The organism is Caballeronia sp. ATUFL_F1_KS4A (assembly GCF_023630905.1).
GTDB classification, from domain to species: domain Bacteria; phylum Pseudomonadota; class Gammaproteobacteria; order Burkholderiales; family Burkholderiaceae; genus Caballeronia; species Caballeronia zhejiangensis.
In genome coordinates, this window is sequence record NZ_JALQEB010000005.1 from 1 (window position 1) to 57,671 (window position 57,671).

Sequence of the window (57,671 nt, forward strand, 5' to 3'; positions counted from 1 at the left end):
CTTTCGGGCTGTGAGCCCATGTAACACAAACGGGCTACCGCTTCGAGCGAACGGGAGAGATCAGCTTCCGGACGCCAAATTCAATATACAAGTAACCAAAGAAAGCAGCTTCCGATACGCCCGCGGTCACACGCAATTTGGGTAGTCCTCTCGTCCATCGTGGGCTGCCTAAAGAGTGCCCTCATAGGCCCCATCGGGCTTGGCTCGCGCACGGTCTGTCACATCGCACCACACACCAAACTGGTTCAGCACCAAATAGCTCCAGCCCGCTTCGCGGCCGACCGGTCAAGCGGGTCTGCGTGTGCTTTGCTACTAAATTCTCTCTCGCACCGCACATGCAAACCTATGGTTTCCCTTGCAGACCCGGCGGCAGCGCGTAGCGCTGTGCCGAAGCTATTTCGTGCTGAACCAGCGCGGTAAAGGGAATGGCTCGTCAGACCGTGCGCGAGCCAAGCCCGGTTGGGCCTATGAGGGCACTCGTTAGGCGAGTGCCATCGAGAACGAGAGAACTACCCAAATTGCGTGTGACCGCGGGCCTGAAAAGCTGCTTTCTTTGCTTACTTTCTTTGCAGCAGCAAAGAAAGTGAGTGCCGCCCCGCACAGGGGCAACGCTAATAGACCGCCACGAAACCGGGATCCGGCGACTACAGTAAGCAAAGTGAGCCCCACCCCGCACAGGAGGCAACGCTGACAGACCGAAAGCAAATCGGGATCCGGCGAAAACAAAAAAATCACCGAACAACAGCGGCCGGTTTCCGAACCGGCCCCCCCAACGCCCGCAACGTCTCCTTGACAGTAGAGATCCGCACCGAGAGATCGGGACTCCGCGACTCGATGCGCAACTTGTCCTGACCCGCGAGCTTGATGTGCTTATGCTTCTGCACCATCTCGATGATCTTCATGCCATCGACGGGCGGGTTCGGAACGAACTGCAGCGAGATCGACTGCTCGCCCGCGTCGATCTTCGAGATGCCGAGCGGTTTCGCAGCAAGACGCAGCCGATGCGTCTCCACGAGCGCATGCGCCTGCGGCGGCAGCTTCCCAAATCGATCGACGAGCTCTTCGAGAATGCCATCGATCGCATCGCTCGATTCGCAGTTCGCGAGCCGCTTGTACAACGACAAACGCTCCTGCACATCGGCGCAGTAATCGGCGGGCAGAATCGCGGGCGCGTGCAGATTGATCTCGGTCGTTGCCGCAAGCGGGGCGTTCAGATCCGGCTCGCGGCCTTCGCGCAGCGCACGCACGGCGTCGTTCAGCATGTCGGTGTAAAGCTGGAAGCCGATCTCGTGAATCTCGCCCGATTGCTTGTCGCCAAGCACTTCGCCCGTACCGCGAATCTCCAGGTCGTGCATCGCGAGATAAAAACCCGAGCCGAGTTCCTCCATCTGCTGAATGGCTTCGAGCCGCCGCTGCGCCTGCTTCGTCAGCGATTGCGGATCGTGCACCAGCAAATACGCATACGCCTGGTGATGCGAACGCCCGACACGTCCGCGCAACTGATGCAACTGCGCAAGACCGAACTTGTCCGCACGATGCATGAGGATCGTGTTCGCGCTCGGCACGTCGATGCCGGTCTCGATGATCGTCGTGCACAACAGCACGTTCGCGCGCTGGCCGACGAAATCGCGCATCACGCGTTCGAGCTCGCGCTCGTGCATCTGTCCGTGCGCAACCGCGATGCGCGCCTCGGGCACCAGCGCTTCGAGCATCGCGCGCCGATTCTCGATCGTCTCGACTTCGTTGTGCAGGAAGTAAACCTGGCCGCCGCGCTTCAGTTCGCGCAGCATCGCCTCGCGGATCACGCCGTCTTCCTCGCGCCGCACGAAGGTCTTGATCGCGAGCCGCTTCTGCGGCGCGGTCGCGATCACGGAAAAATCACGCAGGCCTTCGAGTGCCATGCCGAGCGTGCGCGGAATCGGCGTCGCGGTGAGCGTGAGCACGTCGACCTCGGCGCGCAATGCCTTGAGCGCCTCCTTCTGCCGCACGCCGAAGCGATGCTCCTCGTCGATGATCACGAGCCCGAGCCGCTTGAACTTCACATCGCTCGACAAGAGCTTGTGTGTGCCGATGACGATATCGACCGAGCCTTCGTTGATCTGCTGCACGGCCGTCGAAACTTCCTTGCCGGTCTTGAAGCGCGACAGTTCCGCGATGCGCACCGGCCAGTCGGCGAAACGGTCGGTGAAGGTCTGCGTGTGCTGTTCCGCAAGCAGCGTCGTCGGCGAAAGAATCGCGACCTGCTTGCCCGCCATCACCGCGATGAACGCGGCGCGCAGCGCGACTTCCGTTTTGCCGAAGCCGACATCGCCGCACACGAGACGGTCCATCGGTTTGCCGCTCGTCATGTCGCCGATGACGGCTGCGATCGCCGCCGCCTGGTCGGGCGTTTCCTCGAAGCCGAAGCTCTCCGCGAACTTGGTGTAGTCGCGCGGCTCGAGCTTGAACGCATAACCTTCGCGCGCCGCGCGGCGCGCGTAAAGGTTGAGCAGCTCGGCGGCCGTATCGCGAATCTGCTGCGCGGCCTTGCGTTTGGCTTTTTCCCACTGGCCGGAGCCGAGCGTATGCAGCGGCGCGCTTTCCGGGTCCGCGCCGCTGTAGCGCGAGATCACATGCAATTGCGCGACCGGCACATACAGCTTCGCCTCGTTCTGATACTCGAGATGCAGGAATTCGGTTTCACCTTCGCCGAGGTCCATCGACACGAGGCCCATGTATCGGCCGATGCCATGCTGCGCATGCACGACGGGATCGCCGACCTTCAGCTCGGCGAGATCGCGCACCATCGAATCGACGTTGCTCGCCTGCTCCTGACGACGCCGTCCGGCGCGGCGCGCGAGCGGTCCGTAAAGCTCCGTCTCGGTGACGATCGACAGCTTCTCCAACGGCAGCGCGAAACCGTTGGCGAGCGGCGCTATGCCGAGCGTGAACTTGCCGTCGGCGGTCAGCCATTCGTGGAACGTGTCGCGCAATTCGCCGCGCAGGCCGTTGTCGGCGAGCAATTGCTGGATCGTCTCGCGACGTCCCGCCGATTCCGCGACGAGCATCACGCGATTGTCCGTCTGCTCCAGATAGTGACGCAGCGCGAGCAAAGGCTCGTCGGCGTGACGGTCGATCGCGAGGCCCGGCAGCGGCACGGCCCAGCCGCCTTCGGGCGTCGCGGGAAACTTCAACTGCGCGAAGGGCTTCGCGAACGTGAAGAAATCGTCGTCTGTCAGAAAGAGCCGGCGCGGTTCGAGCAAGGGCCGCTCGCGATCGTGCGAAAGGAAGTCGTAGCGCTGCTTCGTGTCGTGCGTGAAGCGCTTGATCGCGGCGTCCATATCGCCGACAAACGCGAGCTGCGAGCCTTGCGGCAAGTAATGAAAGAGCGTCGCGGTTTCATCGAAGAAGAGCGGCAGATAGTATTCGATGCCCGCCGAGGGCACGCCATTGCCCATGTCCTTGTAAATCTGCGAGCGGCTCGGATCGCCCTCGAAGACCTCTCGCCAGCGGCTGCGAAAGGCGGTGCGCGCGGCTTCGTCGAACGGGAACTCGCGGCCCGGCAGCAGGCGCACGTCGCGCACCGGATAAAGGCTGCGCTGCGTGTCCGGATCGAACGCGCGGATGGAGTCCACCTGGTCGTCGAACAGATCGATGCGATACGGCAGCGCCGAGCCCATCGGATAGAGATCGATGAGCGAGCCGCGCACGCAATACTCGCCCGGCCGCACGACCTGGCTCACGTGCTCGTAACCCGCGAGCGTCAATTGCGCCTTGAGCTTCGCTTCGTCGAGCCGCTCGCCCTGCGTGAACGAGAACGTGTAAGCCGCGAGAAACGACGCGGGCGGCATGCGATAGAGCGCGGTCGTCGCCGGGACGATGAGGATGTCGCAGCGGCCTTCGCCGAGATCGTGCAGCGTCGCGAGACGTTCCGAGACGAGATCCTGGTGCGGCGAAAACGTGTCGTACGGCAGCGTCTCCCAGTCGGGCAGAAGGCGCACGCGCGCATCGGGCGCGAAGTAGGGGATTTCGGCGGCGAGACGCTGCGCATCGACTGCGCTCGCGGTGACGACCGTCAGGAGCGGCACGCTCTCGCGATACGCGGCGTAGTAGCGCGCGATGGCGAGCGCATCGGACGAGCCGGAAGCGCCATCGAAGACGAAGCGCTGACCCGGTTTCACGAGCGCGATGGGAGAACTGGACTGCGCGTTGACGGCTTTGGAAGGCATAAGGTGTGCATGGAGCCGTCCGGCAAACGCGGGTTCGGAGAGTCGAACCGGCGTGCGCGGGACGTGGTCGCGAAAGACCTATTATAAAATCCGGGCTTCAACTTTGACTTGTTCACCTCATCTGCTCGACTATTCGCCCGTGACTTCGCGCCTGTTCTCACTGATTCCCTGCGCCGGCACCGGCAGCCGCTCCGGCGCGCCGATGCCGAAGCAATACCAGACGATCGCGGGCCGCCCAATGCTCGCGTACACGCTCGCGGCGTTCGACGCGTGCTCCGAATTCTCGCAGACGCTCGTCGTGCTCGCACCGGACGACAACCACTTCGACGCGCGCCGCTTCGCCGGATTGCGCTTCGCGGTCGAGCGTTGCGGCGGCGCCTCGCGGCAAGCGTCGGTGTACAACGGGCTCGTCGCGCTCGCGAAATTCGGCGCGCGCGAAGACGACTGGGTCCTCGTGCACGACGCCGCGCGCCCCGGCATCACGCCGGAGCTGATTCGCAAGCTTGTCGCGGAACTGCGCGACGATGCGGTCGGCGGCATTCTCGCGCTGCCGGTCGCGGACACGCTGAAACGCGTCGCACCGAACATGCCCGATGTCCCCACGGACGACGTGCGCGTCGCGCGCACCGAATCGCGCGACGGGCTCTGGCAGGCGCAGACGCCGCAAATGTTCCGGCTCGGCATGCTGCGCGAAGCGATCGAGCGTGCGCGTCACGACGGCCACGACCTGACGGACGAAGCGAGCGCGATCGAATGGCTCGGTCATTCGCCGAAACTGGTTCAGGGCAGTCTGCGCAACTTCAAGGTGACGTATCCGGAGGATTTCGCGCTCGCGGGCGCGATGCTTTCGGCCGGCGCCTGACTCACACTCAACAAAGGTTTGGATCGATGGATTTCAGAATCGGACAAGGGTACGACGTCCACCAGCTCGTCGAAGGCCGCCCGCTCATCATCGGCGGCGTGACGATTCCCTACGAGCGCGGTCTGCTCGGCCACTCGGACGCCGACGTGCTGCTGCACGCGATCACCGATGCGCTGTTCGGCGCGGCGTCGCTCGGCGACATCGGCAGGCATTTCCCGGACACGGCGACCGAATTCGCCGGCGCGGACAGCCGCGTGCTGCTGCGCGAGGCGTTCCGGCGCGTGTCGGAGGCGGGTTTCGCGATCGCGAACGTCGACAGCACGATCATCGCGCAGGCGCCGAAACTCAGCTCCCATATCGATGCCATGCGCGAAAACATCGCCGCCGATCTCGATCTTTCAATGGATCGCGTGAACGTCAAGGCCAAGACGAACGAGAAGCTCGGCTATCTCGGGCGCAAGGAAGGCATCGAAGCGCAGGCCGCGGTGCTTTTGCGCCGGACGTCAATCGACGGCTAAAGCGCGGCGGGAAGCGCTATTTCCCTTCGGCTTCGATCGTCAGCGCGACGGCGTTGATCACCGCGGCGATGCGGCCGACGTCGCGCAGTTGCGTCGTCGACATGCCTTCGGCCACGAGATTCTCGTAGTGCGATTTCACGCAGAAATGGCACTTGCCGACGATCGACGCCGCGAGCGCGTACATCTCGAAGCGCCGCTTGTCGACGCCGCCGTGCGACGCATACGCGTTCATGCGCAAATTCGCGGGCTGCGTCTTGAGATCGGCGTTGTCGGCCATTTCCAGGTACGGATACCAGACGTTGTTCATGCCCATCAGCGCGGCCGCGGTGAGCACGGCGTTCGTCTCTTCGGGCGACAGCGCGCCCGAGTTGCGAATGATGGCGACGAGCTTCGTCGCTTTCGCGGCAAACGCGGCGGCGAGCGCGACGCCAGCCGCATCGCTGCCTTCGAGCGATGAACGCGCGATCGTGCCGTCGACGTTAAGGCGAATGTCCTTCGCGTAGTCGGGCACCAGTTCCTTGATCGCAGACAGAAATTCCATTGTTTTCTCCTGTTCGATGGCATTAAAAAGCCCGCCGATCGGCCGAATACACTCGGCTCGATGGCGGGCTTTGCGGCATCCGGAAACGCTTACAGCGTCGCGCCGCCGACGGCACGGTTGCACGGGCAGAGTTCGTCCGTTTGCAAGCCGTCGAGGATGCGCAAGATTTCTTCCGGGCTGCGGCCGACGTTCAGGTTATTGACCGAGACGTGCTGAATGACGTTGTCCGGATCGACGATGAACGTCGCGCGCAACGCCACGCCTGCTTCCTTGTCGCGCACGCCGAGTTGATCGATCAGTTCGCCTTTCACGTCGCCGAACGAGTAATGGTTCAGCTTGTTCAGGTCTTTGTGCTCGCGGCGCCATGCCAGCTTGACGAACTCGTTGTCTACGCTGCCGCCGAGCAGAACCGCGTCGCGGTCCTCGAAATCGGCCGCCAGCTTCGCGAATTCGACGATCTCCGTCGGGCAGACAAACGTGAAATCTTTCGGATAGAAATAGATGATCTTCCACTTGCCGGGGAAAGACTGCTCGGTGATTTCCTCGAACGCCGACTGGCCGTTCTCTTCGTGATGGTTGAAACCCGGCTTCGCAGCGGTGACAGTGAATGCTTCGACTTTATCGCCAACGGTCTTCATGCGGAAAACTCCTGTGAAATCGTTGAAAGGACAAACTCCAGCCAAACTACCGTATCGCCGTAACGCTCGCGTGACACGTTCATGCCAGGCCGCGCCGAGCGTTGAACCGCTTCATCTTAACCAGAATTAAAAGAGTGCTTCGGCCGTTTCCGGCTTCCGAAACGGGCGCGCTCTAGCCTTCGAAGCGCACGCCGCCTTTCATCGGCGGGAAGTCGATGGTGACTTCGAAGCCGGGCAAAGGCGTGCGGTTGCGCAGACGCAGCGTGCCGCGCTGTCGCGTGACGAGGCGCTGCACGATCGCCATGCCGAGACCGGTGCCGTTCGCCTGCGTGCGCGCCGTATCGACGCGATAGAACGGACGCGTGATGAGCGCGACCTGATCGTCGGGGATGCCGCGGCCCTCGTCCATCACGGAGAGCTCGACCCTGCCGTGCGCGACGCGCGTCTGCAGCGTGATGCGGGCGATGTCGTCGTGTTCGCTGCGGCCGTACTTGCGCGCGTTTTCCAGCAGGTTGCCGACCACGCGGCGCGCATCCGTCGGATCGCCTTCGATGACCGCGCCCTGCGCGAGATCCGTCCGCATGACGACGCCGTCGTCGGCCTGGAAGCGGGCGGCGAGTTCGCTCGCGATCATCGACAGGTCGACGGCCTCGGGCATGCGCTGCATCGGCCGCGCATAGTCGAGAAAGCGCCCGATGATCATGTCCATCTGCTCGATGTCGTCGATCATCGCGAGCTTGGTCGCTTCGTCCGACGGGCTCATCTCCGTCTCCAGCCGCAGGCGCGCAAGCGGCGTGCGCAGATCGTGCGAGATGCCCGCGAGCATCAGCGCACGGTCGGCCTCGAGCTGCTCGAGATCCTGCACCATCTGGTTGAAGCTTCGATTGGTTTCGGCAGCAACGCCCATGCCGCGTTCGGGCAAGGGTTCGGGCGATTGCCCCGAACCGACCTTGCGCGCGGCGAGCGCGAGACGCGCGAATGGCCGATTCACGAGACTTGTGATGAACGCCGCGCCGAACAGCGACAGCGCGAGCGCGAACACGCCCCAACCGGCCCATTGCAGGCCGGTCACGGTGTCGAGCTGATCGCGATCGAGGGCGACCCAATAATCGTCGTCGTCGATCTTGAAGCTGATCCATACGCCCGGAATGTCGTTCACCGACTGCGCGATGATCGTCTCGTTGCCGAGCCGCCCGCGCACGTCGCGTTCGATCAGCCGGTTGAGCGATTCATCGGGCTGGAGTTTGTATTTGTCGGTGGTCTCGCGCGGATACACGCGCACGCCTTCGTTGCTCTCCAGATCCTGAAGCAGCGCGCGGCGCAGATCGGGGTCGGAATAGAGCAGGGCGGTGCGCGTGAGCTTGACCACGGCGACGAGCTGAAGCGCCACGCGCTGCGCACGCGGCTCGCGCTCGATGACGCGAAAGCTCTGGAACCACGCCGTGAGACTGACTGCGATGAGCAGCGCGATCAGCGCGAAGGTTCGCCAGAACAGGCCGCCGAACGCGAGCGCCAGTAGCCGCCTGTCGATTCGCATGAGTCTGTCGGGTTCGGCTCGGTGAAGGGGAGAGAGCGTGACGAAACTCGCTTAGGATCGATCAGGCTGCGCCGTCGGGAATGAACACGTAGCCGAGGCCCCACACGGTCTGGATGAAACGCGGACTGCTGGGATCGGGCTCGATCAGCTTGCGCAGACGCGATATCTGCACGTCGAGGCTGCGGTCGAACACTTCGTACTCACGGCCGCGTGCGAGCTCCATCAGCTTTTCGCGCGAAAGCGGCTGGCGCGGATGGCGCGCGAACACTTTGAGTACCGAAAATTCGCCGGTGGTCAGCGGGATTTCCTGGCCGTTCTTCGTGAGCGTGCGCGTCGCGAGATTCAGTGCGAATTCGCCGAACTCGAACACTTCGGTGGTTTCGGACGGCGCGCCCGGCAATTCGGACGGCGTCTGACGCCGCAGCACCGCATGAATGCGCGCGACGAGTTCGCGCGGATTGAAAGGCTTCGGCAGATAGTCGTCCGCGCCCATTTCGAGGCCGACGATGCGATCGACATCTTCGCCCTTCGCGGTGAGCATGATGATCGGCGTGCGATCGTTGCTGCCGCGCAGACGCCGGCAGATGGAAAGACCGTCTTCGCCGGGAAGCATCAGATCGAGGACGAGCAGATCGAAACGCTCGCGCACCCACAACTTGTTCATCGACGGGGCGTTTTCCGCAACGTACACGTTGAAGCCCTGTTCACCGAGGTATCGGCGCAACAGATCGCGCAGGCGCGGATCGTCGTCGACGACGAGAATTTTTGAAGGGTTCTTGGTTTCCATGGCGGCATCTTAGCGCGTTTGTTCAAACGCCGAGTTTGTAACAAAAGCGAGTGTAACAGTTCGTTACAAAATTTACGGGGCCTGTGGCACGGCCTAGGGGTTTGCTGCGTACACTGCTTTACCTAAGCCCGCCATTCGGTAGATACTCCATTAGACCAGTGCGTCGCGCGGCACGACCAAGCCGCTTCGAGACGTGCGCGAAAAGACTGAGGCTGTCCGGTTGTCGAGCAACGAAGGGAACAACATGAAGGGAGCGCGGCAGCGCGGACCCGTGCGCAACGAGCGCATTCTCAGAAAGACACTTCTTGCCAGTGCGCTCTACGCAGTACTGAGCACGCCTCACGCCTATGCACAACCGACAGGCTTCGATCGCGGCATCGCGAGTTCCCCGAATCGTTTCGATGGCAGAATGATTCGCGCGCAGCAGCGCGTGGGCAAAGGTTCGGGGTCGTCGAGCCACGATCCGAAGACCGCGGCCATGCAACCCATTCAGCAAGTGGATCAAGCGCCGCCCGCGCGCCCGCCGCGCCACACCGTGATGACCGCCGACGAGCGCCGTCTCTTGCGGCAGCATATCGAAGAAGCGGTGCGCGATCTCTACAAGCGGTAAGCGGCGCGTGCCCGCGATGGACCGACGTGAATTTCTCTCGATTGCCGGTGCGTTCGCGGGAGGTCTCGGCAGCATCGGCGATGCGTGCGCCATCGCACATTCCGACACTTCCTCTGCTTCGATTCGCTCCCTCGTGATCGTCGACCTCGACGGCGGCAACGATGCGCTCAACACAGTCATCCCGATCGCCGATGCGCGCTATCGCGTGTTGCGGCCGAAACTCGCGATATCGAAAGACCGCGCATTGATGCTCGATGAACGCACCGCCTTGCATCCGTCGCTGTTGCCGTTGATGAGCGCGTGGCGCGCCAACGAAATGGCGATCGTGCAGGGCGTCGGCTATGACGCTCCCAATCGCTCGCATTTCCGCTCGCGACAGATCTGGGACACGGCATCGCATGCCGATGAATATCGCGCCGGCGGCTGGCTCGATCGCGTGAACCTGAAGGTGACGCACATCACCTTGCACGGCTTCGACACGCACGAGCGTCAGTCGCACCGGCATGCGGCGCTGCTGGCCACGCTGGCAGAGCGGCTCGCGTCGCTGCGGGCGTCGCTGATCGCGTCCGGCGCATGGAGCCGCACGCTCGTGATGACGCGCTCGGAGTTCGGACGCGCCGCGCGCGAGAACGCCGCGGGCGGCACCGACCACGGCGCGGCCGCGGCGCATTTCATGATGGGCGGAGGCGTGCGCGGCGGACTCTTCGGCATGCCACCGCGACTCGATCGACTCGATGCGGACGGCGGCTTGTCCGTCGGCGTCGACTTCAGAACGCTCTATGCCACGGTGCTCGACGCATGCGGGCAGATCGATTCGTCATCGATTCTCGGCGCGCGCTTCGCGCCATTGCCGATCCTTCGCGTCTAACGCGTCTTCCATGTGATCCACAGCTTGCGGATCGGCGTGAGTGCGATGCGTTGATGCAGCACCCGAAAGTTCTCCCGTTCGATCTCGTCGAAAAGCGCGAAGGACAGCGCTGCCTGCGCGCGCAGCACGCGTTGCGTCGCGCGCTCCGAAGCGGGAATCGCGGCCAGCGCGTCGTCTAGCGCCTGGCGGGCGCGGCTGGTCTGAAAGCGCATGAGGTCCGTGAACGTATCGCCGTACTTGCGATTGATGATGTCCGCGGCCGTCACGTTGAATCGCTGCAACTCGTCGATGGGAATATAGATGCGGCCATTGCGCGCATCGCCGCCGATGTCCTGAACGCGCTCGGCCAGCAGCAACGCGGATCCGAGCGGCGCGGCCCACGACGCGGCCTGCTGCGGATTGCGCGCGCTCGCGCGTGCAACGGCCGTCGCGAATGCGCCGCCCGTCTGATCGAGGTAACGCCGCAAGCCGGGCCAGTCGAGGTAGCGCGCCTGATCGAGATCCATGCCGAAGCCGTCGACGATCGCGGCAAGCGATGCGCGTCCGGCATCGTCGAGAACCGGATGCGCGGCATCGCCCGCGTGCGCCTGCAACGCTTTCGTGACCGGATGCGTGGGCTCGCCGCCATCGAGCCGCCCGAGTTCGCTTCGCCACCATGCGTGCTTGGTGCGGCCGATGGTCGGATCGCTCGTCTCCTTCACGGTCTCTTCGAGCTCGCGATAAAGCGCATAGAGCGCGGTCAGAAGCGGCTGGCTCGCAGCCGGCGCGCGGCGCAGCGCGTAGTACGTGCCCGAACCTTCAGGCGCGGCTTTTTGCTGGCAGTAATCGTCGAAATTCACGAACGGAGCTTGTGGGAGTTCGAGGGGAGGCGGGGTCGGTTCTGGTCGTGCGGTTGGCCGCGCGGCGTTCATTTTATCCGGCGAGGCGCGGCTTCGCTGCGCAGCGGCGGCAGCATCAGCCGGCCGCAAAAACAAAAAACCCCTTTGCCGATGAAAGGGGTTTTCGTGTGGTGCGAGGAGCGGGACTCGAACCCGCACACCCTTGCGGGCGTCAGGACCTAAACCTGGTGCGTCTACCAATTTCGCCATCCTCGCAGCACGGCAGGCGCTCTGGGCACTTGCGGATGATGACCCGCGCCCGGCGATGCCGCCGTGTCCGGCACCGGTCCACTGTGCCAAGCCCGAGATTCTAACGCATTCATCTGGCGATGTCTGCGAAAATGCGTCGACGGTCCTGAGCTTAAGCGAGGCGCGAGAATCGTCGGCATGGCCGTCGATTCCGGCCATACGCGCCCGAAGATTGCGGCTCGCAGATCGGCTGCCTACAATCTCGTCACACTTCCGCTTCGGCATCGACATTCCCGCTCATGAACCGCAACGCGCGCAATCGCTTCGTCGCATGGCTCGGCATCGCCGCCATGTGGCTTGCCATCGTCGCGCCGGTCATCAGTCAGACGCTGGCCGCGCGCCAGGCCGCCAATCCGCAAGCGGTGCTTTGCACGGTCGATGCGACTGCAACGGACTCGCACGCCGGCCATCACGACGCCGCGAGTCATGTCGACGCCTGCTCCTACTGCGGACTGCTCGCGCAGAATCTGCCGATCGTCACGGGCGTCGTGCATGACGTCGCGCTGATCGAACGCGTCACGCGCGTGCCTGCCGTCGCGAACGTCGAAGACGTCACCTCGAAATCCTTCAACGCCGCGAGCCCGCGCGCGCCGCCCGTCCTTTCCTGAAGCCTTCCTTCGTCTGACCGCATCGATGTTCGTCGCGCACATGAGCGCGATGAACGTACGACCGCTCGTCGGGAATATCGTCACGGCACTGACGGTACCTCCGATGCGCGCTCATCGCAAAAATACTCAACGAGATTCGCCATGCTTGCACCCGACCTGAACGCGGCGCCAGCGACGCCGAGCGCGGAAGTCATCGCGCATCGCCGCACGCTGTGGCGCTGGCATTTCTATGCGGCACTCTTCGTGATGCCGCTCCTCATCGTGCTCGCGATCACCGGCACGATCTACTGTTTTCAGCCGCAGATCGAGCCGCTGCTGTATCGCGACCGGATGATCGTCGCGGACACGCACGCCCCGCAACTGTCCCGCGATATCCTGCTCGCCAAGGCTGCCGCGAGCGAACCGCGCGGCGCCGTACCGACGCTCGCGCAAATCGAAACCGATCGCACGCGCAGCGCCGAATTCGTCTTTCGCCTGCCATCGGGCGAAAGCGAAAGCGTCTACGTGAACCCGTACGACGGCACCGTGCTCGGCACGCTTTCCGTCGAACATCGATTGATGAAGCAAGTGCGCAACCTGCATCGCGGCCTGATGCTCGGCAAGACCGGCGAGCTGCTGATGGAACTCGCCGGATGCTGGACGCTCGTGATGATCGGCACGGGTATCGCGCTGTGGTGGCCCAGCCGGTCGAACGCGAGACAGGGCGGCGTGTGGCTGCCCCGGCTATCGCTCAAAGGGCGCGCGTGGTGGCGCGATCTGCATGCGGTCGGCGGCGTGTGGCTCGCGGTCGGCGCGCTCTTTTTCGTTCTCTCGGGATTGCCGTGGTCGGGATCGTGGGGCAAGCAATTCAAGGCGCTTGCGACGACCGCATCGCTCGGATATCCGAAGGGCGCGTGGGGCGAGGCGCATGTGCATTCGACGGCCCCAGCGACCTCGAACAACGAACACGCGATGCACGGCATGCAGATGAAGATGGACGATCTGCCGCTGCATCAGACGCCGTGGGCCGTCGGCGCGACAACGGTGCCGGAAGGCGCGAATGCGTCGGCTTCGGCTGCGCGCGTGTCGATCGACGACGTGGTCGCGCTCGCCGCGAAAAACGGTGTCGCGGATGACTACGGCATCGCGCTTCCGTCCAAGCCGACGGGCGTCTACACGGTCTCGTATTTCCCCGCCGATCCGCGCGCCGAACGCACGCTGCACATCGATCAATACAGCGGCCGCGTGCTGTCCGACATCGATTACGCAAGCTACGGCGGCGTGGCGAAAGTGATCTCGTACGGCACGTCGCTGCATATGGGGCGCTACTTCGGGCTTCTGAACCAGATCGTCTGCTCGGCGATATCGCTCGGGCTCGCGGCGTTGTCCGTGACGGGCTTCATCATGTGGATGAAACGCCGGCCCGCGCGCGAACTCGGCGCGCCGGCGCGGCCCACGAAGCGCCCGCCGATGCGCGCCTGGCGCGGCAGCCTGACGTTGCTCGGCGTGATTTTCCCTTTGATGGGCGCGACCATGCTCGCCGTCTGGTGCTTCGACCGGCTTGCGTTCGGGGCCAAGCGCGCGGCTGCCTGACGAACCCGCGCGCCTCGTTCGGACTTATTTGGAACCGAATCTGAGGCGCGTGAGCTGCTCGGCTTCGTTGGCGAGCAGCCGCGCCGCATCGCGGATCGCCGTTTCGAGCGTGATCGGGCCGGGCGCCGGCGAGAAGCAGCCGCTGAAAAATTCGGAGAGCCGCGGCAGCGCGGCCGAATCGACGGCGCCCGACAGCAACGACGCCGGCACGCCGTGATCGCGCGCATGCTTGCAGGCGATGAACGGCGCCTTGCCATGCAGCGTCTGCACGTCTGAACGGCCTTCGCCCGTGATGAGCCAGTTCGCGCCTTCGAGCGCGGCGTCGAGCCCGATTTCGCGCGCCACCACCTCCGCGCCGGTCTCGAAACGCGCGCCGAGCATATGCAGCGCGAACCCGAGCCCGCCCGCCGCGCCCGCGCCGGGTTCGCTGCGTTTCGCGACGCCCATCGCGGGTTCGAGCAGATCGGCGAAATGGGCGAGGGCGGCGTCGATGGTGGGCACTTGCTCCGGCGTCACGCCTTTCTGCGGCCCGAAGACCGCCGTCGCGCCGTGATCGCCGGTGAGCGGATTGTCGACATCGGACATGCCGACGAACTCCGCGTCCTTCACGCGCGGATCGAGCCCGGAAGCGTCGATGCGCGCGACTCGCCCGAGCGCCGATGGCACCGGATGGAGCTCCTTGCCGTCTGCGTCGAAGAGTTTCAGCCCGAGGCCGACGAGCAGGCCCGCGCCGCCGTCGTTGGTGCTGCTGCCGCCGAGCGCCACATAGAATCTGCGCGCGCCGGAATCCAGCAGCGCGCGGATCGCCTCGCCCATGCCGAGCGTGCTGCGCTCGGTGACGGGCACGGCCATGCCGTCCGCATCCGTGATGCCCACGACTTCCGCCGTCTCGATAATCGCGCTGCCGTCGTCGAGCAGGCCCGTGGCGGCGTCGCGGCGTGCGGCGGCCGCGCCCCGCACGTTGAGCATGCGCCGCTCGCCGCCTGCCGAGAGCATCGCGTCGAGCGTACCTTCGCCGCCGTCGGCCATCGGACGGATACGGATATCGGCGTCCGGCCGCGCGCGCCTGATGCCTTCCGCGATGGCGTTCGCGACGCCTTCCGCGGAGAGCGAGCCCTTGAACGAATCGGGAGCGATGACAACTACGGGAGCAGCGGACGTGGCGTTAGGCATGGTGTCTCGAATGTTCTGATGTGGAAGCAAGGATTGAAAAGCCGCGGCGAGGCTCCATCTATGCGAATGTCGCATGCGCTTCATGCCTTGCGGCAATGGATTGCGCGCCGGAGCGCTTCGCCGCTCGAATCATGCGCCGGCAAGCTTATCAGCGCGGCGCGCGACGCAAAATAGCGGCGTGCCGATAGCGGGAATTCTGCGCGGGAGAGCCGGTCAGCAAAACGCGGATTTACGCCGAAATGAGCGTCGAAAACTGGCACTTTTCGAGTCAAATCGGACCGAAACGCAGTGTTTGCAGGATCGTCGGGCGGACCGCGCGGAATAGTTTGCTAAAATGCTTGGCTCTGTTGACTGACACCGTGTCGGGCGACGTTCCGGCACTCCCGCGAGACGCTTATTCTGGGCGTCTTCCGGCGCCAGGCGTCGATTTCGGCCGGCTCAGGCAGAGGCCGCATCCGGACCCGCGCCTTTAGAACCGCGGAAGAACCGAACACCGAATTTACGATTTACTCTAGGACGATTTCAGCCATGGCTAACGTAGTTGAGAACCTCGGCAAGCTCGAACGCCGCGTGACGATTTCCCTGCCGAAGGACACGGTGCAGAAGGAAGTGGATTCGCGCATCCGCCAGTTGGCCAAGAATGTGCGCATGCCGGGTTTCCGCCCGGGCAAGGTGCCGCTCAAGATGGTGACGCAACAGTATGGCGGCCAGGTCGAAGCCGAAGTGCTGAGCGACAAGGTCGGCAAGGAATTCTTCGATGTCACGCGCGCCGAGAACCTGCGTGTCGCGGGCCAGCCGAGCTTCGCGCCGAAGTCGGAAGCCGCAACGGACGCCTACGCCTTCGACGCGACCTTCGAGGTCTATCCCGAAGTGCGCCTCGGCGACGTGGCGACCGCTGAAATCGAACGCACGGTCACGACCATCTCCGAAGCCGAAGTCGATCGCACGCTGGACATCCTGCGCAAGCAGCGCGTGCATTTCCACGCCCGCGGCGAAGCCGGCGAGCACGGCGACGGCGGCGCGAACACGGCAGCCAAGGAAGGCGACCGCGTAACGCTCGATTTCGTCGGCAAGATCGACGATGTCGCGTTCGAAGGCGGTAGCGCACAGGACTTCGCATTCGTGCTGGGCGAAGGCCGCATGCTGCCCGAGTTCGAGCAAGCCGCGACGGGCCTGAAGGTCGGCGAAGAGCGCACGTTCGACCTCAAGTTCCCGGATGACTACCACGGCAAGGACGTGGCGGGCAAGACGGCGCAATTCACGATCACCGTGAAGAAGATCGAATGGCCGCATCTGCCGGAAATCAACGCCGATTTCGCGAAGTCGCTCGGCATCGAAGACGGCGACCTCACGAAGATGCGCGCCGAGATCAAGGACAATCTGGAGCGTGAAGCGAAGCGCCGCACGCAGCAGATCGTGAAGAATCAGGTCATGGACGCGCTCCTGAAGATCTCCGAACTCGACGTGCCGAAGGCGCTGATCGAACAGGATCAGCAGCGCCTCGTCGAAATGGCTCGCCAGGACCTGCAACAACGCGGCGTGCCGAATGCAGCCGACGCGCCGATCCCGGCCGAAATGTTCGCCGAGCAGGCCGAGCGTCGCGTGAAGCTGGGCCTCGTGCTGGCCGAACTCGTGAAGGCCAACGAACTGCAGGCGAAGCCCGAGCAGATCCGCGCTGAAGTGGACGAATTCGCCAAGAGCTACGAAGACCCGAAGGAAGTCGTCCGCTGGTATTATTCGAACCAGCAGCGCCTCGCCGAGATGGAAGCGTACGTCGTCGAAAGCAACGTCGTCGATTTCGTCCTGGGCAAGGCCAAGGTGACCGACAAGGAAGTCAGCTTCGAGGAACTGGCCAGCGCAACGGCGCAAGCCTGACGCGTTAGGCAAGGGGCGTGCGGAGTCGTCGGACTGACGGCTCGCACGCCTTTTTTGCATTAAAGTTGGGCGTTTGCATGCCGTTCTAGTGGATGTTCCTTTGTCGTTCAGTACCCTTATTCCGAACAAGGAAATTGCATGACCTTTCGCGCTGAATTGCTCGACACGTTGGCGTCCCACGCACCGCGGGATTTCGAAGCCCAGGCGCTCGGCCTCGTTCCGATGGTCGTGGAAACGAGCGGCCGCGGCGAGCGTGCCTATGACATTTACTCGCGTCTCCTCAAGGAGCGTGTGGTGTTTCTCGTCGGTGAAGTGAACGACCAGTCGGCGAATCTCGTCGTCGCACAGTTGTTGTTCCTCGAAAGCGAGAACCCGGACAAGGACATCAGCCTGTACATCAACAGTCCTGGCGGCTCGGTCTCGGCCGGCATGGCGATTTACGACACCATGCAGTTCGTGAAGCCGGACGTTTCGACGCTGTGCATGGGCCTCGCCGCAAGCATGGGCGCATTCCTGCTGGCGGCCGGCGCGAAAGGCAAGCGCGTCGCGCTTCCGAACGCGCGCGTGATGATCCACCAGCCGCTCGGCGGCGCACGCGGCCAGGCGTCGGACATCGAGATCCAGGCACGGGAAATCCTGTATCTGAAGGAACGTTTGAATCAGTTGCTGTCGCATCACACGGGTCAGCCGGTCGAGCGCATCGCGCGCGACACGGATCGCGACAACTTCATGTCGGGCGACGATGCGCAGGCTTACGGCCTCGTCGACCAGGTGCTTCACAAGCGTCCCTGAGGCGTCCGGAGCGGCGCCGCGCCGGCGCTCGGAGACGAAGCCGGCGAAGCGTGCGAAGTCGCGCATTGGGCGCCACGCCAAAACGCGCTCCGGCGGTCCTCGCGGGTGCGAATCTGCGTCGCGGAATCGAAGCGCGTATCATGTAACAAGAGTGTCCGGAGGCTTACACATTTATGGCGGACAAAAAAGGTTCCAGTAGCGAAAAGCTGCTGTATTGCTCGTTCTGCGGCAAGAGCCAGCATGAGGTGAAGAAGCTCATCGCTGGGCCGTCGGTGTTCATCTGCGATGAATGCATCGACCTGTGCAACGAGATCATTCGCGACGAGGCAGCCGGTGCGGCGGAGGAGGCCGGGCTGACCAAGTCCGACCTGCCGAGCCCGCAGGAAATCAGCGATATCCTCAATCAGTACGTGATCGGCCAGGAACGCGCGAAGAAAATTCTCGCGGTGGCCGTGTACAACCATTACAAGCGGCTCAAGCATCTCGACAAGAAGGACGACATCGAGCTGTCGAAGAGCAACATTCTCTTGATCGGGCCGACCGGCTCGGGCAAGACGCTGCTCGCGCAGACATTGGCGCGCATGCTGAATGTGCCGTTCGTGATCGCCGATGCAACGACGCTGACCGAAGCCGGCTATGTCGGCGAGGACGTCGAGAACATCATTCAGAAGCTGCTGCAGAATTGCAATTACGAAGTCGACAAGGCGCAGCGCGGAATCGTGTACATCGACGAGATCGACAAGATCAGCCGCAAGTCGGACAACCCGTCCATTACGCGCGACGTGTCGGGCGAGGGCGTGCAGCAGGCGTTGCTGAAGCTGATCGAAGGCACGATGGCGTCGGTGCCGCCGCAAGGGGGACGCAAGCACCCGAATCAGGATTTCATCCAGGTCGATACGACCAACATCCTGTTCGTCTGCGGCGGCGCGTTCGACGGATTGGAAAAGGTCATCACGGATCGCACCGAGAAGACCGGCATCGGTTTCGGCGCGAGCGTGAAGAGCAAGCAGGATCGCGACGCGGGCGAAGTGCTGCGCGAGGTCGAGCCGGAAGACCTGATCAAGTTCGGCCTGATTCCGGAGCTGATCGGCCGTCTGCCCGTCGTGGCGACGCTCGGCAAGCTCGATGAAGCCGCGCTGGTGAAGATCCTGATCGAGCCGAAGAACGCGCTCGTGAAGCAGTATCACAAGCTCTTCGCAATGGAGCGCGTCGAACTGGAAATCCGTCCGGCGGCGCTTCAGGCCATCGCGCAGAAGGCCATTCGCCGCAAGACCGGCGCGCGCGGGCTGCGTTCGATTCTGGAACAGGCGTTGCTCGACGTAATGTACGAACTGCCGACCATGAAGGGCGTTTCGAAGGTGATCGTCGACGACAACACGATCGACGGAGACGGCAAGCCGCTGCTCATCTACGAAGACGCACCGAAAGTAGCAGGATCGAACTGAAGCAGGCTGTGTGTCGGCGAAAGGCCGTTCATGGCGACGTGAACGGCCTTTTATTTTTGTCGGTTTATCTTGTGGACGTTACTGACGCGATCTTTGACTAACGACTTTTCCCTTCCGATAAAGGCTTGCAATAGCTCTGACCGGCCTTATTTACGACTGAACTGATTCCACTAATGGGGAAATGAAATGTCAGGAACCCAACTCCTCCCGCAGGAACGCATTACGCTGCCGCTGCTCCCGCTGCGCGACGTAGTCGTTTTCCCGCATATGGTGATTCCGCTCTTCGTCGGGCGGCCCAAGTCGATCAAGGCACTCGAAGCCGCGATGGAAGGCGGCAAGCACATCATGCTCGTCGCCCAGAAAACGGCGGCGAAGGACGAGCCGACCGAAAAGGACATGTACGAAGTAGGGTGTGTCGCCAACATCCTGCAAATGCTGAAACTGCCCGACGGCACGGTGAAAGTGCTCGTCGAAGGCCTGCAGCGCGCGAAAACGCTGTCGATCGAAGAGCAGGAAACGCAATTTTCCTGCGATGTGATGCCGCTCGAGCCGGATCACGCCGACAGCGCCGAAACCGAAGCGCTGCGCCGCGCGATCGTGTCGCAGTTCGATCAGTACGTGAAGCTCAACAAGAAGATTCCGCCGGAGATCCTGACGTCGCTGTCGGGCATCGACGAGGCGGGTCGTCTTGCCGACACTATCGCCGCGCATCTGCCGCTCAAGCTGGATCAAAAGCAGCACATCCTCGAGATGTTCCCTGTGATCGAGCGTCTGGAGCATCTGCTCGCCCAGCTCGAAGCCGAAATCGACATTCTTCAGGTCGAGAAGCGCATCCGTGGCCGCGTGAAGCGCCAGATGGAAAAGAGCCAGCGCGAGTACTACCTGAACGAGCAGGTCAAGGCGATCCAGAAGGAATTGGGCGAAGGTGAAGAGGGCGCGGATCTCGAAGAGCTCGAGAAGCGCATCGCCGCCGCGCGCATGCCGAAGGAAGCCAAGAAGAAGGCCGACGCCGAGCTGAAAAAGCTCAAGCTGATGTCGCCGATGTCCGCGGAAGCGACTGTCGTGCGCAACTACATCGACACGCTGATCGGCTTGCCATGGCGCAAGAAGAGCAAGGTCAACAACGACCTTTCGAATGCCGAGCGCGTGCTCGACGAAGACCATTTCGGTCTCGAAAAGGTCAAGGAACGCATTCTCGAGTACCTCGCGGTGCAACAACGCGTCGAGAAGGTGAAGGCACCGATTCTGTGCCTGGTCGGGCCTCCGGGCGTCGGCAAGACCTCGCTCGGGCAGTCCATCGCTCGCGCGACGAACCGCAAGTTCGTGCGTATGGCGCTCGGCGGCGTGCATGACGAATCCGAAATTCGCGGCCACCGTCGCACGTATATCGGTTCGATGCCCGGCAAGATTTTGCAGAGCCTCACGAAGGTCGGCGTGCGCAATCCGCTTTTCCTGCTCGACGAAGTCGACAAGATGGGCATGGATTTCCGCGGCGATCCGGCATCCGCGCTGCTCGAAGTGCTCGATCCGGAACAGAACCATACGTTCGCGGACCACTACATCGAAGTGGACTTCGACCTGTCCGACGTGATGTTCGTGGCGACGTCGAACTCGCTGAACATTCCGCCGCCGCTGCTCGACCGGATGGAAGTCATCCGCCTGTCGGGTTACACGGAAGACGAGAAGGTCAGCATCGCGACGCGTTACCTGTTGCCGAAGCAGAAGCGCAACAACGGCCTGAAGGACGGCGAGATCGACGTCACGGAACAAGCGATCCGCGACATCATTCGCTACTACACGCGTGAAGCGGGCGTGCGTTCGCTCGAGCGTGAAGTGTCGAAGATCTGCCGCAAGGTCGTGAAGATGCTGCTGCTCAAGAAGGCGGAAGGCGCCGTGAAGGTCGACGGCTCCAACCTCGACACCTTCCTCGGCGTGCGCAAGTACGACTTCGGTCTGGCCGCGAAGGAAAACCAGATCGGTCAGGTGACGGGTCTTGCGTGGACGGAAGTGGGCGGCGATCTGCTGACGATCGAAGCAGCGGTGATGCCCGGCAAGGGCGGCGTGATCCGTACGGGTTCGCTCGGCGACGTGATGAAGGAATCCGTCGAAGCGGCGCGCTCGGTCGTGCGTTCACGTTCGCGCCGGCTTGGCATCACGGATGAGTCGTTCGAGAAGAAGGACATCCACATCCACGTGCCGGAAGGCGCGACGCCGAAGGACGGTCCGTCCGCCGGTATCGCGATGACCACGGCGCTGGTCTCGGTGCTGACCGGCATTCCGGTTCGCGCGGATGTCGCGATGACGGGCGAAATCACGCTGCGCGGCGAAGTGCTGCCGATCGGCGGATTGAAGGAGAAGCTGCTGGCAGCGCATCGCGGCGGCATCAAGCTCGTGCTGATTCCTGAAGAAAACACGAAGGATCTGGCCGACATCCCCGACAACGTGAAGAACGCCATCGAGATCGTGCCGGTTCGCTGGATCGATCGGGTGCTGGAACTGGCGCTCGAACGTGCGCCGGAGTCGTTGCCCGAAGACGAAGCGAAGGCAACGCCCGTCGCAGCCGAACAGCAGAAGGACACGCCAGCAACGGGCGAAGTCGTAAAGCACTGAACGCTTGTCGCGGCACGGTTTTAACGCCGTGTCGCGTGAACGAGGCTAAAAACCCGCGGGCAACCCACCCGCGGGTTTTCTTTTTGCGCGCGGCTTTTCGAAGAGAACTTCTAAAACGCCCGAAGGCCGCGCCGAATAAGGCTCAACCCCGGTTGACACGTGTCTTTCGGCTAAGTTAAATGAGCGCCGCATCCAATCTTATCGAGATGCCATCCGCTTCGATGCCGGACCACATCGATTAAAACGTGCCAATACTGATTCGGGGATCACAATGAACAAGACGGAATTGATCGACCATATCGCGCAGCAAGCCGATATCTCCAAGGCCGCCGCCGGCCGCGCGCTCGATGCGGTCATCGGCGGCGTAAGCGCGACGCTGAAGAAGGGCGGCACCGTGACGCTCGTCGGCTTCGGCACGTTTGCCGTCGGCAAGCGCACCGCACGCACGGGGCGCAATCCGCGCACGGGCGATGAGATCAAGATCAAGGCCGCGAAAGTGCCGAAATTTCGCCCTGGCAAAGCGCTGAAGGATGCGCTAAACTAGCGGACTCGCTGGATACGGACCTTCGCAAAACGAAGTCTGAATCCAGCAGCAGCGCAAACCGAGTGAATTGCGGACCGGGTGCTTAGCTCAGTTGGTAGAGCGGCGCCCTTACAAGGCGTAGGTCGGGAGTTCGAGCCTCTCAGCACCCACCAGGTCACAGTTCATTGCGCGCTAACCGGAGCGGTAGTTCAGTCGGTTAGAATACCGGCCTGTCACGCCGGGGGTCGCGGGTTCGAGTCCCGTCCGCTCCGCCAGATTCGACAAGAAATCCCGTAAGCTTCGCGGCTTGCGGGATTTTTGTTTTGGCGCGTGCTCGTTAAGAATGCTAATCATTGCTTCGCATCATTGAATGCTTGCTGGACGCAAACTTTCAACTGAAACATCGCCCGTTACGAAAAGGGGACACGAGAATTTCACATCGGGCGGTGCAAATCCCGCCCGCCTTTCGCCTTTTCCTCGTCCACTGTTGTAATATCGAGCGTTTTGTTATAACCACGCAGCGCTACGCATGCTCGACTTCTTCCGTAATCACCAGCGCCTGATGATGGCTCTGCTGATCCTGATCATCGTGCCCGGTCTGGGCATGGTCGGGATTCAGGGCTTCAGCAACTATTTCGACGAAAGTTCCTACGTCGCCAGCGTGAATGGCCACAAGATCACGCGCGCCGAATTCGACAGCGCTTTCCGCCAGCAGGTGGACCGCGCCCGCTCGATGCTCGGTTCCCAATTCGACGCCAAGATGTTCGACACGCCCGAAGCGCGCGCCGCGATGGTCGATAGTCTCGTGCAGCAACGCGCGATGGCCGACGAAACGCAGCGTCTGCATCTGACCGCCTCCGACGACGCCGTGCGCCGGGCGCTGCTGAACGATCCGGTGATCTCGTCGCTTAAGAAGCCCGACGGCAGCATCGACCTCGATCGCTACAAGCAACTGCTCGCGATGCAGGGCATGACGCCCGCGCAGTACGACGAGCGCATGCGCTACACGATCGCGACCGGACAGATTCCGGGCAGCATTCAAGGCACGGCGTTCACGTCGAAGTCGCTCGCGCAAAGCCTGACCGAACTCGCGGAACAGAAGCGCTCGGTGCAGGGTCTGTCGCTGCGCGCGGCCGACTACACCGCGAAGGTCCAGCCGACCGACGCGCAACTCACCGCCTACTACGAAGCGCATCGCAACGATTTCGCGACGCCCGAAACCGCCACGATCCAGTATCTGCTGCTGTCGCCGTCGACGATCGCGGCCGCATCGAAGCCGAGCGACGCCGATCTCAAGAAGTACTACGACGACAACATCCAGCGCTATCGCACCGAAGCGCAAGTGCGCGCGAGCCACATTCTCGTGAACGCACCGAAGGACGCGAGCGCGGCCGACAAGGCGAAGGCCAAGCAGAAGGCCGAAGACCTGCTCGCGCAAGCCAAGGCGCATCCGGATCAGTTCGCGCAAATCGCGCAGAAGAACTCCGACGATCCCGGCTCTGCAGGCAAGGGCGGCGATCTCGGCTACTTCGCGCGCGGTCAGATCGCGGGCGGCAAGGCTTTCGACGACGCCGCATTCGGCCTGAAGAGGGGCGAAGTCAGCAATATCGTCGAGTCGGATTTTGGCTATCACATCATTCAGGCGACCGACGTGAAGCCTTCCGTCACGAAGCCGTTCGACGAAGTGAAGGACTCGATCGCGAAGGATTACGCGGCTCAACAGGGCACGAAGGGTTTCGCCGACGACGCGCAAGGCTTCACCGATCTCGTCTACGAGAAGGCCAAGTCGCTGCAGCCGGCCGCGGACAAGTACAAGCTGACTGTGCAGAGCGCAACGGTCGGTCCGAAGCCGAATCCGCAATTGCCGCAAGACAATCCGCTCAACAATCCGAAGTTCCTCGCGGCCGTGTTCGCGCCGGATGCCGTGAAGGACCGCAACAACACGCAGGCAATCGACGTCGGCAACAACACGCTGATCGCCGCGCGCGTCACCGACTACAAGGCCTCGACCGTTCCCGCGTTCGACGTCGTGAAGGACGACGTGCGCAAGAAGGTCGTCGCGGAAATGGCTGCGGCGATGGCGAAGAAGGAAGGCGAGGCGAAGCTCGCGGATCTGCAGAAGTCGAAGTCGACCGACGGCTTCACGTCGCCTATCACCGTCTCGCGCAATGACGCGCAAGGCTTGCCGCCCGTCGCGTTGAGCGCGATCTTCAAGGCGGATGGATCGAAGCTGCCGTCGTATGTCGGCGTCGATCTCGGTGCGGAAGGCTACGCGATTTATCGTGTGAACGGCATCGAGAAGGCCGCGCCGGTCGCCGCCGATCGTCTCGCCGGCGCACAGCAGCAAGTCGCGCAGGTCTACGCGCAGGCCGACATGGAGGCGTACCTCAACTCGCTGAAGGCTCGCTCGAAGGTCAAGCTGAGCCAGGCGCCGGCACCGTCGTCGAACTGATCGGCGCTGACATCATCGAAAAGCCCCGCTTCCGAAATGAACTGCACCCCAAAAGTTGGACACCCGTTCAACGATTTGGGGTGTTTTTTCATGAGCAAGTACAGCGCACGACTCAAGAGCAGAGTCGTTCAAGACTATTTATCAGGCGAGCGCGGTGGTTACGGAGAGGTGGGGCGTCAACATGGCGTGGGCCAGGGCACGGTGCGTAAATGGGTGGCGGCGTGGCGGGCGCATGGCGAGGCGGCGTTTAAGAAGAAGTACAGTTTCTACGACGGCCCATTCAAACTGAAGGTGCTGCAGTTCATGCACACCAAGGCCCTGTCGTGCCGAGAGACGGCCGCGATCTTCGATATCCGCAATCCGAGCGCGATTAATGTCTGGAAGCGCCGGTATGATTCGGGAGGTATGCAGGCCCTTGAGCCGCGCCCCCGAGGACGCTCCGTGAAGCAACCCAAGTCATCTGCGCCAGCGGTTTCGTCCAAATCCGACGAGGCCCGCACGAAGGAAGAGCTCCTGAAGGAGCTGAACTATCTGCGCATGGAGAATGCGTACCTAAAAAAACTCGATGCCTTGATCCGCTCGGAAAGCCCTACAGCGCAGCGCAAAAAGCGCAAGTAGTGGCCGGGTTGAGGCATGAGTTTGCGCTCGACGGCCTGCTGAAAGTGGCCGGCCTGGCGCGCAGCACGTTCTACTACCAATGCAAGGCTTCACGCAAGGCGGACAAACACGCGCAGCTCAAGGCGCGTATTCGTTCTGTGTTCGAGCAGCACAAAGGGCGTTATGGCTATCGACGCATTACTCACGCAGTCCGGCATTTGGGCACTGTTGTGAATCACAAGACCGTCCAGCGGTTGATGCACCTCATGAAACTGAAGTCGCTGGTGCGCCCGAAGAAGTTTCAAGCCTTCCGCGGGACGGTGGGACGGGTTGCGCCGAACGTGCTGCAAAGACAGTTCGATGCCGCGGGGCCGAACCAGAAGTGGGTCACCGATATCACTGAATTCCGGGTGGGCGAGCGAAAGCTTTATCTATCGCCGGTGCTGGATCTGTATAACGGCGAGATCATCGCCTACGAGACGGCCACTCGTCCGGCATTCGCGATGGTCGCCAACATGATCAAAAAGGCGTTCAGAAGGCTGGAAGTCGATGATCGCCCCTTGGTCCACTCGGATCAAGGCTGGCACTATCAGATGGGCGCTTACCAGGCGTTGCTCTCGCAACGAGCCCTGACGCAAAGCATGTCGCGCAAGGGCAACTGCCACGACAACGCCACCATGGAAAGCTTCTTCGGCACTTTGAAGTCGGAGTTCTTCTACCCCAACCGCTTCGAGAGCATCGAAGCCCTTCAGGCCGGAATCAGACGCTACATTCACTACTACAATCACCACCGCATCAAGCTGAAGCTGAAAGGGCTGAGTCCTGTGATGTACAGAACTCAGCCCTTAGCGGCCTAGCCCAAAACTGTCCAACTTTGCGGGGTCAGTTCAAAAGAAAGCGGGGCTTTTTTGCTTTGCTACGCCGCTACGAGACGGCAAGCACGATGCTTACAGGCAAGCCTGAATATCGCCGGTTGCCTGACTGCCGGCAGCGCCCGAGGCGCGGAAACCGACCCACGTACCGGAGCCCGAGCGCGCTGGCTGCACCACCGCGGCGGCGCCATTCGGCGGCTGCTGGCCGGGCACATAGACGTCGACGCCCTGATTGTTGGCGAGCGTGTTCTGCGACACGACCTGCTGCTGTGACTTTTCGGCCCACTTTTGCGCGATGCACTGCGCGACGACATTGGGCGCCTGCTTGCTCATGCCGACTTGTTGCACGTTGGCGGGCGGCTGTGCGGCACAAGCCGAGAGCGCGACGGCCAGGCCGAGGAGAGGGATAAGTTTCACGTGACCTCCTTGTAGAGTCGCTCACGAGACGAGCGGGTTATAAGAGTTACGCGAGAGTCTCAGATATCTGAATCGTGGCCGTGTTCCGCGTTGGTTCTGCAAGAGCTGTCGCGGCCGGCGTCGTCCTAATGCGACGCACTGGCGCCCAGCAAGGGTTTCAAGGTTGGCCAGACGTTTTCCAACAGCAAAGGCTGGGCCTGCACCGTCGGATGAATCTGGTCCGCCTGGAACATGGCGGGCTTGTCAGCGATGCCGGCAAGCAGGAACGGCACGAGGGGCACGTTCTTCTCCTTCGCGATGCGCTCATAGACGGCGTGGAACTTTTGCGTATAGTCCGGGCCGTAATTGGGCGGGACGTACATGCCGATGAGTAAAACCTTCGCATGCGCCGCCTGCGAGGCATCGACGATGCTGCGCAGATTCGTCTCCGTCGTCGCGAGCGGCACGCCGCGCAGCGCATCGTTCGCGCCGAGTTCGACGATCACGACCGCGGGCTTCAGGCGAGAAAGCACCGCGGTCAATCGTGCGCGCCCGCCGCTCGTGGTGTCCCCGCTGATGCTCGAATTGGCGACGCTATAATCGAAACGCTCCTTCGCAAGCTTGTCGCGCAAGAGGTTGACCCAGCCGGTGTCGCGCGGCAGGCCGTATTCGGCCGACAGGCTGTCGCCCAGCACGACGATCGCGGGCTTCGGTTGCGCTGCGGCTTGCGCATCGGCGGCATGCGCTGTCGCCGAACATGCCGCCATCAACAGGATCGCCGGCACGAGGCCGCGCAAGTTAATTTTCAGAGTGTCCATGCAAAACAATATCGAGCCGGTCATCGAAGTTCGGGGGTTAAGCAAGCGAGTGAAGGACGCAACGGGCGAGCTCACGATTCTCGATCAGATCGATCTGTCGATCGCGAAGGGCAGCAGCGTCGCGATCGTCGGTGCATCGGGCTCGGGCAAGTCGACATTGCTCGGCCTGCTCGCCGGATTGGACAGCGCGAGCGAGGGCTCGGTTCGTCTGCTCGGCAAGGAGCTGTCGAACCTGAACGAAGACGAACGGGCCGCGCTCAGAAGCGGCGCGGTCGGCTTCGTGTTTCAGTCGTTCCAGTTGATGCCGCATCTGACCGCGCTCGAAAACGTGATGCTGCCGCTCGAACTGCGCGCCGAGATGCCTCACGGCGAGATCGCGGCGCGCGCCCGCTCGCTTCTCGATCAGGTCGGTCTCGCGCAGCGCACGGGCCACTATCCGAAGCTGCTTTCCGGCGGCGAACAGCAGCGCGTCGCGCTCGCGCGTGCCTTCGTCACGCATCCGGCCGTGCTCTTCGCCGACGAACCCACGGGTAGCCTCGATGCCGCCACGGGCTACGCGATCATCGACCTGATGTTCGAGATGAACCGCCGCAACGGCGCGACGCTCGTGCTCGTCACGCACGACGCCGAACTCGCCGAGCGCTGCGACGCGACAGTGACGATCGAAGCGGGGCGGCTCGTCAACGGCATCGGCGTATAAAAAAACCCGCGACGCCGAAGCGCCGCGGGCCACCTTCTTCAACGCGCGCTTCAGCGCTTCAAAGCCTCGCGCGCACGCGCGATCAACGCAGATGTCGACGAATCGTGCTTGGCCGGATCGGCGCTCGCGGCGGTGATGTCGGCCTCGACGACCTTGCCGAGAATCTTGCCGAGCTCCACGCCCCACTGATCGAACGAGTTGATGTCCCACACCGTGCCCTGCACCAGCACCTTGTGCTCGTAGAGCGCGATGAGCGCGCCGAGCGACTGGGGCGTGAGCGCGTCGAGCATGATGGTCGTCGTCGGACGGTTGCCGGGGAAGCTCAGATGCGTCGCCAGTTCCTCCTTGCCCGGACCCGCGACCTTCTTCGCTTCTTCGAGCGTGCGGCCGAGCATGAGCGCCTCGCTCTGCGCGAAGCAGTTGGCGAGCAGCTTCGCGTGATGATCGACGAGCGGATGCTCCGGCGTCAGCACGGCGATGAAGTCGATCGGAATGATCGTCGGCCCTTGATGCAGCATCTGGAAGAACGCGTGCTGGCCGTTCGTGCCAGGCTCGCCCCAGATCACGGCGGCGGTCGGGTAATCGACCATCTTGCCGTCGAGACGCGCCGACTTGCCGTTGCTCTCCATTTCGAGCTGCTGGAGATACGAAGGCAGATAGTGCAGCGCCTGCGAATACGGCGCGACGAGATCGCTCTGCGAACCGAAGAAATTGCGATACCAGATGCCGATCATGCCCATCAGCACCGGCAGGTTCTTGTCGAGCGGCGCGGTGCGGAAGTGCTCGTCCATCGCGGCCGCGCCTTGCAGCAGCGCGTCGAAATTCTGCGGACCCACCGACAGCATGATCGACAGCCCCACCGCCGACCACAGCGAGTAGCGTCCGCCGACCCAGTCCCACATCTCGAAGACGTTTTCCTTCGCGATGCCGAACTTGACCACTTCAGCCGGATTCGCCGACACGCCGACGAAATGCTTCGCGAGCTGATCTTCGGGGCAGCCGGACTTCAGGAACCAGTCGCGCATCGAATGCGCGTTCGTCATCGTTTCGAGCGTCGTGAAGGTCTTTGAGACGACGATCGCGAGCGTTTCTTCGGCGTCGACTTGCTGAAGGACGTTCCAGAGATCCGCGCCGTCGACATTCGATACGAAATGCGTGTCCAGATCCTTCGACGCCAGATGATGCAGCGCGTGCACGACCATCTTCGGCCCGAGATCCGATCCGCCGATGCCGATATTCACAACATGGCGAATGCGCTTGCCGGTATAGCCCGTCCACGAGCCGTCGCGAACCTTGTCGGCGAAGGCGGCCATCTTGGCCTTTTCCTTCTGCACCTGTTCGTGGAAGGGCGCATCCGGCGACTGCGCGCGCAGCGCGGTATGCAGCACGGCGCGATGTTCGGTGATGTTGACGATATCGCCACGGAACATCGCGTCGCGGCGTTCGGTGACTTTCGCCTGCTGCGCGACTTCGACGAGCAGCTTGAGCGTTTCGTCCTTCACGCGGTTCTTCGAAAAGTCGATGGCGAGGCCGCCGCCCGCGAAAGTGAGGCGCTCGGCGCGCGTCGGCGCGGTGTCGTTCTGCGGCGCGAACCAGTCGCGCAGGCGCTCGCCGGAGATGGCATCGTAATGCGTCTGGAGCGCCGACCAGGCAGGAAGCGAGTTGAGCATCGAGTTTTGGGTCATGAGCGGTCCGTTAGTCTGAAGGTGACAGAGGAATACGTTCGTGCGATTGCGGCTCGCCTGCCTGTGCGTCGTGTCTGGTGAACGCGACTGAAGCAGATGTGAGCGGCCGCGGTTGCCCGAATCAAAAAAGAGTATAGCGACGATGCATGAACGGATGCTTGCAAAGCGTCACGGCGGCCTTGCAATGGGACGCGCGAAAACCGTCAGTTGCGCGCGTGCTCCGCGTAAAAGCGGCGGTTGATGAGACTTCGCACGACGGGCGCGAGTTCTCCGGCAGTCAATCCGGCCGGGCCGATGCCGCCGTCGCTGAGCGTCTGCGCGGCGAGGCCGTGCAGCCAGACGCCCGCGAGCGCCGCTTCGTATGCAGGGAGCTTCTGCGCGAGCAATGCTCCGATCAATCCGCCGAGCACGTCGCCGGTGCCGCCCGTGGCGAGTCCCGCGTTGCCGGTCGGATTGACGGCGACGCGGCCATCGGGCGACGCGATCACGGTGCCGGAGCCCTTGAGCACCGCAATGGCCGCATAGCGCGCGGCGAGCTGGCGCGCGGCCGCGATGCGATCGGCCTGAACGGCTTTCGCGTCGGTTTGCAACAGACGCGCGGCTTCCAGCGGATGCGGCGTGAGGATGCACGGATCGCCCTGCGCGCCGCGCGCCGCGACGGCGGAGGCGAGCGCGTCGTCTTTCGCGACGAGATTGAGCGCGTCGGCATCGAGCAATTTCGGGACATCGAGCTTCAGCGCGTCGGTCAGCACCGTTTTGGCGCGCTCGCTCGGGCCCATGCCGCAGCCGATGGCGAGCGCGTCCATCCTGTCGAGCGCGAGGTCATCGACGTGATGCAGCATCAGCTCGGGATGCGGCGGATCGTAAGGCGGAAAGCCTTCGCCAAGAAACGCGACGTGCACCTTGCCCGCGCCGCCGTAGAGCGCCATGCGCGCGGCGAGAACCGGCGCGCCGCACATGCCGGTATCGCCGCCGACCACCGCGAGCGAGCCGAACGTGCCTTTGTTGGTCGCGTTGTCGCGTGGCGGCATGCATGCGCCGAATAGCGCGGGCGCGTTGAGCACGATCGACGGCGCCGCGCTCGCATCGACTTCCAGCGTCGAAACGAAAAGGCGTCCCGTCAGATCGCGGCCCAGCGACGTGAAATGCCCCGGCTTCGCGCCGATGAAGGTGATCGTGTCCGTTGCGCGCACGGCTTCGCCGCCGTTCACGGGCGAGCCGGTGTCGCTGTTCAGGCCGCTCGGGACGTCGAGCGCGAGCACGCGCCCCGACGCGCGCGCGCGGCGCGTCATGCGCGCGGCGATTTCCGCGAACACACCTTCGAGCGGCCGCGTGAGACCGATGCCGAACATGCCGTCGACGAGCCAGCCGAAGCCGTCGAACGAGGCGGGCGGCTTGTCGTCGATCGAGACGCCGGCCGCGCGCGCCGCGTCGAGCGCCCAGCGCGCGTCGTCGGGCTTCACTTCGACGGGCATGCACACGCGCACCGGAATGCCCGCGCGATGCAGGCGCTCGGCCATCACGAGCGCGTCGCCGCCGTTGTTGCCGGGGCCGGCCGCGAGCCACACCGGCAACGCACGCGAATCCGGATCGTGCTCCAGCGCATCGATGACGCATTGCGCGGCGGCCGCGCCCGCGCGCGCCATCAGCGTATGCGGCGGCAGCGCGGCGGCTGCGCGCGCTTCGAGCGTGCGCAGCTCGGCGAGCGTCAGAAGCGTGAGCGGATCGTCTTTGGGAGTGAAATAGGGCGAGCGGGCAGCGGTCATGGCGGCGGGCGGGAAAGCGCTTTGGAAACCCGGCGTCCGCAGCATTCGTGCCCGTCGCAGCGCGCTGCTAGAAGCGTTCGGGGCTCAGCGCGGCAAGGGTATCGGCGGGAACATCGGGCGTAACGCCGGAAACGAGATCCGCGATCACTTTAGCAGACCCGCACGCGAGGCCCCAGCCCGCCGGGCCGTGCGCGGCGTTCACGAAAAGCCGCGGATGGCGCGTCGCGCCGACGAGCGGCAGGCCGTCGGCGGTCACGAGGCGCAGCCCTTCCCACGCGCGCGCAGCGGAGACGCGCGCCGCGCCCGGAATCCAGTCGTGCGTGCCTTGGCCGAGCAGATCGAGCGCGCGGCGCGAGAGCGAGGCGTCGAGCGGCTTGTCGGCCTTGGACGCGCTCTGGAACACGCCCGCGCCGCCCACGCGCAGCCGCTGGTTGATGCGCGTCATCGTGATGCGCTTGATCGAATCGACGACCGTCAGATGCGGCGCGCGCTCCTCGTACGCGACGGGCGCGGTGAGCGTATGCACGCGCAGCGGAAAGAGCGACGACGCCGACTTGGAGCCGCCGATGAGCCCCGGCGTGCCCGTGCCCGCCGCGACGACGATGGCGTCCGCCGTGATGAGCTCGACATCGGCGCTGCGCTTTTTGCCTTCGTGGGGACCGGCGAGCTGGACGGCCGCGCGGCCATCGTCCAGACGCAGCGACGCCACCGCGCGATGCATGCGGAACTGCACGCCGCCGTCTTCGAGCACCTGCTTCAGTTGCTTGGTGAAGAGCGGACAGTTCGCGGTGCGCTCGTCGGGCAGCAGCACGCCGCCCGCGAATTCCGGGAAATCCGGCACGGAAGGCTCGATGGCGACGCATTCTTCGGGCGTCAGCAGTTGATGCGCAACGCCGCAACTTCTGAGCAGATCGATGGCCGGCTGCGCGTCTTCGAGCTCGCGCGGCTGCCTGAAGACGTGCAGCACGCCGCGGCGCTGCTCGAAATCGAGTTCCAGCCGGCTTTCGATGTCCGCGAGCACGCGCCGCGACACATCGACGAGCGGCTGCAGATGTGCGTACTGCGCCGCGAACGCGTCGGGATCGCGCAGCGTCGCGAGCTGCTTCAGAAAATCGCGCGCGGCCGAGTCGAAGCCGGTCTTGACCACCATGCCGCTTTGCTTCGAGCGGCTCGACGCCATGAACGTCGGCCCGAACCAGACATCGAGCGGCGAGGGCAGCAGCGCGCCGCCCTGGCCGTAGGTGGCGCCTTGCGCGACGGTCGCGTGGCGCTCGACCACGCACACGCGATGACCGGCCGCATGTAATTGACAGGCGGTGGCGATGCCGGCGATTCCTCCGCCGATGACGATGACATCCATGACTTTTTGTGCCCGAAGGCGCGAGATTGCAGTGCGGCGTGACGCTCGGGCAGGACGCCCGGCTGCTGCGTTGACGGTGAAACGACAGGCTGGCGGCGTGATTCGGCACGCGCCGTACCCGGAGAAAGCGCGCCATGATAGCGCCAAAATCGTTTGCGGGGGACGGCGAGCCGGGCGCTCATGTGGCCCGCGGCACGCTCGATCCCCGATGGCCGGCCCGGCGCGGACAATTTCGGGATGCGCGACGATCCGTTTCGCGTCGCCGCTGCACCGTGGCGCGCCACGCGGACGGACCGCCCCGGCCGATTTCGAGACGCTTCCGGGTTATAATCGCGGTCTTCCTTTCGCCTCACGCCGTTTAGCGTGCTCGAGTCCGAATTTGCGAATATCCGGTTTGCAAAAAGCGATCGAGCGTCGCGCGAGCGGCACACAGACGTCATCGACGCACCGTCACAATGGCCCACTTCTCGTGTTTCCCCGGCGCTTCGGCCCTCTCCGATTTCCGTCAGACCCGCCTTCTCGAAACGCTCGCCCGCATCGACGCGAACATCGTCGGCGTGCGCGGCCAGTTCCTGCATTTCGTCAACGCGTCCGAGCCGCTCACCGACGATGACAACAGCCGCATCGCCGCGCTGATGCACTACGGCGCGCCGTTCGCGGACTCGAAAGAGCGCGGTCATGTCGAGACGTTCATGGTCGTGCCGCGCTTCGGCACGGTCTCGCCGTGGGCGAGCAAGGCGACCGACATCGCGCATCACTGCGGCCTCGAGAAAGTGCGTCGCATCGAGCGCGGCGTCGAATTCTCGGTCGTCATGAAAAGCGGCTTCCTCGGCGGCAAGAAGGCGCTGTCGGACGAAGCGCGCGCGGCCGTCGCGGATGCGCTGCACGACCGCATGACGGAAAGCGTCGCGGCATCGCGCGACCAGGCGCTGCATCTCTTCGACGAGCTGCCCGCGAAGCCTTTGCAGACCGTCGACATCATCGGCACGGGCCGCCGTGCGCTCGAGGCCGCGAACGCCGAGCTCGGCCTCGCGCTCGCGGAAGACGAGATCGACTATCTCGTGAACGCGTTCGAGAGCCTGAAGCGCAATCCGACCGACGTCGAACTGATGATGTTCGCGCAGGCCAACAGCGAGCATTGCCGCCACAAGATCTTCAATGGCGAATGGACCATCGACGGCGAAAAGCAGGACATGTCGCTGTTCCAGATGATCCGCAACACGGAAAAGCTGAATCACGCGGGCACGATCGTCGCGTATTCGGACAATTCGGCGATCATGGAGGGCGGCGTCGCGGAACGCTGGTTCCCGCGCGGCGCCGACGAGCAGTATCGGCGCAACGTGGAATTGACCCACACGCTGATGAAGGTCGAAACGCACAATCACCCGACCGCGATTTCCCCGTTCGCGGGCGCGGCGACGGGCTCGGGCGGCGAAATCCGCGATGAAGGCGCGACGGGCCGCGGCGCGCGTCCGAAGGCCGGTCTCGCGGGCTTCACCGTGTCGAACCTCGATCTGCCCGACGCGCGCGAAAAGTGGGAAAACGACCGCGACGCCGCCGTGCCGCTCACGCAACGCAATCCGTCCGACGAGCACGCGCCGTATGGCCGCCCGGACCGCATCGCGTCGCCGCTGCAGATCATGATCGACGGCCCGATCGGCGCTGCCGCGTTCAACAACGAATTCGGCCGCCCGAACCTCGGCGGCTATTTCCGCACCTACGAGCAGAACGTCGCGGGCCGCGTGCGCGGCTATCACAAGCCGATCATGATCGCGGGCGGCATCGGCAATATTTCGGATCAGCACACGCACAAGCTCGACCTGCCGGCCGGCACGCTCTTGATCCAGATCGGCGGGCCGGGCATGCGTATCGGCATGGGCGGTGGCGCGGCATCGTCGATGGCGACGGGCGCGAACACCGCCGAACTCGATTTCGACTCGGTCCAGCGCGGCAATCCGGAAATCCAGCGGCGCGCGCAGGAAGTCATCAATACGTGCTGGCAGTTGGGCGAGGGCAATCCGATCCTGTCTATCCACGACGTCGGCGCGGGCGGCATCTCGAACGCGTTCCCGGAGCTCGTCGATGGCGCGGGCAAGGGCGCGCGCTTCGAGTTGCGCAAGGTTCAGCTCGAGGAAAGCGGTCTGTCGCCGCGCGAAATCTGGTCGAACGAGGCGCAAGAGCGTTACGTGCTGGCGATTTCGCCCGCCGATCTGCCCGCGTTCCAGGCGATTTGCGAGCGCGAACGCTGCCCGGTGGCGGTCGTCGGCGTGGCGACGGACGAACGTCAGCTGAAGCTGATCGACGACGCCAACGAAGGCCAGGAACCCGTCGACATGCCGATGGACGTGCTGCTCGGCAAGCCGCCCAAGATGCATCGCGATGTGAAGCGTGAGAATGCGCAATTCACGCCCGTCGACGTGACGGGTCTGTCGCTGTCCGAAGTCGCTGTCGACGTGCTCAAGCATCCGACGGTCGCGAGCAAGTCGTTCCTTATCACGATCGGCGACCGTTCGGTCGGCGGCACGACCGCGCGCGACCAGTTCGTCGGTCCGTGGCAGGTGCCCGTCGCCGATTGCGCGATCACGACGATGGATTACGCGGGCTTTCGCGGCGAAGCGATGACGATGGCCGAGCGCACGCCGCTCGCCGTCATCGACGCGCCCGCGTCCGGCCGCATGGCAGTGGGCGAGGCGGTGACGAACATCGCGTCCGCGCCGATCGAATCGCTCAACAAGCTGAAGCTCTCCGCGAACTGGATGGCCGCGTGCGGCAGCGCCGGCGAAGACGCCGCGCTTTACGACACCGTGAAGGCGATCGGCATGGAACTGTGCCCGGCGCTCGGCATCAGCATTCCCGTCGGCAAGGATTCGCTGTCGATGCGCACCAAGTGGCAGGACGCACGCGGCGGCGCGCGCGAAGTGGTGTCGCCGGTGTCGCTCATCATCTCGGCGTTCGCGCCGGTCGAGGACGTGCGCCGGCATCTCACGCCGCAACTCGTCGACGATACCGACACGGTGCTGATCTCGATCGATCTCGGGCGTGGCCGCAACCGCATGGGCGGCAGCATTCTCGCGCAGGTCACGCAGCAGGTCGGCGACGCAGTGCCCGATGTCGACGATCCCGAAGACCTCAAGCGCTTCTTCGCGGCGATCCAGGCTTTGAATGCCGATGGCAAGCTGCTTGCCTATCACGACCGCTCGGACGGCGGCCTGTGGGCGACGGTCTGCGAAATGGCGTTCGCGGGGCATGTGGGCGTGTCGCTGAACATCGACATGCTGACGCTCGACGCCGATCACGAATCCGATTACGGCGACGCGAAAGACTGGGCCAAGCAGACGAGCGGCCGCCGCGACGACCGCACGATCCGCGCGCTGTTCTCGGAAGAGCTCGGCGCGGTCGTGCAGGTGCGCGCATCGGATCGCGACGGGGTGCTCGGCGCGCTGCGCGAACACGGTTTGTCGGCGTGCTCGCATGTGATCGGCAAGCCGAACCGGAGCGGCGCGGTCGAAATCTATCGCGACGCGAAGAAGATTTTCGATGCGCCGCGCGTCGAGTTGCATCGCGCGTGGAGCGAAGTGAGCTGGCGCATCGCGCGTCTGCGCGACAACCCGGCCTGCGCCGACGCCGAATACGACGCGCTGCTCGACGCCGCCGATCCTGGCATCGCGCCGGTGCTCACCTTCGATCCGGCGGAAGACGTCGCTGCGCCGTTCATCGCGACGGGCAAGCGTCCGCGTGTCGCGATCCTGCGTGAACAGGGCGTGAACTCGCATCTGGAGACGGCATACGCGTTCGATCGCGCCGGCTTCGATGCACACGACGTCCACATGAGCGACCTGCTCGAAGGGCGCGCCACGCTCGCCGATTTCGCGGGCGCGGTCGCGTGCGGCGGCTTCTCGTACGGCGACGTGCTCGGCGCGGGCGAGGGCTGGGCGAAGACGATCCGCTTCAACGCGAAGCTCGCCGACATGTTCGCGGCGTTCTTCGCGCGTCCGGATACCTTCGCGCTCGGCATCTGCAACGGCTGCCAGATGATGTCGAGCCTCGCGTCGATCATCCCGGGCGCGGAAAGCTGGCCGAAGTTCACGCGCAACAAGTCGGAGCAGTTCGAGGCGCGTTTCTCGCTCGTCGAAGTGCAGAATTCGCCGTCGATCTTCTTCGCGGGCATGGAAGGCTCGCGCATTCCGGTGGCGGTCGCGCACGGCGAAGGTTTCGCTGACTTTTCGCAGCAAGGCGATCCGGCGCAGGCGCTCGTCGCGATGCGATACGTCGATCATCGCGGCAATGCGACGGAGCAGTATCCGTTCAATCCGAACGGATCGCCGCAGGGCATTACGTCCGTGACGACGCCCGATGGCCGCTTCACCGTGCTGATGCCGCACATGGAACGCGTGCATCGCAACGTGCAGATGAGCTGGACGCCCGACGACTGGACCACCGACGGCAGCCCGTGGCTGCGCGTGTTCCAGAACGCGCGACGCTTCCTCGGCTAATCGCGCATCGTCGCATGGCTGGACCGAACACCCCGAAGCTGACGCTTCGGGGTGTTTTTATTTTTGAGCCCGTTCCATAACACTGCCTTCCGGCAAATATCCCAAAATAATCAACGCGTAAGTTGCGGGTATAGTGCTTCGGCGCGTCGCGAGGCGCGTTTGACCACGGAGGAGAAATGAGGCAGTTGCCATCAAAATATTTAGGTATACGGAATTTATTGGCGATGACGATCATCGCGTCGTCGTGTCTCGTCGCGGCGTGCGGCGACAGCTCGGATTCGGGTTCGGCCAATCTCTCGCCGACGGCGCGCGCGGCGGCGCTCGGCGAGAACCTGATGGTGCGCGTGGACATCGACGGCAACGATGCCGCGAAGTCCGGCACGAACTGCGCCGATCTCGGCGCCGACTGGGCCAGTTGCGCGCGCGGCAAGCTGATTCTCGAAAACACCGGCAGCCGCAGTCTCCCGGCAGGCGGCTGGACGCTGTACGTGCACAGCATCCGGCGCATTTGATGGTGGAACATCCGGCGTTCGCGTGGAAGCACGTCACCGGCGATCTCTACGCGCTGACGCCGCGCGCGGGCGCTTTCACGCTCGGCGCGGGCGAGCGCATCGAAGTGCCGTTCGTCGGGGAGTACTGGTATCAGCGCTACAGCGATCTGTTGCCGCGCGCGTATGTCGTGGCGGACGGCAATGCGGCGCCTGCCATCCTCAAGCACAACGATACCGACGATGAAACCCGCTACGTCGATCGCATTCCGCCGATCGCGGACGACGCAGCGGCATTCGCCGCAACGCCCGCGCAAGTGCAACGGGCACGCGCCGAAGCCGCGTTGCCATCGGCGCAGCAGACCGCCGCGCGCGCGGTGCCGGCGGTGCTGCGTTCGACGGCGGGTGAGGGCGCGGCGCAGGTCGGCGGAATCGATTTGTCGGCGTCCGGTTTGACATCGTCGCAAGTGGCGGCGCTCACGTCGCGCGCGGCGACGCTCGGTCTGACCGGCGCGGCCGTGCGCGTGAGCGGGCAGATCGCCGGAGGCGCATTGCCGGCCGATATCGCGCGCGCGGGCGGTTATCGGCTGACGATCGCGCAAGACGGCGTGAAGATCGACGCCTTCGATGCGGGCGGGCTGTTCTACGGCGTGCAGACCTTGCTCTCGCTTACGCCCGCGGGCGGCGGCAGCGTGCCGGCGATGACCATCGAAGACGCGCCGCGATACACGCATCGCGGCATGCACGTCGACGTCGCGCGCAACTTCCGTCAGCCCGCCACGTTGCGCCGTCTGATCGACCAGATGAGCGCATACAAGCTCAACCGGCTACACCTGCATCTCACCGACGATGAAGGCTGGCGCATCGAAATCCCCGGTCTGCCGGAGCTGACCGAAATCGGTGCGAAGCGTTGCCACGATCTCACGGAAACGCAGTGCCTGTTGCCGCAGCTCGGCTCCGGTCCCGACAATCGCTCGGGCGGCGGCTATCTGAGCCGCGCCGAATATGTCGCGCTGCTTCGTTATGCGGCGGATCGCTTCGTCGAGATCATTCCGGAAATCGACATGCCGGGCCACGCGCGCGCCGCGGTCGTGTCGATGGAAGCGCGTTACCAGCGTCTTGCGGCGCTCGGCAACAAGGCGGCCGCGAACGCGTACCGTCTGCTCGATCCGGCCGATACATCGAACACGACGACCGTCCAGTTCTACGACCGCCGCAGCTTCCTGAATCCGTGCTCGGACGGTGCGCAGCGTTTCGCATCGAAGGTGATCGGCGAAGTCGCGTCGATGCATCGCGAAGCGGGCGCGCCGCTTTCCGTGTGGCACTTCGGCGGCGACGAGGCGAAGAACATCCTTCTCGGCGGCGGTTTCCAGCCGCTCGACGGCACCGATCCCGGCAAGGGCCGCGTGAACCTCGCGTTGCAGGACAAGCCGTGGGGACGCTCGCCGCAGTGCGCGGCGATGATCGCGTCGGGCAAGCTTGCATCCGTCGACGAACTGCCGTCGATCTTCGCGCGCCAGGTCAGCCAGATCGTGCGCGCGAACGGCATCGGCACGATGGCCGCGTGGCAGGACGGCATCAAGCACGCGAACGGTCCGCAGGATTTCGCGACGTCGAACGTGATGGTGACGATGTGGGACACGATCTTCTGGGGCGCGTCCGACACCGTGCAGACGCTCGGCAGTCAGGGCTACAAGACGGTGCTCGCGCTGCCGGATTATCTGTACTTCGACTTCCCCTATGCCTTCGATCAGCGCGAGCGCGGGTATTACTGGGGCTCGCACGCGACGGACAGCTTCAAGACGTTCTCGCTCGCGCCTGACAATCTGCCGCAGAACGCGGAGATCATGCCCGATCGCGACGGCAAACCGTTCGAAGTGACGAGCGCTGGACCGGCGCCGCGTATCGAAGGCATTCAGGGACAAGCCTGGGCGGAAGTGATGCGTACGGATCAGCAGTTCGAGTACATGGCGTATCCGCGCTTGCTTGCGCTTGCGGAACGCGCGTGGCATCGGGCCGCGTGGGAACGTCCTTACGTGCAGGGCGAGCGCTACAAGCTCGGCGACACCGACAAGGTCGACAAGGCCGCGCTCGCAGCGGACTGGGCGGGCTTCATGAGCGTGGTGCAGAACCGCGAAATGGCGAAGCTGACGCGCTCGGGCGCGGTGGTCAGGACGAAGCTGGGCGGTTGACGGCCCATGAAACGACAAAGCCGCCCGAAGGGCGGCTTTGTTACCAACGAACAAGCAAGCGCGCTTACTTCACCACCGCCTTGTTCCGCAAGCCTTCCTCGAACGCCTGCAGCTTTTCCTGCTGCATTTGCTGCGCGATCTGCGCCTTCACCTGATCGAACGGCGGCGGGGCGACATCACGCGCATCGTCCAGACGGATGATGTGCCAGCCGAACTGCGTCTTCACCGGCTCGGACGTCATTTCGCCCTTCTTCAGCTTCTCCGCGGCCGCGCCGAATTCAGGCACGTAAGCCGAAGGCGAGGACCAGTCCAGATCGCCGCCGTTCTTGCCCGATCCCGGGTCCTTCGAATATTGCTTCGCGAGATCTTCGAAGCTCGCACCGGCCTTGATCTTCGCGATCAGATCCTTCGCCTGCGCTTCGTCCTCGACGAGAATGTGATGCAGATGCAGTTCCTTGCCGCCGCCGTTTTGCTTGACGAGCTCGTCATAGCGCGCCTTGATCTCGGCGTCGGTCGGCGTGTTCTTCTTAACGAAATCTTCGATCAGCGCGCGCAACACCACGGTCTGCTGTGCGACGGCGACCTGCGCCTTCACGTCGGGACGCGTCGCGATGCCTTCGCGCGCGGCTTCCTGCATCAGGATTTCGCGGTTGATGAGTTCCTCGCGCACCGCCTGCTGAAGCTGCGGCGAATCCTGCTGACCTTGCGCCACGAGTTGCTTCACGAGCGCATTGGCGCGCGACGTGGGAATCGGCGTGCCGTTGACGACGGCGATGTTTTGCGCAAACGCAGGAGCAGCCGCGAATGCAGCCAGCAACACCCAGACGCGGGTTTTTTTCAAAGTCATCGGAGGTTCCTAACTGAACAAACAGACGCCTTCAAAGGCGAGATTTAAGAGGGAAGGCTTAGGGTCGAACCGCGCGCGGGTTTATTCGAATTGTTCTGCGAACTCTTGCGGCGTGTAGGCCCGGATCGCGAGCGCGTGCACGCCGCGCCGCATCTCCTCGGCCAGCGCATCATACACCAGTCGATGTCGCGCCACGCGTGCCTTGCCCGCGAAGCATTCCGCGACGATCGTCACCGTGTAATGGCTGCCGGCGGCCGCGCCCGCATGGCCCGCGTGCGCGGCGCTGTCGTCGTCGATATGCACCGACTGCGGCTGCAGCGTGGCATTCAAACGCGCTTCGAGATGCGCGATCTTGTCCGCCGCCGATGCGCTCGTGAAATCGAACGATGCGCTCATTGCCCGTCCTCCTTCATGTATTTCGCAAGCCAGAAGCTTTGCGCGACGATGAACAGGACGAGACAGCCCGTCGCGCCGAAGAGCTTGAAGTTCACCCACTGATCCGTCGTGAAGTTATACGCGACGAAAAGATTGACGATGCCGAGCAGCGCGAAAAACACCGCCCAGGCGACATTCAACTGGCCCCATACGCGATGCGGCAGCACGATCTGCTTGCCCATCATCGCTTCGATGAGATTCTTTCTGAAGCCGATCTGCGCGACGATCAGCGCGAACGCGAAGAGCCAGTAGAGCGCCGTCGGCTTCCATTTGATGAAGGTATCGTTGTGCAGCACGAGCGTCGCGCCGCCGAACACGACGACCACGCCGAGACTGACCCACAGCATCGGATCGACCTTGCGATGCCGAAACGCGACCCAGGCGATCTGCACGAGCGTCGCCGCGATCGCGACCGCCGTCGCGGTATAGATGCCCCAGACCTTGAATGCGACGAAAAAGAGAATGATCGGAAACAGATCGAACAGAAATTTCATTGGCGTGCGGACGTGATGGGCATCGGATGGATGCGAGGCGCGCGAGAAAAAAGCGCCCGCGAGAAGCGGCGGGCGCCGGTACGACGAAATGGACGGGCTCGCGCTTACTTGGGTTCGAATTGTAGCGCAGCCGAGTTGATGCAATACCGCAGGCCGGTCGGCGCGGGGCCGTCCTCGAAGACGTGGCCGAGATGCGCGCCGCAGTTCTTGCACACGACTTCGATGCGAAGCATGCCATGCGAGCGGTCGGTCTTCTCCTGGATCACTTCGCCGTTGATCGGCTTGAAGTAGCTCGGCCACCCGCAGCCGGCGTCGAACTTCGTGTCCGATTCGAACAGCGGCGTGCCGCAGCACACGCAGTCATAGACGCCGCGCTCCTTGTGATCCCAGTATTTGCCCGTGAAGGGGCGCTCGGTCGCGGCGTGGCGCGTGACCTGGTACTGCATGTCGTCGAGTTCGCGGCGATACTCGGCGTCGTCCTTTTGCAGCGGATAGCTCGTCGGGGTGGCGTCGTGGCTCATCTGTCGTTCCTTTGATCTGGCCGGGAAGGCCTGGTATATGAGGGCGATCCTACGAAGAACAACTGACTTCGAGATCGCTCGCCCAGTCGGGCGGCAGGCCCGCGTAGGCTTCGTATTCGGGCTGTTCGTCGTATGGATGGCGCAGCACGTCCAGAAGACGCGCCACTTCCGAAAAATCCTTTTCCGCCGCGCGCCGAATGGCGTTTTCCGCCAGATGATTGCGCAGCACGTACTTCGGATTCACGCGATTCATCGCCGCGGCGCGCTCGGCGTCGTCGCGCGGCTCGTGGGCGAGGCGCTCGCGATACTGCGCGGCCCACGCATCGAATGCGGCGCGATCGAGGAACAGATCGCGCACGGGCGCGTCGCGGCTCGCGTCGGATTTCGAGAGCTTCGACAGGTTCCGGAACGTCAGCGTGAAGTCCGCGCGATTCGCATGCATGATTTCGAAGAGACCGTTGGCGAGCTTGTCGTCGCCTTCGCGCTCGATATCGAGGCCGAGCTTCGCGCGCATCTTCGCGACGAGCGCGGGCCCGAAGCGATCCTTGTAGCGTTCCATCACCTTTTGCGCCTCTTCGACCACGCGCTCGGCGCGGCCTTCCTCGGGCAGATTCGCGCCGAAGAGCGGCACGAGCGCCTGCGCGAGACAGAAGAGATTCCAGTACGCGACCTGCGGCTGGCGCCCATACGAATAGCGTCCTTGCGTATCCGAATGATTGCAGACGTGATGCGCGTTGAAGGCATCCATGAAGCCGAACGGACCGTAATCGATCGTGAGGCCGAGGATCGACATGTTGTCGGTATTCATCACGCCGTGGCAGAAGCCGACGCCTTGCCACTCCGCTATCAGATCGGCGGTGGAGCGCACGGCTTCGTCGAGCAGCGCGAGATACGGATCGTCGGCATCCCTGCAATGCGGATAGAACCGGTCGATGACGTGATCGGCGAGCGTCTTCAGCTCGTCGATGCGATCGTTCGAATAGAAATGCTCGAAGTGGCCGAAGCGCACGAAGCTCGGCGACACGCGCGTGACGATCGCCGCCGTTTCGACGATCTCGCGCCGCACCGGCAAGTCCGAGCCGATGACGGTGAGCGCGCGCGTCGTCGGGATGCCGAGATGATGCATTGCTTCCGAGCACAGAAACTCGCGGATCGACGACCGCAGCACCGCGCGGCCATCGCCCATGCGCGAATAGGGCGTGCGGCCCGCGCCCTTCAGTTGCACTTCGAGACGCGCGCCGTCGTGCTCCGCTTCGCCTAGCGTGAGCGCGCGGCCATCGCCCAGTTGTCCCGCCCACACGCCGAACTGATGCCCCGAATAGACGGCGGCATAGGGCAGGGCATCGGCGGGCCAGTCGCGCGTCGGATTGCCGGCGAAGAAGGCGGCGAACGCGTCTTTCTCAGGGCCGGTGGCGACTTGCGGATCGAATCCGAGCGTTTCGGCCATCTCGCGCGACATCCCGACGAGATACGGATCGGGAACGGGCGCGGCAGGAAGACGGGTGAGAAAAGCGGTGCCGAGCGCGGCGAAGGAGCCCGGCTCGCCGACCCGGATCGCGCTGGCGATTTCGTTCACGGAACGCGCGTCGGCGGGCGTCTCGTCGCGCGCCGCGCGCACGGCATTGCTTGGGGAAAACGACATGTTGAGCGCCTCTGAGTTAAACGATATTGTAATTCCGCGCCCGCGGGCCTGCAGAGCGCGGCCCGGCCATCCGATCAGCATTCGCCAGATTCGAGGACTTCGCCTATGACGTCGCCGCTCTACGGGCAGATGATGGACATACCGCTGCTCGCGTCGTCCCTGCTGTCTCATGCCTCACGCCACTTCGGCGACAACGAGATCGTGTCGCGGCGCATCGAAGGCGATATCCACCGCTACACCTACCGCGATTGCGAGAAGCGCGCGAAACAACTGGCGCAGGCGCTGACCGCGCTCGGCGTCGAGCAGGGCGAGCGCATCGGCACGCTCGCGTGGAACGGCTACAGACATCTCGAATGCTATTACGGCATCAGCGGCATGGGCGCCGTGTGTCACACGATCAACCCGCGTCTCTTTCCCGATCAGATCGCGTTCATCATCGATCATGCGGACGATTCGTATGTCTGCTTCGACATGACTTTCGGTCCGCTCGTCGAACTGATCGCGCCGCAGTGCCCGAACGTGAAGGGCTGGATCGCGCTCGGCGATGCCGCGTGCATCGCCGAACATCTGTCGAACATGAGCGTGCCGGTGATGAGCTACGAAAGCCTCATCGGCGAGCACGACGGCGACTACGCATGGCCGATGCTCGATGAGCGTCAGGCATCGTTTCTCTGCTACACGTCGGGCACGACGGGCAATCCGAAAGGCGCGCTGTATTCGCATCGCTCGACGGTGCTGCACGCGTACGGCGCGGCGTTGCCGGACGCGATGGGCGCATCGTCGAGCGATGCGATCCTTCCCGTCGTGCCGATGTTCCACGTCAACGCATGGGGCATTCCGCACGCGGGGCCGCTCGTCGGCGCGAAGCTCGTCTTTCCCGGCAAGGATCTGGACGGCAAGTCGCTCTACGAATTGATGGAAGCCGAAGGCGTCACGTATTCCGCCGGCGTGCCGACGGTGTGGATGAGCCTGCTCACGTACATAAAGCAGCAGAACGTGCGTTTCTCGACGTTGAAGCGCACGGTAATCGGCGGCTCGGCGTGTCCGCCCGCGATGCTGCGCATCTTCGAGGAAGAGTACGGCGTGCAAGTGATCCACGCGTGGGGCATGACGGAGATGTCGCCGCTCGGCACCTTGTCGCGCCTCAGTTTCAGGCAGAAGCAGCGTTCGCTCGACGAGCAGCGCCGCTCGCTGGAAAAGCAGGGCCACGCGCTCTTTGGCGTGGACATGAAAGTCGTCGGCGACGACGGCACCGAACTGCCGTGGGACGGCAAATCGTTCGGCGATCTCCATGTGCGCGGGCCGTGGGTCATCGACCGGTATTTTCGCCGGGACGATTCTCCGCTCGTCGACGGCTGGTTCCCGACCGGCGATGTCGCGACCATCGATGAAGACGGGTTCATGCAGATCACCGATCGCAGCAAGGACGTGATCAAGTCCGGCGGCGAATGGATCAGTTCCATCGATCTGGAGAACATCGCGGTGTCGCATCCGCAGGTGGCGGAAGCGGCGTGCATCGCGTGCTCGCATCCGAAGTGGACCGAGCGGCCGCTGATCGTCGCGGTGCTGAAGCCGGGCGCGACCGTCACGCGCGAGGAACTGCTCGCGCATTTCGAGGGCAAGGTCGCGAAGTGGTGGATTCCGGACGATGTCGTGTTCGCCGAGGAACTGCCGCACACCGCGACGGGCAAGCTGCAGAAAGTGCGCCTGCGCGAGCAGTTTCGCGATTACGTGTTGCCCAACGCCGCGGAGAATCCGGTCTAGCTTTTTCTTGCGTCATCGAAAGCCCCGGCTCGCGGTGCGCGCGCCGGGGCTTCGTGCATTTCTGTCGATCGATTGGCGCGAAACGCGTCGTTTGAACGATCGTGCTTTTTTGTGTATTCTGCCCCGATCGCCCACAATCGATCTCATATCCGGTCGACAGGAGACACGTTCATGGCAGTGGACTACACGATCCGCGACGGCGTCGCCGTCATTACGCTCGACAATCCGCCGGTCAACGGTCTCGGGCATTCGACGCGGCTCGGCATCGTCGAAGGTGTCGAGCGCGCGAACGACGATGCCGACGTGCGCGCCATCGTCATCATCGGCGCGGGCAAGGCGTTCTCGGGCGGCGCGGACATCACCGAATTCAACACGCCGAAAGCCACGCAGGAACCGACGCTCATGACCGTCATCGCGACGCTCGAAGCGAGCGCGAAGCCCGTCGTCGCGGCGATTCACGCCGTCGCGATGGGCGGCGGTCTGGAACTCGCGCTCGGCGCGCATTACCGCGTCGCCGTGCCCGGTGCTCAGATCGCGCTGCCGGAAGTGAAGCTCGGGCTTTTGCCGGGCGCGGGCGGCACGCAGCGTCTGCCGCGCGTGGTCGGGCTGGAAACGGCGCTGAACATGATCGTCTCGGGCGCGCCGGTGCCCTCAGAAAAGCTCGCGCAAACCGCGCTTTTCGATGAACTCGCCGACGGCGATCTGCTGGAAAGCGCGTTGTCGTTCGCGCGCCGGGCCGCCGATCGCGGCGGTCCGCATCCGAAAGTCCGCGATCGCCAGATCGAGCATCCGAACGCCGAGGGTTTCATCCAGTTCGCGCGCAACAGTGTCGCGGGAGTCGCGAAGCATTTCCCGGCGCCGCACAAGTGCATCGATGCAATCGAAAAAGGCGTGAAGGAAGGTTTCGAGCGCGGTCTCGCCTTCGAGCGCGAATGCTTTCTCGCGCTCGTGCAGACGCCCGAAAGCCGCGCGTTGCGGCATGCGTTCTTCGGCGAACGCGCGGCTGCCAAGATCGCCGATGTCCCGTCGAACACGCCCGTGAGGAAGATCGAGCGCATCGGCGTGATCGGCGCGGGCACGATGGGCGGCGGCATCGCGATGAACTTTCTCAACGCCGGCCTGCCCGTCGTGCTGCTCGAAACGAAGCAGGACGCGCTCGATCGCGGCATCGCGACGATCCGGCGCAACTACGAGGCGCAGGTCAAGAAGGGCAAGCTCACGCAGGAAAAGGTCGAAGAGCGCATGGCGCTCATCGCGCCGACGCTTGCCTTTGGCGATCTGGCCCAGGCCGATCTGATCGTCGAAGCCGTGTTCGAAGACTTGAGCGTGAAGGAACAGGTCTTCCGTCAGCTCGACGAAATCGCAAAGTCCGGCGCGATCCTCGCATCGAATACATCGACGTTGAATCTCGACACCATCGCCTCGTTCACGAAGCGTCCCGGCGACGTGATCGGCATGCACTTCTTCAGCCCCGCGAACGTGATGAAGCTGCTCGAAGTCGTGCGCGGCGCGAAGACCGAAAAGGACGTGCTCGCAACGGTCATGCAGCTCGCGAAGAAAATCAGGAAGACGGCGGTGGTGTCGGGCGTATGCGACGGCTTCATCGGCAACCGGATGATCGAGCAGTACATCCGGCAAGCGCTCTTCATGCTGGAGGAAGGCGCGCTGCCGGCGCAGATCGATCGCGCGATCGAAAACTTCGGCTTCGCGATGGGGCCGTTTCGCATGAGCGATCTCGCGGGCAACGACATCGGCTGGGCGATCAGAAAGCGGCGTTATCGGGAGCAGCCGGAGCTGCATTATTCGCGCGTCGCGGATCGTCTGTGCGAGATGGGCCGCTTCGGCCAGAAGACCGGCGCGGGCTGGTACGACTATCAGCCGGGCAAGCGCGACGCGCTGCCGTCGAACGTGGTCGATGACATGATCGTCGCGTATTCGAAGGAACGCGGCGTCGAGCGGCGCAAGATTCGCGATGAAGAGATCGTCGAGCGTCTCGTGCTTTCGCTCGTGAACGAAGGCGCGAAGATTCTCGAGGAAGGCATCGCGGGCAAGGCGTCGGACATCGACATGGTTTATCTGACGGGCTACGGCTTTCCGCTCTGGCGCGGCGGCCCGATGCTGTATGCGGACACCATCGGCCTCTACAACGTGGAACGCGCGATGCGCAAATACGCGAAGCAGGCCAACGGCAACGCGTGGCAACCCGCCGCGCGCGTCACCGAACTCGCGCAATCGAATGGACGCTTCAATGGCTGATATCAAACCTGTCGAAGACGTGTTCCTCGCCGTGGACGTGCAGTACGACTTCATGCCGGGCGGCGCGCTTGCCGTCGCACACGGCGATGAAGTCGTGCCGGTCATCAATCGGCTTGCGCGCGCGTTCCCGCATGTCGTGCTGACGCAGGACTGGCATCCGCGCTCGCATGTGTCGTTCGCGGCGAATCACGAGGGCCGCGCGCCATTCGAGACGATGACCTTGCCTTACGGCGAACAGGTGCTGTGGCCGGTGCATTGCGTGCAGGACACGCGAGGCGCGGCGCTGCATCGCGATCTGCATGTGCCGCACGCGCGGCTCGTGATTCGCAAGGGGCACCACGAACACGTCGACAGCTATTCGGCGTTTCTCGAAGCGGACCGTTCGACACCGACCGGTCTCGAAGGCTATCTGCGCAACGTCGGCGCAAGACGCGTGTGGCTCGCCGGACTGGCGACGGACTATTGCGTCGCGTGGTCCGCGCTCGATGCGCGTGCGGCGGGCTTCGACGTCATCGTGATCGAGGACGCGTGCCGCGCGATCGATCTGAACGGCTCGCTCGACCGAGCATGGAACGACATGCGCGATGCGGGCGTGCAACGCGTGAGCTCGGACGAAATTCTCAAAGCGGGGGCAACGACATGACCGATGCAGTCATCGTATCGACGGCGCGCACCGCGCTCGCCAAATCGTGGCGCGGCGCGCTCAACATGACGCACGGCGCGACGCTCGGCGGCCATGTGACGAAGGCGGTCGTCGAACGCGCGGGCATCGATCCGGCGCGCGTCGAGGACGTCATCATGGGCTGCGCGAATCCGGAAGGCGCGACGGGCGCGAACATCGCGCGGCAGATCGCGTTGCGCGCGGGCTTGCCGGTTTCCGTCCCCGGCATGACGGTGAACCGCTTCTGCTCGTCGGGCTTGCAGACGATCGCGCTTGCCGCGCAGCGCGTGATGACGGGCGAGGGCGATGTGTTCGTCGCGGGCGGCGTCGAATCGATCTCGTGCGTGCAGAACGAGCTGAACCGTCACATGCTGACCGAAGGCTGGCTCAGGCAACACAAGCCCGAAATCTACTGGTCGATGTTGCAGACCGCCGAGAACGTCGCGAAGCGCTACGAGATAGCGAAAGAGCGGCAGGACGAATACGGCGTGCGCTCGCAGCAGCGCGCGGCGGCGGCGCGGGCGGCGGGCAAGTTCGACGATGAAATCGTGCCGATCACCGTGCTTGCCGGCATCGCCGATCAAGCGACGGGGCGCATGTTCACGCAAGAAGTGACGCTCGCCGCCGACGAAGGCATCCGCGCCGATACGACGCTCGAAGGCGTGTCGAAGATTCGCACCGCGCTGCCTGGCGGCGTCATCACGGCGGGCAACGCGAGCCAGTTCTCGGATGGCGCGTCGGCGTGCGTCGTGATGAGCGCGACGCTCGCCGAGAAGGAAGGTCTCGCGCCGCTCGGCATTTTTCGCGGCTTCGCGGTCGCGGGCTGCGAGCCGGACGAAATGGGCATCGGTCCGGTGTTCGCCGTGCCGAAGCTTTTGAAGCGCGCGGGCCTGTCCGTCGACGATATCGGCTTGTGGGAGCTGAACGAAGCGTTCGCCGTGCAAGTGCTCTATTGCCGCGACCGGCTCGGCATTCCCGAGGAGCGCCTGAACGTGAACGGCGGCGCGATCGCGGTCGGGCATCCGTACGGCGTGTCGGGCGCGCGCCTGACGGGTCACGCGCTCATCGAAGGCAAGCGGCGTGGCGCGAAGTTCGTCGTGGTCACGATGTGCATCGGCGGCGGACAGGGCGCGGCGGGCCTTTTCGAAATCGTGTGAGCATTTGCGGCCCGGCGATTTTTGCTACGCTTCGAGATTCGTTCGATAACAGGAGTCGCCGTGCTACGTCACATCGTCATGTGGAAGCTGAAGGAAAACGCCGAGGGCGCGAGCCGCGCCGAAAACGCGCAGAAGCTGAAGGCGAAGCTCGAAACCTGCCGCAGCATCGTGAAAGGGCAAGGGCATTTCGAAGTCGGCACCGCGCAGCCGGGTTTCGATTGCACCTATGACGTCGTGCTCGTGTCCGACTTCGACGACAAGGCGGCGCTCGAAGCGTATCAGGTGCATCCGAAACATCAGGCGCTGAAGGACTTCGTCGCGGCGATCCGCGAAGCGCGTCAATGCGTCGACTACGAAGTGTGAGCGCGATGTCCTCTTCCGATCAACCTGCAAGCAACGGCGTCGCGCTCGAGAGCCCGTTCATCGATACGCTCGGCGTCGAGCTCGTCAAGGCGCAGGACGGCGAAAGCGAAGTGCGGCTGCCGCTTCGCGACGAACACCTGAACACCTGGGGCATCGCGCACGGCGGCGTCACGATGACGATGCTCGACGCATCGCTGGCGCTCGCCGCACGCAGCGTCGCGGGCGATGGCATCGGCGTCGTCACCGTCGAGATGAAGGTCAATTTCATGCAGCCGGGGCGCGGCGAATTGCGCGGTTACGGCCGCGTGTTGCATCGCTCGACGACGATGGCTTATTGCGAAGGCGAGATTCGCGACAGCGAAGGCCACTTCGTCGCAAAGGCGCTCGGCACGTTCAAGTACATGAAGCGGCTCGCGGTCGGGCGCGACATCGTCCGGCAGAAGATGCGGTCCGATCCGAAGGCGACGCCCGGTCCGAGCGACGCCTGAACACCATTCGAGCGAAGGAGGTTCAGCATGGCAGACGCACAGATCAACCGACAAATTCTGCTCGTGTCGCGTCCGCAACGCGAGGCGTCGGTGTCGAATTTCAGCCTCGTCGAGACGCCGCTTGCGCCGCTGAAGGACGGCGAAGTGCGCGTGCGCAATCACTATCTGTCGCTCGATCCGTACATGCGCGGCCGCATGGACGACGCGAAGTCGTACGCCGCGCCGCAACCGCTCGATGAAGTGATGATCGGCGGCACCGTGGGCGTCGTGAGCGAATCGCGCAATCCGGCGTTCAAGGCGGGCGATAGCGTCGTCGGCATGTTCGGCTGGCAGGAATACGGCACATCCGATGGCACCGGCCTGAACAAGGTCGATGCCTCGCGCGTGCCGCTTTCCGCGTATCTCGGCGCGGTCGGCATGCCGGGCGTCACGGCGTGGTACGGACTGAACCGCATCATCGAGCCGAAGGCGGGCGAGACGGTCGTCGTGTCGGCGGCGAGCGGCGCGGTGGGCAGCGTCGTCGGGCAACTGGCGAAGGCGGCGGGCTGCCGCGTGGTCGGCATCGCGGGCGGCGCGGACAAGTGCCGCTATGTCGTCGAGACGCTCGGCTTCGATGCGTGCGTCGATTACAAGGCCGGCAAGCTGCACGAAGATCTGAAAGCCGCGACGCCCGATGGCATCGACGGCTACTTCGAGAACGTCGGCGGCGACGTGCTCAATGCCGTGCTCGCGCGCATGAACGCGTTCGGGCGCATCGCCGTATGCGGGATGATCTCCGGTTACGACGGCAAGCCGACGCAATTGGACGCGCCGCGGCTGATCCTCACGCAGCGGTTGAAGCTGCAGGGCTTCATCGTCTCCGAACATCTCGATGTCTGGCCGCAGGCGCTGAACGAACTCGGCGAGCGTGTCGCGACGAAGAAGCTGCATTTTCGCGAGAGCATCGCCGAAGGGCTCGAGAATGCGCCTGAGGCATTTCTCGGCCTCCTGCGCGGCAAGAACTTCGGCAAGCAACTGGTGAAACTCGTGTGATGGATCGCTTCGAAAGCAAGGTCGCCGTCATCACGGGCGCGGGCAGCGGATTCGGGCGCGAGTTCGCGAAGAAGGGCGCGGCGCTCGGCATGAAGCTCGTGCTCGCCGATCTCGACACCGCCGGGCTCGCCGCGACCGTCGATGCGCTACGCGCGGCGGGCGGCGACGCGATCGGCATCACGACGGACGTATCCGACGCCGCTCAGGTGCACGCGCTCGCGCAGGCATCGCTCGACACTTACGGCGGCGTGCACATGCTCTTCAACAACGCGGGCGTCGGCGCGGGCGGCTTCGTGTGGGAGAACAGCGCGAACGACTGGCAATGGGTCTTCGGCGTGAACGTGATGGGCGTCGCGAACGGCCTGCGCGCGTTCGTGCCGATCATGCTCGAACAGAACGAGCCGGCGCATATCGTCAATACGGCGTCGGTGGCGGGCCTGCTCGCCGCGCCCGCGATGGGCGTCTACAACGCATCGAAGCACGCGGTCGTCGCGCTGACCGAGACGCTGCATCACGATTTGCGGCTGGCGGGCGCGTCGATGATCGGCGTGTCGCTGCTGTGTCCGGCGTTCGTGCCGACTGGCATCGCGGATGCCGAGCGCTCGCGCCCCGACGCGCTCGCCAACGACGCGCCGTACACCGCCTCGCAAAAGCTCGCGGCGCGGCAACTCACGCGGGCGGTAGAGGGCGGGAAGCTGTCGGCGCGCGACATCGCCGATTTGACGTTCGATGCGGTGCGCGAAGGGCGCTTCTATGTCATCACGCATCCGGCCATCATGCCGTCGGTGCAACTGCGGCTCGACGATATCGCGCAACTGCGCAACCCGACCGATCCGATGTCCCTGAAACGTCCGCGTTGATGTGCACGGTTCGTGGCATGATCGTGTCCCTTTGACGCTCTTTCCGCCGATGCCGCTCAATCCAAAGATCGCGCAAATTCTGGAGATGGTCGCGCGCGCGAATCGACCGCCGTATCACACGCTCACGCCGAAAGAGGCGCGCGCAGCCTACGCGATGAGCGCGCAGATTCTCGATATCGCGCCATTGCCGGTGCACGCCATCGAGGATCTGCGGATTCCCGTGCGCGATGGCGCAACGATCGGCGTGCGCGTCTATCATCCGATCGAGCCGAGCTGGGCGCAGCCTTCTCCGGGGCTTCTTTATTTTCACGGCGGCGGCTTCACCGTCGGCAGCGTGGCGACGCACGACGCGCTGTGCCGCAAGCTCGCGCACGATGCGCAATGCGCGGTCGTATCGGTCGATTACCGGCTTGCGCCGGAGCACAAGTTTCCCGTCGCCGTGACCGATGCCTTCGATGCGCTGCAATGGCTGGCGCGCGAGGCTCCGACGCTCGGCATCGATCCGGCGCGGCTCGCGGTTGGCGGCGACAGCGCGGGCGGCACGCTCGCGATCGTGTGCGCGGTGCTCGCGCGCGATGCGGGCATCGACCTGAAACTGCAATTGCTGATCTACCCGGGCACGAGCGCGTGGCAAAAGAGCGATTCCCATGCGCGCCTCGCGGACGGGTATCTGCTCTCAGGCGAAACGATTCAGTGGTTTTTCGCGCAGTATCTGCGTGATGATCGCGATCGCGACGATTGGCGTTTCGCACCGCTCGATGCGGCGCGCGGTACGCCGGATTTCGCGGGCGTCGCGCCGGCGTGGATCGCGGCGGCGGACTACGACCCGCTACACGACGAAGACACTGCGTTCGCGGCGAAACTCGAAGACGCGCGTGTGCCGGTCACGCTCAAGCGCTACGAAGGCATGATTCACGAATTCTTCAAGATGGGAGGTTTCGTACCGGAAGTAGCGGCGGCGCACGCGGATGCGGTGAGGGCGTTGCGGGAGGCGTTCGGGACGCTGTAGAAGCTGGCTCACCCATGATTAGAATCCGAATTATCGGCCCATGACCAGGAAAACGCCTCGCTCCTTCATCTATCTCGGCGCGCTGTTCATCTTGCTTCTCGTCGCCACATTGAATGTGTACAATCTCAATGAAGCATACGGCGACGGTCCGCCGTACTACGCGCGCACGACGAACATGGACAAGTGGACCGATCCTCTTCCCGCGCTCGTTGCGGTCGATGCCATTGCCGTCGTGCTGATCGCTGCGATCCTGTATCTCACACGAAGGAAACGCTGATCAACCGATCTCAAACGAAAAAGCCCGCTCAAACGCCCCCGGCCTCACGACGCGATGCGAGCCGTCATCGTCGCTGCGTTCCTTGATTTCCAGCGCTAACCCGAGCGCCGCCGGATTCACGCGCAAGGCCGTCGTGCTGCGCGTGCCGTAATCGGCCGTTTCGATGAACGCCGCCGACAGCACGCGCTCCCGCTCGATCGAAATCCCCGTCGATGGCAGATGTTCGTCGTTCGCGATGCGCGGGTCGCGCAACGTCTCGATGAGCACATCGAGCGACGGGCGTTCATCGGCGTGAATCAGATCGCACAGCGCCTCCCGCTGCGCGACGAGCTTCGGCCACGGCGTATTCAACAGGCTGTTCGACAAACCGTGCACGCCTGCATCGAGCAAAGCGGGCGGCGCGTCGGCACGATTGCCGTACCAGCCGAGTTCGCGCCGCAAGAAGTCGCCGCAAAGCAGATTGAACCCGTTATACCGATGCCCTTCGCGCGCCACGCCCTGCAGATAGTCGAGCGGCGCCATGCGCTCGCCCGCGAGAAAAGCGCTCACGAGCGTGCCGCGCGTCGGCGCATTCGGCTGCATGTCGCCCGGCGCGCGATAGTTGGTCAGCGCCGCGAAGCGCCCGTCGCGCGATACGCCGAGCCACGTCCCGCCGCCCGTCAGATCGCGGCCGGCGAGCACGTCTGGCGCGTCTTGCCACCAGTGCATCGGTTCGGCGTCGCGGCGAAAGAATTCATCGCGATTGGCGGAAAGCGTCAGCAATGCGCGGCCGTTTTCCTGCGACGCCGCGGGTTGCCAGTCGAAGACGATCAGACACATGCGCGCTCGACCTCAGGCGTCGGCCGGAAACGCGTAGGGCAGCGGCACGAACGTAAGCGCGGGACCATCGGCGGAACCGACATGCACCGAGCCATTGTCAAGCGCCGCGAGCTTGATCTCGACGAGACAATCGACGCCGCCATGCTCCGCGGGCGCGACGTTGACGACGAGTCCGCACGGCTGGCCGGGATCGTCCGAATGAAAGAGCTCCGCGCCGGGCGTCGCGCTCTCGACGTGCGCGAGCGCCGTGCGCCGCTTGATCGTGCCGCGATACTGGCTGCGCGCGACGATCTCCTGCCCCGGATAGCAGCCCTTCTTGAAGTTCACCGCGCCGAGCACGTCGAAGTTGACCATTTGCGGGACGAACTGCTCGACCGTCGCGTGCGTGATGCGCGGCTCGCCCGCGTGGATGTCGAGCCAGTCCCACATCTGCTCGGGCACGCGCTTGAGTTTTTCATCGAGTTTCGCGAGTTGCGCCTCGACATCGGCTTTCGGGCCGACCCACAGGAAGCGCGGCCGATGCGCCGCGTCCGGCACGCGGATCAGCGAACCGTGCGGGCCTTCGACCTTGACATGCACGCCGTCGGGCAGCGCATCGAAAATTCCGGAGAGCGCCGCGCGCACGTCGCCCGCGAAGCCGACGGCGGCCACTTCGGGCGTCGCGTCGGTGAGCTTCGCCTTCGCGCGCAGCACGAACATCGACAGGCGTTTCTGCACGGCCGCCTGCACGTCGTGTGCGATCAGGAGACGCACGGCGTCGGCGGTGCGCCACATCAGGAACGAGCCGAGGAGCCGGCCCTTGGCCGAGCAGTAGCCCGCGAGACGCGCGGTCGACGCGTCGAGATGCTGGACGTCGTTCGTAAGCTGACTGTGCAGGAACGAGGCGGCGTCCTCGCCCTTGACGTCGATCACGCCGAACTGGGTGAGCGGCATGTATGCGCCGGCGGTCTTGACGGAATCGAAGTCTGAAGCGGCGAGAGCGATGGTCTGGGAATTCATGAGTCGGCGGGCTGTCAATCCTATCGTTTGGGCGCGGGCCCGGGAATGCGGCTCTGGCGCAGGCGGCAAGTTATTATATTGGTCTTATCTCAAGCGTGTTTCGCATGTCCTTTCTGAAGAAATGCGTCGTGGCAGCGGTGCTCGCCGCCGTGCTCGCGGCAGCCGTCGCGGGCGGCGTGTACTGGTGGGCCAACCGGCCCATGGAATTGCCGACGCCCGAACTCGACGTCACCATCAAGCCCCACAGCAGCCTGCGCAGCGTGAGCGCCCAGTTGAACCGCGGGGGCGTGCCCGTCGAACCCGAGCTTTTCGTGCTGATGACGCGCGTGCTCGGCCTGTCCGCGCAACTGAAATCGGGCAATTACGCATTCAAGACCGGCATCACGCCTTATGAGGTGCTGGAGAAGATCGCGCGCGGCGACGTCAACGAATATGTCGCGACCGTCATCGAAGGCTGGACGCTGCAGAAAATGCGCGGCGAGCTCGACAGCAATCCCGCGCTCAAGCACGACACCGTCGGCATGACCGACACCGACCTGCTGCGCGCGATTGGCGCGGCCGAAGTCGACAAGGCGTCCGCCGAGGGCCTGTTCTTCCCCGACACCTATCTGTTCGACAAAGGCACGAGCGATCTCGCCGTCTACAAACGCGCGTATCGGCTGATGCAGGCGCGCCTCACGGAAGCGTGGAACACGCGCGCACCGAATCTGCCTTACAAGACGCCTTATGAAGCGCTCGTGATGGCGTCCATCGTCGAGAAGGAGACGGGGCGCGCTGCGGACCGGCCGCTCGTCGCGGCGGTGTTCGCGAACCGGCTGCGCATCGGCATGCCGCTACAGACGGACCCGAGCGTGATCTACGGCTTAGGCCCGGCCTACGGCGGCAAGCTGAAGAAAAAGGACCTGCAGACGGACACTCCGTACAATACCTACACGCGCATGGGCCTGCCGCCGACGCCGATCGCGCTGCCCGGCGTGGCCGCACTGAACGCCACGCTCAATCCCGCCTCGAGCAACGCGCTGTATTTCGTGTCGCGCGGCGACGGCAGCAGCATCTTTTCCGACAATCTCGGCGACCACAACAAGGCCGTCGACAAATACATCCGGGGTCAATGAATGGCGCGCGGCAAGTTCATCACGTTCGAAGGCATCGACGGCGCGGGCAAGACCACGCATCTGGACTGGTTCCGCGAACGGCTCGAAGCCAAAGTGGAACCGGGCGGGCATCGGGTCGTCATGACGCGCGAGCCGGGCGGCACGCCGCTCGGTGAAACCCTGCGCGGCATCCTGCTGAATCAGCCGATGGACCTCGAAACCGAAGCGCTGCTCATGTTTGCCGCGCGCCGCGAGCATCTGGCGCAGGTGATCGAACCGGCGCTGTCGCGCGGCGACTGGGTGCTGTCGGACCGTTTCACCGACGCCACGTTCGCGTATCAGGGCGGCGGCCGCGGTCTGCCGCGCGACAAGCTCGAAGCGCTCGAACGCTGGGTGCAGGGCGGTTTCCAGCCCGATCTGACCGTGCTTTTCGACGTGCCGACCGAAACCGCGAGCGAGCGCCGCTCGGCCGCGCGCGCCCCCGACAAGTTCGAAAGCGAATCCGAGGCGTTTTTCGAGCGCACGCGCAGCGAGTATCTGCGCCGCGCGGATGAATCGCCGCAGCGCTTTTTCATCGTCGATTCGACGCGCTCCATCGACGAGATTCGCAAAAAGCTCGAAGAAGTTATCGCAAGCGTCTGAATTCAAAAGAATCTATCGATGATCTATCCCTGGCAAACCGACGACTGGCAGCGTCTGCAGCAATTGCGCGCGCACTGGCCGCACGCGCTCCTGCTGCACGGAGAAGCGGGCATCGGCAAGCTGCAGTTCGCCCAGCATCTCGCGCAGGGTTTGCTGTGTGAGACGCCCGCCGCGAATGGCGAGCCGTGCGGGACTTGT

At 64.0% G+C, this 57,671-nt stretch carries 46 protein-coding genes, 3 tRNA genes and 2 pseudogenes (1 of these 51 running past the window's edge); 31 read left to right on the top strand and 20 right to left on the bottom strand.

What is annotated here, in order from left to right; translation table 11 throughout:
• Positions 1-731: 731 nt before the first annotated feature.
• Positions 732-4,208: a transcription-repair coupling factor gene (gene mfd / locus NCS03_RS07150; protein ID WP_008349786.1), complete on the bottom strand. Its 3,477-nt coding sequence runs from the start codon at positions 4,206-4,208 to the stop codon at positions 732-734.
• Positions 4,209-4,347: 139 nt separating this feature from the next.
• On the opposite strand from mfd, the gene ispD reads away from it, so the two are divergent.
• Together ispD and ispF are read left to right on the top strand one after the other, a co-directional pair.
• The gene (gene ispD, locus NCS03_RS07155) at positions 4,348-5,070 is read left to right on the top strand and encodes a 2-C-methyl-D-erythritol 4-phosphate cytidylyltransferase (RefSeq protein ID WP_008349782.1); all 723 of its coding nucleotides are present in this window, start codon (positions 4,348-4,350) and stop codon (positions 5,068-5,070) included.
• 26 nt (positions 5,071-5,096) lie between these two features.
• A complete protein-coding gene (gene ispF / locus NCS03_RS07160; protein ID WP_008349780.1) occupies positions 5,097-5,588 on the top strand; it encodes a 2-C-methyl-D-erythritol 2,4-cyclodiphosphate synthase in 492 nt (163 codons plus the stop codon).
• Positions 5,589-5,604: 16 nt separating this feature from the next.
• On the opposite strand, the gene NCS03_RS07165 is transcribed toward ispF, so the two are convergent.
• The 4 genes from NCS03_RS07165 to ompR form a co-directional block, all read right to left on the bottom strand.
• Positions 5,605-6,129 carry a carboxymuconolactone decarboxylase family protein gene (locus tag NCS03_RS07165; protein WP_008349777.1) on the bottom strand — a complete coding sequence of 175 codons (525 nt, stop codon included), beginning with the start codon at positions 6,127-6,129 and terminating at the stop codon, positions 5,605-5,607.
• Between the two features lie 89 nt (positions 6,130-6,218).
• A complete protein-coding gene (locus NCS03_RS07170) occupies positions 6,219-6,767 on the bottom strand; it encodes a peroxiredoxin (RefSeq protein ID WP_008349775.1) in 549 nt (182 codons plus the stop codon).
• 172 nt (positions 6,768-6,939) lie between these two features.
• The gene (locus NCS03_RS07175) at positions 6,940-8,304 is read right to left on the bottom strand and encodes an ATP-binding protein (protein WP_008349773.1); all 1,365 of its coding nucleotides are present in this window, start codon (positions 8,302-8,304) and stop codon (positions 6,940-6,942) included.
• A 61-nt stretch (positions 8,305-8,365) separates the two neighbouring features.
• The gene (gene ompR, locus NCS03_RS07180) at positions 8,366-9,091 is read right to left on the bottom strand and encodes an osmolarity response regulator transcription factor OmpR (RefSeq protein WP_008349770.1); all 726 of its coding nucleotides are present in this window, start codon (positions 9,089-9,091) and stop codon (positions 8,366-8,368) included.
• A gap of 244 nt (positions 9,092-9,335) precedes the next feature.
• Here ompR and NCS03_RS07185 point away from each other — a divergent pair, with 244 nt between their 5' ends.
• Both NCS03_RS07185 and NCS03_RS07190 read left to right on the top strand, forming a co-directional pair.
• Positions 9,336-9,701 carry a hypothetical protein gene (locus NCS03_RS07185; RefSeq protein WP_250439695.1) on the top strand — a complete coding sequence of 122 codons (366 nt, stop codon included), beginning with the start codon at positions 9,336-9,338 and terminating at the stop codon, positions 9,699-9,701.
• A 16-nt stretch (positions 9,702-9,717) separates the two neighbouring features.
• Complete coding sequence (locus tag NCS03_RS07190; protein WP_244808069.1) at positions 9,718-10,569, top strand: DUF1501 domain-containing protein; 852 nt, start codon at positions 9,718-9,720, stop codon at positions 10,567-10,569.
• Here NCS03_RS07190 and NCS03_RS07195 read toward each other — a convergent pair.
• Complete coding sequence (locus NCS03_RS07195) at positions 10,566-11,408, bottom strand: squalene/phytoene synthase family protein (protein ID WP_250528976.1); 843 nt, start codon at positions 11,406-11,408, stop codon at positions 10,566-10,568. The genes NCS03_RS07190 and NCS03_RS07195 overlap by 4 nt on opposite strands.
• Before the next feature lie 168 nt (positions 11,409-11,576).
• Positions 11,577-11,663 (bottom strand) — tRNA-Leu (locus tag NCS03_RS07200).
• A gap of 272 nt (positions 11,664-11,935) precedes the next feature.
• Here NCS03_RS07200 and NCS03_RS07205 point away from each other — a divergent pair.
• The gene (locus NCS03_RS07205; protein ID WP_175982918.1) at positions 11,936-12,304 is read left to right on the top strand and encodes a DUF2946 domain-containing protein; all 369 of its coding nucleotides are present in this window, start codon (positions 11,936-11,938) and stop codon (positions 12,302-12,304) included.
• Positions 12,305-12,445: 141 nt separating this feature from the next.
• Positions 12,446-13,876 carry a PepSY-associated TM helix domain-containing protein gene (locus tag NCS03_RS07210; protein WP_250528977.1) on the top strand — a complete coding sequence of 477 codons (1,431 nt, stop codon included), beginning with the start codon at positions 12,446-12,448 and terminating at the stop codon, positions 13,874-13,876.
• A 24-nt stretch (positions 13,877-13,900) separates the two neighbouring features.
• Here NCS03_RS07210 and NCS03_RS07215 read toward each other — a convergent pair whose 3' ends face one another.
• Positions 13,901-15,049: a glycerate kinase family protein gene (locus NCS03_RS07215; RefSeq protein ID WP_008349758.1), complete on the bottom strand. Its 1,149-nt coding sequence runs from the start codon at positions 15,047-15,049 to the stop codon at positions 13,901-13,903.
• Between the two features lie 528 nt (positions 15,050-15,577).
• Here NCS03_RS07215 and tig point away from each other — a divergent pair.
• The 9 genes from tig (at position 15,578) to NCS03_RS07260 (ending at position 26,200) form a co-directional block, all read left to right on the top strand.
• On the top strand, positions 15,578-16,924 hold the full coding sequence (tig, locus tag NCS03_RS07220) for a trigger factor (RefSeq protein ID WP_250528978.1): 1,347 nt from the start codon (positions 15,578-15,580) through the stop codon (positions 16,922-16,924).
• Positions 16,925-17,062: 138 nt separating this feature from the next.
• A complete protein-coding gene (gene clpP / locus NCS03_RS07225) occupies positions 17,063-17,716 on the top strand; it encodes an ATP-dependent Clp endopeptidase proteolytic subunit ClpP (RefSeq protein ID WP_008349755.1) in 654 nt (217 codons plus the stop codon).
• 173 nt (positions 17,717-17,889) lie between these two features.
• A complete protein-coding gene (gene clpX / locus NCS03_RS07230) occupies positions 17,890-19,161 on the top strand; it encodes an ATP-dependent Clp protease ATP-binding subunit ClpX (RefSeq protein WP_008349753.1) in 1,272 nt (423 codons plus the stop codon).
• 186 nt (positions 19,162-19,347) lie between these two features.
• The gene (gene lon, locus NCS03_RS07235) at positions 19,348-21,771 is read left to right on the top strand and encodes an endopeptidase La (RefSeq protein WP_008349749.1); all 2,424 of its coding nucleotides are present in this window, start codon (positions 19,348-19,350) and stop codon (positions 21,769-21,771) included.
• 211 nt (positions 21,772-21,982) lie between these two features.
• On the top strand, positions 21,983-22,315 hold the full coding sequence (locus tag NCS03_RS07240; protein WP_279613068.1) for an HU family DNA-binding protein: 333 nt from the start codon (positions 21,983-21,985) through the stop codon (positions 22,313-22,315).
• 76 nt (positions 22,316-22,391) lie between these two features.
• A tRNA-Val gene (locus NCS03_RS07245) sits at positions 22,392-22,467 on the top strand.
• A 25-nt stretch (positions 22,468-22,492) separates the two neighbouring features.
• Positions 22,493-22,569 (top strand) — tRNA-Asp (locus NCS03_RS07250).
• Between the two features lie 254 nt (positions 22,570-22,823).
• Positions 22,824-24,746 carry a SurA N-terminal domain-containing protein gene (locus NCS03_RS07255; protein WP_250528979.1) on the top strand — a complete coding sequence of 641 codons (1,923 nt, stop codon included), beginning with the start codon at positions 22,824-22,826 and terminating at the stop codon, positions 24,744-24,746.
• Between the two features lie 90 nt (positions 24,747-24,836).
• A protein-coding gene (locus tag NCS03_RS07260; RefSeq protein ID WP_409017632.1) for an IS3 family transposase occupies positions 24,837-26,200 on the top strand; the annotation gives its coding sequence in 2 pieces (ribosomal slippage) (positions 24,837-25,308 and positions 25,308-26,200; 1,365 coding nt in all).
• 90 nt (positions 26,201-26,290) lie between these two features.
• On the opposite strand, the gene NCS03_RS07265 is transcribed toward NCS03_RS07260, so the two are convergent.
• Positions 26,291-26,632, bottom strand: coding sequence for a hypothetical protein (locus tag NCS03_RS07265; RefSeq protein WP_008349728.1), 342 nt, complete (start codon positions 26,630-26,632; stop codon positions 26,291-26,293).
• A 125-nt stretch (positions 26,633-26,757) separates the two neighbouring features.
• Positions 26,758-27,429 carry an arylesterase gene (locus NCS03_RS07270; RefSeq protein ID WP_280519316.1) on the bottom strand — a complete coding sequence of 224 codons (672 nt, stop codon included), beginning with the start codon at positions 27,427-27,429 and terminating at the stop codon, positions 26,758-26,760.
• Between NCS03_RS07270 and NCS03_RS07275 the strand changes: the two genes are divergently transcribed.
• Positions 27,428-28,129 carry an ABC transporter ATP-binding protein gene (locus NCS03_RS07275; RefSeq protein ID WP_033535923.1) on the top strand — a complete coding sequence of 234 codons (702 nt, stop codon included), beginning with the start codon at positions 27,428-27,430 and terminating at the stop codon, positions 28,127-28,129. The two genes, NCS03_RS07270 and NCS03_RS07275, sit on opposite strands and share 2 nt — an antisense overlap.
• A 50-nt stretch (positions 28,130-28,179) precedes the next feature.
• Here the strand turns inward: NCS03_RS07275 and pgi are convergent, their stop codons facing one another.
• The 3 genes from pgi to NCS03_RS07290 form a co-directional block, all read right to left on the bottom strand.
• Positions 28,180-29,814 (bottom strand): glucose-6-phosphate isomerase, encoded by a 1,635-nt coding sequence (pgi, locus tag NCS03_RS07280; RefSeq protein WP_175982912.1) that lies wholly within the window; start codon positions 29,812-29,814, stop codon positions 28,180-28,182.
• 203 nt (positions 29,815-30,017) lie between these two features.
• The gene (locus NCS03_RS07285; RefSeq protein WP_250528980.1) at positions 30,018-31,580 is read right to left on the bottom strand and encodes an NAD(P)H-hydrate dehydratase; all 1,563 of its coding nucleotides are present in this window, start codon (positions 31,578-31,580) and stop codon (positions 30,018-30,020) included.
• 67 nt (positions 31,581-31,647) lie between these two features.
• The gene (locus tag NCS03_RS07290) at positions 31,648-32,940 is read right to left on the bottom strand and encodes an FAD-dependent oxidoreductase (protein ID WP_250528981.1); all 1,293 of its coding nucleotides are present in this window, start codon (positions 32,938-32,940) and stop codon (positions 31,648-31,650) included.
• Positions 32,941-33,395: 455 nt separating this feature from the next.
• Between NCS03_RS07290 and purL the strand changes: the two genes are divergently transcribed.
• Complete coding sequence (gene purL, locus NCS03_RS07295; protein WP_250528982.1) at positions 33,396-37,433, top strand: phosphoribosylformylglycinamidine synthase; 4,038 nt, start codon at positions 33,396-33,398, stop codon at positions 37,431-37,433.
• A gap of 224 nt (positions 37,434-37,657) precedes the next feature.
• A pseudogene (locus NCS03_RS07300) lies at positions 37,658-40,113 on the top strand (family 20 glycosylhydrolase).
• A 64-nt stretch (positions 40,114-40,177) separates the two neighbouring features.
• Here the strand turns inward: NCS03_RS07300 and NCS03_RS07305 are convergent.
• The 5 genes and pseudogenes from NCS03_RS07305 to NCS03_RS07325 all read right to left on the bottom strand — a co-directional run.
• Complete coding sequence (locus NCS03_RS07305) at positions 40,178-40,960, bottom strand: peptidylprolyl isomerase (RefSeq protein ID WP_008349712.1); 783 nt, start codon at positions 40,958-40,960, stop codon at positions 40,178-40,180.
• Between the two features lie 81 nt (positions 40,961-41,041).
• Positions 41,042-41,356 carry a BolA family protein gene (locus tag NCS03_RS07310; RefSeq protein ID WP_008349710.1) on the bottom strand — a complete coding sequence of 105 codons (315 nt, stop codon included), beginning with the start codon at positions 41,354-41,356 and terminating at the stop codon, positions 41,042-41,044.
• Positions 41,353-41,889 carry a septation protein A gene (locus NCS03_RS07315; protein ID WP_008349709.1) on the bottom strand — a complete coding sequence of 179 codons (537 nt, stop codon included), beginning with the start codon at positions 41,887-41,889 and terminating at the stop codon, positions 41,353-41,355. The genes NCS03_RS07310 and NCS03_RS07315 overlap by 4 nt, the downstream gene beginning before the upstream one ends.
• Before the next feature lie 104 nt (positions 41,890-41,993).
• Entirely contained in the window at positions 41,994-42,410 is a 417-nt protein-coding gene (msrB, locus tag NCS03_RS07320) for a peptide-methionine (R)-S-oxide reductase MsrB (RefSeq protein ID WP_008349708.1), read from the bottom strand.
• Between the two features lie 49 nt (positions 42,411-42,459).
• Positions 42,460-43,941 (bottom strand): annotated as a pseudogene (locus NCS03_RS07325) (protein adenylyltransferase SelO); the annotation flags it as partial.
• 216 nt (positions 43,942-44,157) lie between these two features.
• On the opposite strand from NCS03_RS07325, the gene NCS03_RS07330 reads away from it, so the two are divergent.
• The 10 genes from NCS03_RS07330 to NCS03_RS07375 all read left to right on the top strand — a co-directional run bounded on the left by NCS03_RS07330 (position 44,158) and on the right by NCS03_RS07375 (position 53,919).
• Positions 44,158-45,816 carry a 3-(methylthio)propionyl-CoA ligase gene (locus NCS03_RS07330; protein WP_250528984.1) on the top strand — a complete coding sequence of 553 codons (1,659 nt, stop codon included), beginning with the start codon at positions 44,158-44,160 and terminating at the stop codon, positions 45,814-45,816.
• Positions 45,817-45,987: 171 nt separating this feature from the next.
• Positions 45,988-48,072 (top strand): 3-hydroxyacyl-CoA dehydrogenase NAD-binding domain-containing protein, encoded by a 2,085-nt coding sequence (locus tag NCS03_RS07335; protein ID WP_250528985.1) that lies wholly within the window; start codon positions 45,988-45,990, stop codon positions 48,070-48,072.
• Entirely contained in the window at positions 48,065-48,715 is a 651-nt protein-coding gene (gene pncA, locus NCS03_RS07340) for a bifunctional nicotinamidase/pyrazinamidase (RefSeq protein WP_249798848.1), read from the top strand. Before NCS03_RS07335 ends, pncA begins: the two co-directional genes overlap by 8 nt.
• Entirely contained in the window at positions 48,712-49,890 is a 1,179-nt protein-coding gene (locus tag NCS03_RS07345; RefSeq protein WP_250528986.1) for an acetyl-CoA C-acyltransferase, read from the top strand. The genes pncA and NCS03_RS07345 overlap by 4 nt, the downstream gene beginning before the upstream one ends.
• 60 nt (positions 49,891-49,950) lie before the next feature.
• Positions 49,951-50,253 (top strand): Dabb family protein, encoded by a 303-nt coding sequence (locus tag NCS03_RS07350; protein ID WP_061161325.1) that lies wholly within the window; start codon positions 49,951-49,953, stop codon positions 50,251-50,253.
• 5 nt (positions 50,254-50,258) lie between these two features.
• Positions 50,259-50,741, top strand: coding sequence for a PaaI family thioesterase (locus NCS03_RS07355; protein ID WP_008349701.1), 483 nt, complete (start codon positions 50,259-50,261; stop codon positions 50,739-50,741).
• A 27-nt stretch (positions 50,742-50,768) separates the two neighbouring features.
• Positions 50,769-51,773: an NADP-dependent oxidoreductase gene (locus tag NCS03_RS07360; protein ID WP_250528987.1), complete on the top strand. Its 1,005-nt coding sequence runs from the start codon at positions 50,769-50,771 to the stop codon at positions 51,771-51,773.
• Positions 51,773-52,633 carry an SDR family oxidoreductase gene (locus NCS03_RS07365; protein WP_250528988.1) on the top strand — a complete coding sequence of 287 codons (861 nt, stop codon included), beginning with the start codon at positions 51,773-51,775 and terminating at the stop codon, positions 52,631-52,633. Before NCS03_RS07360 ends, NCS03_RS07365 begins: the two co-directional genes overlap by 1 nt.
• A 49-nt stretch (positions 52,634-52,682) precedes the next feature.
• Positions 52,683-53,642 (top strand): alpha/beta hydrolase, encoded by a 960-nt coding sequence (locus NCS03_RS07370; RefSeq protein WP_008349697.1) that lies wholly within the window; start codon positions 52,683-52,685, stop codon positions 53,640-53,642.
• Between the two features lie 40 nt (positions 53,643-53,682).
• Complete coding sequence (locus NCS03_RS07375; RefSeq protein WP_008349694.1) at positions 53,683-53,919, top strand: hypothetical protein; 237 nt, start codon at positions 53,683-53,685, stop codon at positions 53,917-53,919.
• Here the strand turns inward: NCS03_RS07375 and NCS03_RS07380 are convergent, their stop codons facing one another.
• Both NCS03_RS07380 and ygfZ read right to left on the bottom strand, forming a co-directional pair.
• Positions 53,920-54,738: an NRDE family protein gene (locus NCS03_RS07380; protein ID WP_244808081.1), complete on the bottom strand. Its 819-nt coding sequence runs from the start codon at positions 54,736-54,738 to the stop codon at positions 53,920-53,922. It lies immediately after the preceding gene.
• A gap of 12 nt (positions 54,739-54,750) precedes the next feature.
• Entirely contained in the window at positions 54,751-55,737 is a 987-nt protein-coding gene (gene ygfZ / locus NCS03_RS07385; RefSeq protein ID WP_008349691.1) for a CAF17-like 4Fe-4S cluster assembly/insertion protein YgfZ, read from the bottom strand.
• A 104-nt stretch (positions 55,738-55,841) separates the two neighbouring features.
• Here ygfZ and mltG point away from each other — a divergent pair, with 104 nt between their 5' ends.
• The 3 genes in view from mltG to NCS03_RS07400 are tightly spaced (at most 18 nt apart) and all read left to right on the top strand, a layout consistent with a single transcriptional unit that may run on beyond the window.
• On the top strand, positions 55,842-56,852 hold the full coding sequence (gene mltG, locus NCS03_RS07390; protein ID WP_008349688.1) for an endolytic transglycosylase MltG: 1,011 nt from the start codon (positions 55,842-55,844) through the stop codon (positions 56,850-56,852).
• Positions 56,853-57,473 (top strand): dTMP kinase, encoded by a 621-nt coding sequence (gene tmk, locus NCS03_RS07395; protein WP_250502028.1) that lies wholly within the window; start codon positions 56,853-56,855, stop codon positions 57,471-57,473.
• Positions 57,474-57,491: 18 nt separating this feature from the next.
• Positions 57,492-57,671, top strand: the 5' portion of a protein-coding gene (locus tag NCS03_RS07400) for a DNA polymerase III subunit delta' (protein ID WP_250528989.1). The gene runs 858 nt beyond the window's last position; only the first 180 of its 1,038 coding nucleotides appear in the window; the start codon lies at positions 57,492-57,494; its stop codon lies beyond the right edge, outside the window.

What these genes read in the sequence shown, in the direction of transcription:
- NCS03_RS07380 (WP_244808081.1), bottom strand. Translation starts at nt 54,738, where the DNA reads ATGTGTCTGATCGTCTTCGACTGGCAACCCGCGGCGTCGCAGGAAAAC.
- NCS03_RS07290 (WP_250528981.1), bottom strand. Translation starts at nt 32,940, where the DNA reads ATGGATGTCATCGTCATCGGCGGAGGAATCGCCGGCATCGCCACCGCC.
- NCS03_RS07375 (WP_008349694.1), top strand. Translation starts at nt 53,683, where the DNA reads ATGACCAGGAAAACGCCTCGCTCCTTCATCTATCTCGGCGCGCTGTTC.
- NCS03_RS07270 (WP_280519316.1), bottom strand. Translation starts at nt 27,429, where the DNA reads ATGGACACTCTGAAAATTAACTTGCGCGGCCTCGTGCCGGCGATCCTG.
- NCS03_RS07205 (WP_175982918.1), top strand. Translation starts at nt 11,936, where the DNA reads ATGAACCGCAACGCGCGCAATCGCTTCGTCGCATGGCTCGGCATCGCC.
- NCS03_RS07275 (WP_033535923.1), top strand. Translation starts at nt 27,428, where the DNA reads ATGCAAAACAATATCGAGCCGGTCATCGAAGTTCGGGGGTTAAGCAAG.
- NCS03_RS07330 (WP_250528984.1), top strand. Translation starts at nt 44,158, where the DNA reads ATGACGTCGCCGCTCTACGGGCAGATGATGGACATACCGCTGCTCGCG.
- NCS03_RS07355 (WP_008349701.1), top strand. Translation starts at nt 50,259, where the DNA reads ATGTCCTCTTCCGATCAACCTGCAAGCAACGGCGTCGCGCTCGAGAGC.
- NCS03_RS07210 (WP_250528977.1), top strand. Translation starts at nt 12,446, where the DNA reads ATGCTTGCACCCGACCTGAACGCGGCGCCAGCGACGCCGAGCGCGGAA.
- mfd (WP_008349786.1), bottom strand. Translation starts at nt 4,208, where the DNA reads ATGCCTTCCAAAGCCGTCAACGCGCAGTCCAGTTCTCCCATCGCGCTC.
- NCS03_RS07335 (WP_250528985.1), top strand. Translation starts at nt 45,988, where the DNA reads ATGGCAGTGGACTACACGATCCGCGACGGCGTCGCCGTCATTACGCTC.
- NCS03_RS07170 (WP_008349775.1), bottom strand. Translation starts at nt 6,767, where the DNA reads ATGAAGACCGTTGGCGATAAAGTCGAAGCATTCACTGTCACCGCTGCG.
- ompR (WP_008349770.1), bottom strand. Translation starts at nt 9,091, where the DNA reads ATGGAAACCAAGAACCCTTCAAAAATTCTCGTCGTCGACGACGATCCG.
- NCS03_RS07370 (WP_008349697.1), top strand. Translation starts at nt 52,683, where the DNA reads ATGCCGCTCAATCCAAAGATCGCGCAAATTCTGGAGATGGTCGCGCGC.
- pgi (WP_175982912.1), bottom strand. Translation starts at nt 29,814, where the DNA reads ATGACCCAAAACTCGATGCTCAACTCGCTTCCTGCCTGGTCGGCGCTC.
- NCS03_RS07360 (WP_250528987.1), top strand. Translation starts at nt 50,769, where the DNA reads ATGGCAGACGCACAGATCAACCGACAAATTCTGCTCGTGTCGCGTCCG.
- tig (WP_250528978.1), top strand. Translation starts at nt 15,578, where the DNA reads ATGGCTAACGTAGTTGAGAACCTCGGCAAGCTCGAACGCCGCGTGACG.
- ispF (WP_008349780.1), top strand. Translation starts at nt 5,097, where the DNA reads ATGGATTTCAGAATCGGACAAGGGTACGACGTCCACCAGCTCGTCGAA.
- ygfZ (WP_008349691.1), bottom strand. Translation starts at nt 55,737, where the DNA reads ATGAATTCCCAGACCATCGCTCTCGCCGCTTCAGACTTCGATTCCGTC.
- msrB (WP_008349708.1), bottom strand. Translation starts at nt 42,410, where the DNA reads ATGAGCCACGACGCCACCCCGACGAGCTATCCGCTGCAAAAGGACGAC.
- clpP (WP_008349755.1), top strand. Translation starts at nt 17,063, where the DNA reads ATGACCTTTCGCGCTGAATTGCTCGACACGTTGGCGTCCCACGCACCG.
- NCS03_RS07190 (WP_244808069.1), top strand. Translation starts at nt 9,718, where the DNA reads ATGGACCGACGTGAATTTCTCTCGATTGCCGGTGCGTTCGCGGGAGGT.
- NCS03_RS07310 (WP_008349710.1), bottom strand. Translation starts at nt 41,356, where the DNA reads ATGAGCGCATCGTTCGATTTCACGAGCGCATCGGCGGCGGACAAGATC.
- NCS03_RS07345 (WP_250528986.1), top strand. Translation starts at nt 48,712, where the DNA reads ATGACCGATGCAGTCATCGTATCGACGGCGCGCACCGCGCTCGCCAAA.
- lon (WP_008349749.1), top strand. Translation starts at nt 19,348, where the DNA reads ATGTCAGGAACCCAACTCCTCCCGCAGGAACGCATTACGCTGCCGCTG.
- tmk (WP_250502028.1), top strand. Translation starts at nt 56,853, where the DNA reads ATGGCGCGCGGCAAGTTCATCACGTTCGAAGGCATCGACGGCGCGGGC.
- NCS03_RS07305 (WP_008349712.1), bottom strand. Translation starts at nt 40,960, where the DNA reads ATGACTTTGAAAAAAACCCGCGTCTGGGTGTTGCTGGCTGCATTCGCG.
- NCS03_RS07175 (WP_008349773.1), bottom strand. Translation starts at nt 8,304, where the DNA reads ATGCGAATCGACAGGCGGCTACTGGCGCTCGCGTTCGGCGGCCTGTTC.
- NCS03_RS07315 (WP_008349709.1), bottom strand. Translation starts at nt 41,889, where the DNA reads ATGAAATTTCTGTTCGATCTGTTTCCGATCATTCTCTTTTTCGTCGCA.
- NCS03_RS07165 (WP_008349777.1), bottom strand. Translation starts at nt 6,129, where the DNA reads ATGGAATTTCTGTCTGCGATCAAGGAACTGGTGCCCGACTACGCGAAG.
- pncA (WP_249798848.1), top strand. Translation starts at nt 48,065, where the DNA reads ATGGCTGATATCAAACCTGTCGAAGACGTGTTCCTCGCCGTGGACGTG.
- NCS03_RS07215 (WP_008349758.1), bottom strand. Translation starts at nt 15,049, where the DNA reads ATGCCTAACGCCACGTCCGCTGCTCCCGTAGTTGTCATCGCTCCCGAT.
- NCS03_RS07255 (WP_250528979.1), top strand. Translation starts at nt 22,824, where the DNA reads ATGCTCGACTTCTTCCGTAATCACCAGCGCCTGATGATGGCTCTGCTG.
- mltG (WP_008349688.1), top strand. Translation starts at nt 55,842, where the DNA reads ATGTCCTTTCTGAAGAAATGCGTCGTGGCAGCGGTGCTCGCCGCCGTG.
- NCS03_RS07185 (WP_250439695.1), top strand. Translation starts at nt 9,336, where the DNA reads ATGAAGGGAGCGCGGCAGCGCGGACCCGTGCGCAACGAGCGCATTCTC.
- clpX (WP_008349753.1), top strand. Translation starts at nt 17,890, where the DNA reads ATGGCGGACAAAAAAGGTTCCAGTAGCGAAAAGCTGCTGTATTGCTCG.
- purL (WP_250528982.1), top strand. Translation starts at nt 33,396, where the DNA reads ATGGCCCACTTCTCGTGTTTCCCCGGCGCTTCGGCCCTCTCCGATTTC.
- NCS03_RS07285 (WP_250528980.1), bottom strand. Translation starts at nt 31,580, where the DNA reads ATGACCGCTGCCCGCTCGCCCTATTTCACTCCCAAAGACGATCCGCTC.
- NCS03_RS07365 (WP_250528988.1), top strand. Translation starts at nt 51,773, where the DNA reads ATGGATCGCTTCGAAAGCAAGGTCGCCGTCATCACGGGCGCGGGCAGC.